Consider the following 53,312-nt stretch of genomic DNA (forward strand, 5'->3'; position numbering starts at 1 on the left):
CCGCGGCGTCTGGTGCGGTGCATCGCAAGGCGCTGGAACGTCCTCATCGCGGAGCGATTCGGGCGTTTCGGCAACGCCGCGAGGTGCCGTGCCAGACGTCGCGGACCCGGTCAAGATCCGCCGGACACGCCCTAGCCGCGGCCCTCGATGACCAGCGACGTGGCGAACGGGTCGTCGTCGTATTCGTCCTCGTAGCCCTCGCCGCTGGCGATGGCCCAGATGATGAAGCCGAGGATCACGGAACCGATCACGATGCCGACCGAGCCCGTGATGATCCCGGCGATCGCCATGCCCCGGTTGGTGGCCTCGCCGCGCTTGGCCCGGCCGAGGCCGATGATGCCGAAGATCAGCGCGAGGATGCCGAGGATGATGTTCACCCCGTACATGCAGAAGCCGACCACCGAGATGATGCCGAGCACCAGCGCGGCCGTGCCGAGGCCGTTCGAGGGCTGGGGCCCCCAGGGCTGCTGGCCGCCGTAGGCGTCGTATCCCGGATAGCCGCCGTAGGGCTGTGCCGGAGGTGCGGGGTAGCCGTAGTGCCCGGTGGGCGGCGGCGGTGCCTGGCCGGGGACTCCCGGGCCGGTGGGGCCGGTGGGCGGCGGTCCTGCCGAGGGCGGGGGGCCGAAGCCTCCGGGCGCCGGTATCGGTCCGGTGCCGCCCGCGGCGGGCCCCGCGCTCGGCATCGACGTCACGGTCTGCTGGTCGTGGACGGCGGGCGGCGGCGTGGCCGCGTCCTGCTTGCCCAGCTCCACCCTGCTGTCCGGCGGTGCCCACGGATCGCGCGGCGCGGCCCCGCCCCCGGGCTGCTCTGTGTTGTCTGACATGGGCCTCCCCCATCGTGGTCCCGTCATGCTACGGCCCGGCTCCGTGCCACCTCACCCCGCCTACGATGATCGGTGCAGCCGGGCCGGACGGCCCTGGGGGCGCCGCCGACGTACACGCCGAACTGTGGGAGACAGACACATGACCGATCCGCACCCCTTCATCGCCGGGCTGCCCAAGGCCGAGCTCCACGTCCACCACGTCGGATCCGCCTCGCCCCGGATCGTCGCCGAACTGGCCGCCCGGCACCCCGACTCCAAGGTACCCACGGCCCCCGAGGCGCTGGCCGACTACTTCACCTTCACCGACTTCGCGCACTTCATCGAGGTCTACCTCTCGGTGGTGGACCTGATCCGCACCCCCGAGGACGTCCGGCTGCTGACCTTCGAGGTGGCGCGGGACATGGCCCGGCAGAACATCCGGTACGCGGAGCTGACCGTGACCCCGTTCAGCTCGACCCGGCGCGGCATCCCGGAGGTGGCCTTCATGGAGGCCATCGAGGACGCCCGCAAGTCCGCCGAGTCCGAGCTGGGCGTCATCCTGCGCTGGTGCTTCGACATCCCGGGCGAGGCCGGTCTCCAGGCCGCCGAGGAGACGGCCCGGCTGGCGGTGGAGCGGCGGCCCGAGGGGCTCGTCTCGTTCGGCCTGGGCGGGCCGGAGATCGGGGTGGACCGCCCGCAGTTCAAGCCCTACTTCGACCGGGCCATCGCCGAGGGTCTCCACTCGGTCCCGCACGCCGGGGAGACCACGGGACCGCAGACCGTCTGGGACGCGCTGACCGCGCTGCGCGCCGAGCGCATCGGCCACGGCACCAGCTCCGTCCAGGACCCGAAGCTGCTGGAGCACCTCGCCGAGCACCGGATCGCCCTGGAGGTCTGCCCGACGTCGAACATCGCCACCCGGGCGGTCACCGACATCCAGCTCCACCCGATCCGGGAGATGGTCCGGGCGGGCGTCCTGGTCACCGTCAACAGTGACGACCCGCCCATGTTCGGCACCGACCTGAACAACGAGTACGGCGTCGCCGCCCGGCTGCTGGGCCTGGACGAGCAGGGCATCGCCGGCCTCGCGAAGAACGCGGTGGAGGCCTCGTTCCTCGACCCGGTCGGCAAGCGCAGGCTGGCCGAGGAGATCGACACGTACACGGCGAACTGGCTCCGGGGTCCCGCCCGCTGACCCCGGTCGTCACAATGGCCCCATGGCCGACACCACCGCCCGCTTCACCGCCGTCGCGCATCGCGGCGACCCCTACCGGGCCCGCGAGAACACGCTGCCCTCGATCCGCTCCGCTCTCGACCGGGGGGCGGACGCGGTCGAGATCGACGTACGGGTGACCCGCGACGGGGTGCCCGTCCTGCTCCACGACGCGACGCTGGAGCGGCTGTGGGGCCACGACCTGCGCCTGGACCGGCTGACCCACCGGGAGGTGCTGGAGCTGACCGGCGGCGGGGTGCCGACCCTGCGCGAGGCGCTGGCCGCCGCCGGGGAGCGGCGGGTGATGGTGGACCTGCCCGGCTCCACGGACGCGTCGGTGAAGAAGATCGTCTCCACGGTCCTGGAGTGCGGGGCGGGCGAGCGGGCGTACTACTGCGCGAGCGCGGACGCGATGCTGCGGGTGCGCGCCGCGGATGCGGCCGCCGAGATCGCCCTGACCTGGACGACGCTCGCCCCGCCGCGTCCGGTCCTGCTGGCGGCGGTGAAGCCGCGCTGGCTGAACTACCGCTTCGGCCTGGTCAGCCGGGAACTGGCCGACCGGGCGCACCGGGACGGCCTGCTGGTCTCCGCCTGGACGGCCGACACGAAGCGCACGATGCGCCGGCTGATGGAGCGGGGCGTCGACTCGATCACCACCAACCGGATCGACACCCTGCACAGGCTGCGGTCCAACTCCCCTGGCCTGCCAGCCACTTGATCGGTCCGGCATGATGGTCGGTGCCGTAACGCCGCAGGGGTGCGAGGGAGCAGACGTGAGTGAGAACCGACCGGGGGCCGCGATCCCCGCCCGGATACGTGCCGATGTCGCGCACAACGCCCGGGTCTGGAACTACTGGCTGGGCGGCAAGGACAACTACCCGGTGGACCGGGCGGTGGGCGACCAGGTGACCGGGATGTACCCGAGCATCGGTGAAGTGGCCCGCGCCGACCGGGCGTTCCTGGGCCGGGCGGTGCGGCACCTGGCGGGGGACGTGGGCATCGACCAGTTCCTGGACATCGGCACCGGCCTGCCGACGGCCGACAACACCCATGAGATCGCCCAGCACACCGCCCCGCACGCCCGGGTCGTCTACGTGGACAACGACCCGATCGTGCTGGCCCACGCGCGGGCCCTGCTCAGCAGTTCGCTGGAGGGCGCCACCGAGTACGTCGACGCGGACGCGCACCACCCGGAGCGGATCCTGAAGGCGGCCGAGCCCACCCTGGACCTGGGGCGGCCCGTGGCGGTGATGATGCTCGGCATCCTCAACTTCGTCCTGGACACTCACGAGGCGCGCTCGATCGTCCGCACCCTGATGGCGGCCGTGCCCTCCGGCAGCCACCTGGTGCTCACCCATCCCACGCTGGAGCTGGGCGGCGAGGGCAACGAGGCGGCGATGCGCTTCTGGAACGAGAACGCCACCCCGCCGATCACCGCCCGCAGCCGCGAGGAGTTCGCGTCGTTCCTGGACGGTCTTGACCTGCTGGAGCCGGGGATCGTCTCCTGCTCCCGCTGGCGCACCAACCCGCGGGAGCCGGAGGTGGCGCAGTTCGGCGTGGTGGCCCGCAAGCCGTGACGCTGTATGGCCAGGCCCACGGGAACGGCCCCGGGCGCGGAGCCCGGGGCCGAACGGACGACGGCGACAGGACCGCCGTACCGCCTCGACAGCGCGGCGGTCAGTCCTCGATGGACGTCATGACGTGCTTGATGCGGGTGTAGTCGTCGAAGCCGTACGCCGAGAGGTCCTTGCCGTAGCCGGACTTCTTGAACCCGCCGTGCGGCATCTCCGCGACCAGCGGGATGTGGGTGTTGATCCACACGCAGCCGAAGTCGAGGTTCTTGGACATGCGCATGGCGCGGGAGTGGTTCTTCGTCCACACCGAGGAGGCGAGCGCGTAGTCCACGCCGTTGGCGTACTCGACGGCCTGCTTCTCGTCGGTGAACGACTGGACGGTGATGACGGGCCCGAAGACCTCGTTCTGGATGATCTCGTCGTCCTGCTCGAGGCCGGAGACGACGGTCGGGGCGTAGAAGTACCCCTTGTCGCCGACCCGGTGGCCGCCCGCCTCGACCTTGGCGTGGGCGGGGAGCCGCTCGATGAAGCCGCTGACCTGCTTCAGCTGGTTGGCGTTGTTGAGCGGGCCGTACGCCACGTCCTCGTCGTCCGGCTGCCCGGTCTTCGTGGCGGCGGCGGCCTTGGCGAGCGCGGCGGTGAACTCGTCGTGGATGGACTCGTGGACCAGGACGCGGGTCGCGGCCGTACAGTCCTGGCCGGCGTTGAAGAAGCCCGCCTCCGCGACGGTCTCGACGGTCTTGGCGATGTCGGCGTCCTCGAAGACCACGACGGGCGCCTTGCCGCCCAGCTCCAGGTGGACGCGCTTGACGTCCTTGGCGGCGGACTCGGCGACCTGGATACCGGCCCGTACGGAACCGGTGATGGAGGCCATCGCCGGGGTCGGGTGCTCGACCATCGCGCGGCCGGTGTCCCGGTCGCCGCACAGGACGTTGAAGACGCCCTTGGGCAGGATCTGGCCCATGATCTCGGCCATCAGCACGGTCGACGCCGGGGTGGTGTCGGACGGCTTGATCACTACGGTGTTGCCCGCGGCCAGCGCCGGGGCGAACTTCCACACGGCCATCATCATCGGGTAGTTCCACGGCGCGACCTGGGCGCACACGCCGACGGGCTCGCGGCGGACGATGGAGGTCAGGCCCTCCATGTACTCGCCGGCCGAGCGGCCCTCCAGCAGCCGGGCGGCCCCCGCGAAGAAGCGGATCTGGTCCACCACCGGCGGGATCTCCTCGCTGAGGGTGAGCCCGATCGGCTTGCCGGTGTTCTCCGACTCGACGGCGACCAGGTCGTCCGCCCGCTCCTCGATGGCGTCCGCGATCTTCAGCAGGGCCTTCTGGCGCTCGGCGGGCGTCGTGTCGCGCCAGGCCGGGAACGCGGCCGCGGCGGCCTCCATGGCGGCATCGACGTCGGCCTGGCCGGAGAGCGGGGAGGTCGCGTAGACCTCTTCCGTCACCGGGCTGACCACATCAATGGTCCGCCCGTCCGCGGCGTCCCGGAACTCCCCGTTGATGTAGTTGCGCAGACGGCGCACCTCGGTGGTCATGACCACCCCTCCTGTCGGCTGTCCCATGGGTGAGATCTCCACCCTAATCGTTCCGGTGACGCTTTCGACATAGGTATCCACCCCGAGCTTCGGAATCAGTTGCTTCAGGGTTCCGACTCAACGAATTTCATCGATCTGGGGTTGCGAGACAGACGAGTGCGGTGCAGAGTGGATGTGTGGCCAGTCGCAGCGCAGACCCCAGGACCGGGACCGGATCGCCGTCGGCGGTCGATGCCGTCTCCCTCGCGATCATCGAGCAGCTCCAGGAGGACGGACGCCGTCCGTACGCCGCGATCGGCAAGGCCGTGGGCCTCTCCGAAGCGGCCGTGCGCCAGCGCGTCCAGAAGCTGCTCGACCAGGGCGTGATGCAGATCGTCGCCGTCACGGACCCGCTCACCGTGGGGTTCCGGCGCCAGGCGATGGTCGGCATCAACGTCGAGGGCGACCTCGACCCGGTGGCCGAAGCCCTGTCCGCCATGGCCGAGTGCGAGTACGTGGTGATGACCGCGGGCTCCTTCGACCTGATGGTGGAGATCGTCTGCGAGGACGACGACCACCTGCTGGAGACGATCGGCAAACGCATCCGGACCCTCCCCGGCGTGCGCTCCACCGAGAGCTTCGTCTACCTCAAGCTCAAGAAGCAGACCTACATGTGGGGAACCCGATAGCCGTGAGCAAGGACCTCAGCCGAACCGCGTACGACCACCTGTGGATGCACTTCACCCGCATGTCGGACTACGAGAACGCGCCCGTCCCCACCATCGTGCGTGGCGAGGGAACCCACATCTTCGACGCCCAGGGCAAGCGCTACCTCGACGGCCTCTCCGGCCTGTTCGTGGTCAACGCCGGCCACGGCCGCCACGAGCTGGCCGAGACGGCGTACAAGCAGGGCCAGGAGCTCGCCTTCTTCCCGGTGTGGTCCTACGCCCACCCGAAGGCCGTCGAGCTGGCCGAGCGCCTCGCCGATCACGCGCCGGGCGACCTCAACAAGGTCTTCTTCACCACCGGTGGCGGCGAGGCCGTCGAGACCGCCTGGAAGCTGGCCAAGCAGTTCTTCAAGCTCCAGGGCAAGCCGACCAAGTACAAGGTCATCTCGCGGGCGGTCGCCTACCACGGCACCCCGCAGGGCGCCCTGTCCATCACGGGCCTGCCCGCCCTGAAGGCCCCCTTCGAGCCGCTGGTCCCCGGCGCGCACAAGGTGCCCAACACCAACATCTACCGCGCCCCGCTCTTCGGCGACGACCCGGTGGCCTTCGGCCGCTGGGCCGCCGACCAGATCGAGCAGGAGATCCTCTTCGAGGGCCCGGACACCGTCGCCGCGGTCTTCCTGGAGCCCGTGCAGAACGCGGGCGGCTGCTTCCCGCCGCCGCCCGGCTACTTCCAGCGGGTCCGCGAGATCTGCGACAAGTACGACGTGCTGCTCGTCTCCGACGAGGTCATCTGCGCCTTCGGCCGCCTCGGCACGATCTTCGCCTGCGACAAGTTCGGCTATGTGCCGGACATGATCACCTGCGCGAAGGGCATGACCTCCGGCTACTCCCCGATCGGTGCCTGCATCGTCTCGGACAGGATCGCCGAGCCGTTCTACCAGGGCGGCAACACCTTCCTGCACGGCTACACCTTCGGCGGCCACCCGGTCTCCGCGGCGGTCGGCCTCGCCAACCTGGACATCTTCGAGCGCGAGAACCTCACCCAGCACGTCCTGGACAACGAGAACGCCTTCCTCACCACGCTGCAGAAGCTGCACGACCTGCCGATCGTCGGCGACGTCCGCGGCAACGGCTTCTTCTACGGCATCGAGCTGGTGAAGGACAAGGCCACCAAGGAGACCTTCACCGACGAGGAGACCGAGCGCGTCCTGTACGGCTTCCTCTCCAAGGCGCTGTACGACAACGGCCTGTACTGCCGGGCCGACGACCGCGGCGACCCGGTCATCCAGCTCGCGCCGCCGCTGATCTCTGACCGGTCGACGTTCGACGAGATCGAGGGCATCCTGCGGGCCGTGCTGACGGAGGCGTGGACGAAGCTCTGATCAGAGCCCCGGTCCGTACGTCCGTGCGCTGACCCATGCACTGATCCGAGCATCGATCCATGCGCCGATCAGAGCATCCGTGCTCCGGTCCGTCGGAAGTCGACCACCCCGCCCCCGCCTGGACGATCATCATTCAGCGGACATTTCATACGGTCCACCCGGCCCGGATCGCACCCTTTCGAGTGAGATGGGATGCGTCCGGGCCGTGTGCTGTGCGTACACCCCGGTCCGGCTATCTACGGTGCCCAGTGACCGATCGGCCGCGTCCTCGTTCCCCCGTACGGGGGAACGGGAAAACTCATCCGAACCGAGGTGTACGCCATGGTGGCCCCGCCGGACAACGACGTGATCTGGGCGCGTTCCCTGCACCACTCCCACAACGGATCACCCGGTCTCGACGGTGTCTCCGTGGGCATCCGCGATGCCGAGATCCTGGCCGTGACCGGCCCGCGCGGCAGCGGGAAGACGACTCTGCTGCACTGCCTGTCGGGCCGGCTGGTGCCCGAGCAGGGCGAGGTCTGGTTCAACAGCGTCCCCGTGCACACGATGGCTCCCCGGGTGCGCGAGCGGCTGCGGAGGGAACGGTTCGGCTGGATCGCCGCCGACCCGGAACTCGTCCCCGAGCTGACCGCCTGGGAGAACGCGGCGCTGCCCCTGCTGCTGCGCGGCGCCTCGCACCGGGCCGCGAAGAAGGCCGCCACCGAGTGGCTGGAGCGCCTGGACATCGCCGCCCTCGCCAGGAAGCGCCCGCACGCGCTGCTCCAGGCCGAACGCCAGCGGGTCTCCGTCGCCCGCGCCCTGTGCGCCCGGCCGACGGTCATCTTCGGCGACGAGCCCACCGCGACGCTGCACCGGGCCGAGCGCTCCCAGCTCCTGCGGACGCTGACCGCCGCGACCCGCTCGCACGGCATCACGGTGGTCCTGGCCACCCATGACGCCGAGGTCGCCGCCCTCGCCGACCGGACCGTCTCCCTGCTGGACGGCCGCCGCGTCGCCACCACGGCCGTGCCCGGCGTACCCGATGCGGAGGGCAGCGCGGCGTGCTCGCTCTCCGTCTGACCCGCGGTACGCATCCCCTCGTCCTGGTCCGGCGGCTGCTCGTCGCCGCCGCCTCCGCCGGAGTCGGCTTCCTCCTCCTGTCCTCCCTCGGATACGCCTCCGCGCACCCCTCGTCCGCCGGTTCGGTGCTGCGGCTGCTGTGGTGCTTCGTCCCGCTGGCCGCCACCGTGCAGTTCGCCGTGGCGGTGGCCCGCGCGGATCCGAGCACCCGGCCCCGCCCCGGCCTCTCCTCGATGGGCCTCGGCCCGGTGCGGCTCTCGGTGCTGGCCGCGGTCTCGACCGCCGTCTCCACCACGCTCGGCTCGATCGTGGCGCTGCTCTTCTTCCTGCATCTGCGCGGCGACCTGACCGGGATGCCGTTCGACGGCGGCGCCGCGGAGTTCCTCGGCGCGGGCACCCCGCTGCCGCCGGCCGCCGCGCTCATGCTGCTGGCTCTCGTACCGGTGGCGTCGGCGACGGCGAGCGCGCTGGCGCTGCGGTCGCGCCCCGACCCGGCGCGGGACACCTTCGGCTCCGAGGAGCTGCCGGAGCCCGCTCCCGCGCCGAGCGGTCTGCCCTGGGGCGTGGCGCTGGTGGCCGCGGGGCTGGCGGTCGAGGCGTACGCGTCGCGGGACGGGGTGGGGAGCGCGTTCCCGCTGCCGGGCCGGTTCGACGCGACCCCGGTGGCGGTGCTGGCCGGCTGGACGCTCGCGGCGATCGGTCTGGCCATGGCCGGTCCAGGCCTGACCTATCTGTGCGGGCGGGCGCTCCAGGCCGTGCGCCCCGGTGCCGTACGCCTGCTGGCGGGCCGGTTCCTGATGGACGAGGCGCGCCGGATCGGCCGGCCGCTCGGGATCGTCTGCGCCGTGATCGCCGCGTCGATCGCCGCGTCGGCGCTGTACGGGGGCGACGAGCGCCCCTACGGCCCGCTCACCGCGCTGGGTGCGGTGCTGGTCCTCGGCTGCACGGTGGCGACGCTGCTGACCTCGGCCCTGGAGGCGAAGCAGGCCCGTGCCCACACCGCCGGGGCGCTGCTGCGGATGGGCGCGCCGGCCTCCGTGCCGCGTGCCGCGACCGCGCTGCGGGCCGTCGCGCTGCTGGCCGTCTTCGCGCCGCTGACCTGGCTGGTCGCTGAGCTGGCGGCGCTGCCGCTGGCGAAGTAGGCCGCTTCGGAGGGCGGGGGGGGGGCGGCTCGGTCAGGGATGGGTGGCGAGCCGGGCGGCGAGGGCGTCGAAGAAGGCCTCCCAGCCGTCCTCCGCCGCCGCGTACTGGGCGGGGGTGAGGTTGCCGCCGCGCTGCTGGAAGGCCAGCTCGGTGGTTCCGTGGCCGAGATCGGTGAAGGTGACGGTGATGGTCTCGCCCTCCGTGTCCTCGGGGTCCCCCGGCGCGGAGCCGTCCTTGAGCGTGAGGACCAGTCCGTCGGGCTCGCTCACCTCGCGGTACACCCCGTGGAACGGCATCTCGACGCCCGGCATCACCATGACCAGGCTCCACTGGCCGCCGGATCGCACGTCCATCGACACCCGGTCCAGCGGGACCTCGGCCTCGCCGCCGTACCAGGCGGCGAAGTCCTCCGGTGACGTCCAGGCCGCGAAGACCCGCCGCTGCGGGGCGTTCAGCACGCGGGTGAGGTCGATGCCCTGGCGGGTGCCACCGTTCATGGTCACGGTCCTCGTCTCGTGGTCGCGGGCCGGGGCGGGCCCCGGAGGAGCGGGCCCCCGGCGGAACGGGCCCGGGTTCGACGGCCGGGTCCGGCCCGGGTTTCAGGGCCCGGACAGCCCGGGGTCCCGAGGGCCCCCGGGCCCCGGGCCCCGGAGATCGGGTCCCCCGGGCGCCGTCTCCAGCTTGCCCGGCCCGTCCGGTCCTGTCGCGCCGGGTCAGGGGAGCAGCAGCCCCTCCAGGGTGGCGTACGCCCCGTCCCACCCCCACGCCTCGCGGACCCAGGCCCGGCCCTTCTCCCCCATCGCGGCGGCGGCTTCGCGATCCCGCAGCAGCCCGACGAGCCGGTCCGCGACGGCGCCGACGTCCCGCCCGTCGACCACGTGTCCCGTCTCCCCGTCCCGTACGGCGTCCGGCGCGCCGCCCGAGTCGCCGACGAGGACGGGCAGCCCGGCCGCCGCCGCCTCCAGGAAGACGATGCCGAGCCCCTCCACCTCCAGGCCGCGCCTGCGGGTCCGGCACGGCATGGCGAAGACGTCGGCGGCGGCGTAGTGGCCGGGCATCTGCGCGTGCGGCTGCCCGCCGGTGAGGATCACCTCCTGCGCGACCCCGGTCTCCGCGGCGAGCCGGCGCAGGGTGCGGGCGTACGGTCCGTCGCCGGTCAGCAGGAGTACGGTGCCGGGCACCGCACGCCGTACGGCGGGGAGCGCGCGGATCAGGGTGTCCTGGCCCTTGCGGGGGACGAGCCGCGCCGCGCAGAGGATCACCGGCCGCGCGCCGAGCCCGTACCGTTCGCGCACCCGGCGCCTGTCGCCCCGTACGCGAAACGCCTCCGCGTCCACCCCCGGCGCGAGCCGCACCATCCGGCGGGCGGCGGTCGGGCCGAGCGCGGCGGCGATCGGGGCGCGGGTGGCGGCGCCGAGGTAGGTCACCGCGTCGGTACGGGCCCCGATGCGCCGGAGCAGCGCCCTGGGCCCCGGGGTGCGGGCCCACCAGACCTCGTGCCCGTGCGTGGTGGCCACGGCCCGCCGTATCCCGGTCTCGCGGCGCAGCGCCCCGGCCATCAGCCCGAGCGGCGCGGCGGCCCCGAACCACACGCTGTCGCAGCCGTGGCGCCGGGCGAGCTCCACGGCGCGGGCGGTGGTGCGCGGGGTCGGCAGCAGCATCCGGGAGGGGTCGCGGACCACGGGGTACGGGAGGGCGGCGTCATGGGCGGTCACTCCCGGTTCGGCGGAGGTGTACACGACGACGGATTCGGCGGGGAAGCGTCCGGTCATGGCGTGGACGAAGGTCTCGATGCCTCCCTGGCGCGGCGGGAAGTCGTTGGTGACGACGAGGGTGCGGCGGAGGGTCATCGCGTTGTCTTCCTTCGGTACGCGTGAGGGGCGGGGGCGCGGCGGACAGTCATCGCGCGGCCTTCTTCCGTACGCGTACGCGCGCACGTATGAGTGCGCGTGCGAGGGGGTCGGCGGGCCGTTGCCTCGACGCCCCCGCCCACACCGCGAGGACCAGCGGGTGCACCAGGTATCCGAGCCGGGTCGCGGGCAGGAACGCGATGGCGAGGAGCAGCCCGAGCGCGAGCCGCAGTGCGGCGTCCGAGGCCGTGGCCGGAGGGCGTACGAGCAGGGAGAGGGCCACCAGGAGGGCGCTCGCTCCCAGCAGGAGCAGGGCCAGGGTCCGGCCGCCCGGGACGTGGGTGGCGAGCAGCCGGCCGGGGAGCGGGCTGGCGGCGGAGGAGACCGCGTCGGTCAGGCCCAGGGGGAAGGCGACGACATGGGCGTGGAAGGCGCCGGGGTCGCGCAGGGCGGCGGGCAGGACGAGCGCGGCGGCGGTGAGGAGGGCGACGAGCGCGCAGCGCAGGGCGGCACGGCCACGGCGTTCCCGTACGGAAGCGGCCGCGAGCAGCGCGAGCGCGACCGGCAGCGCGGGCCAGGCCGTCCACTTGAGCGCGGCGGCGAGCCCGAGCCAGAGCCCCGCGCGCCCGGCCCTCCCCCGGCCCGCCTCCGCCAGCCCCAGGCACATCAGGCCGGCCACCGGCAGATCCACCCCGCCCACCGCGAGCGGCAGCGCCACGAGCGGGCAGGCGGCGGTCCACAGCAGCGGGTCGCGCCGGGCCCCGGCCGGAAGGGCGTACGCGAGTGCGGCGAGGAAGGCCGCGCCCATCCACAGCCGGGGGTCGGTGAGCGGACCGGCCCCGGCCACCGCCTCCGGGAGCCCGAAGGCCGCCATGCCGGGCAGGTACGGGGTGAAGTCCTCGGGTACCAGGGGGTGCGCGGAGTACGGCGTTCCGTCCGCCAGCAGGAGCGCGGCCGAACGGGCCACCACCGCCACCTCCAACTGGGCCCGGTCCAGGGCGAGGAGCAGCGCGAGCGGCAGTCCGACCGCGCCCAGGGCGGCGACCGCGTTCACGGTCCGGGCGGGGCGTCCGCGAGCGGCGAGCACGGCGGCCGCCGCGTAACCGAGTGCGCCGGCGGCGCCCCAGACGCGGTGCGGGCCGAGGGAGGTCAGGGCGGCCAGAGCCAGGGACGCCGCCGCACAGAACGTCCACCAGCCGGGGCCGCCGGGCAGCGCGAAGCGTTCCTGTCGCCGATGTCGTCGCTGGTCAGGGGTGGTGGAAAGGGCTGTTGTCGCCATGGGTCCGAGGCTAGGAACGGCCCGTTCACAGAACGTCACACCACCGTCCGGTCCTTCGGGTCAACCCGTGGTATGACAAGGGCCCGCGAATTCCCCCCGTGCTCCGATGCGTTCTCCCGGGGCGGTGACGAAGAATCGTCGTATGACACGCACCACCGGGGAGACCGGAACGGCAGCGGCCGCCGTCGAGCCCCCGCCACCGGAAGGGAACCTGCGGCGCCGGCTGCGGCGCCTGACGTCGGCGCCCGCGTACGCCGGGCTGACCGGGGGCGCGCTGACGCTCTTCGCCGTCGTGGAGCTGCTTCTCGTACCGGGTTCGGCGATCACGGCCTTCGCGGTGCTGCTGTGCACGGCCTCGCTGGCGCTGCGGACCGCCCACCCCACCGTCGGGCTGCTGACCGTCGGCGCGGCGCTGCTCGGCTTCGCCACCGACGGCAACATGGCGTACGCGACGGTGGCCGGTCTGCTGATGGGGTGCTACACGCTGGGGCGGCACCGGGTGCAGCATCCGGCGGTGCTGGTACCGGCCGGTGCGCTCGCCGCGCTGGTGGTCAATCTGGTGCACATCGACCGCTGGACCCGGGACGGCTCCCCCGGCCTTCCGGTGCTCCAGGGCACCGACCGGTTCAGCCTGGGGCTGTACGCCGAGACGCTGGTGGTGACGGTGGCCATCCTGGGTGCGGTGAGCGCGGGGGACGCGGTGCGGGCCCGTGAGGAGGCCCGGCACACCCGGGCCGCCGCCCAGTCCCGGCTGCTGGCGATGGAGCGGCGGCAGGCGGCGGAGGCGGAACGGGCCGCCATCGCACGGGAGTTGCACGACATGATCGCGCACTCGGTCTCGATGATCGCGGTGCGGGCCGAGAGCGCCACGTACACGACGCCGGACCTCTCGCCACCGGCCAGGGACGCCTTCCAGGAGATCGCGGGCACGGCACGGTCCTCGATGGCGGAGCTGCGCCGGCTGCTCGGGGTGCTGCGCACAGGCACCGACGCGCCCGTCCTCACCGCCCCGCAACCGTCGCTGGCCGCGCTCGGCGAACTCCTGGACCAGCACCGGGCGGTCGACGGTTCGGCCGAACTGCGCGTCAGCGGCGAGGAGGTGCCGCTGCCGGCCTCCTGGGAGCTGTCGGCGTACCGGATCGTGCAGGAGGCCCTGACCAATGTGCGCCGGCACGCCCCGGGCGCGCACGCGGTGGTGGAGATCGACCACCAGCCGGGGCTGCTGAGGGTCCGGGTCGGTGACGACGGGCCGGGGCCGCCCACCGCCCCGGCGGCGGGGCCGGCCGGGCGTCCCGGCCACGGCCTGGTGGGCATGCGCGAACGGGCCGCGCTGCTGGGCGGCAGACTCACCACCGGCCGAGGTCCGGCCGGCGGCTATCTCGTGGAGGCGGAACTCCCGTGGTGATCCGAGTGATCGTCGCCGACGACCAGGCGGTCGTACGGACGGCGTTCTCCAGCCTGCTGGACACCCAGGAGGACATCGAGGTGGTCGGTGAGGCGCGCGACGGTGAAGAGGCGGTCCGTGTCGTGGCCGAACTCCGCCCCGACGTGGCGCTGCTGGACATCCGGATGCCCCGGCTCGGCGGGATCGACGCGGCCCGCGAGATCGTCACCGCGTCGGGCGGGGCGACGAAGGCGCTGATGCTGACGACGTTCGGCCTGGACGAGTACGTGTACGACGCCCTGACGGCGGGGGCCAGCGGCTTCCTCCTCAAGGACGCGACCTTCCCCGAACTGCTCCACGCGGTACGGGTGGTGGCCGACGGGCACGCCCTTCTGGCCCCCGAGATCACCGGGCGGCTGATCGCGGAGTTCACCCGGCAGCGGGTCAGCGCGCCACCGGTCCGCTCCGTCGAGGGGCTGACCGCGCGCGAGGCGGAGGTGCTCGTCCTCATCGCCCAGGGCCTGTCCAACGCGGACATCGCCGCCCGGCTGACCATCACCGACCACACGGTCAAGACCCACATCAACCGGCTCTTCGCGAAGATGGGGCTGCGGGACCGGGCGCAGGCGGTGATCCTGGCCTACGAACTGGGGCTGGTGGTGGCGGGGACCCGCGCCGGCTGACACGCCCTGGGGCGCCGGCCGATACGTCAGCCCCCCGCCAGCACCACCGTCTCCGCCGCGTCGAAGCGGACGCCCACGACGGCGCCCTCGTCCGGCGTGTCCCGCAGGGCGCACTCGGCCTCCAGCACCGGCGCGTTCTCGGGGGCCAGCCGCACGGTCACGTGGTTCCCGCGGAACGTCCGTACGCCGACCGTGCAGCGCAGCCCGTCCTCCGGGGAGCCGATCAGGACCCCGGCGGGGCGGACCAGCAGGTCGGCCTCGCCCTGGGGTGAGCCCTCAGGCACCGGCACCTTGCCCCAGGCGGTGGCGGCGGCCCGGCCGGTCACGGTCGCCGGGGTCACGTTGTCGAAGCCGAGGAAGCGGGCGACGAACGCGGAGGCGGGCCGCTGCCAGACGTCCAGCGGGCTGCCCTCCTGGGCGATTTGCCCGTCCCGCATCACCACCACCTGGTCGGCGAGCGCGAACGCCTCGCCCTGGTCGTGGGTGACCGCGAGCACTGTCGTACCCAACTCCTGGAAGAGGGTGCGCAGTTCGATGACGAGCCGTTCGCGCAGGCTGCGGTCGAGCTGGCCGAGCGGTTCGTCCAGCATCAGGAGCCTGGGGCGCGGGGCCAGGGCGCGGGCCAGGGCGACGCGCTGCTGCTCACCGCCGGAGAGGGCGGCCACCGCTCGGCGTTCCGCGCCGGGGAGGCCCACCAGCTCCAGGAGTTCGCGGACCCGGCGCTCGCTCTCGGCGCGCCCGGTGCCGTGCATCCGCAGCCCGAAGGCGACGTTGGCGCCGACATCGCGGTGCGGGAAGAGCTGGTGGTCCTGGAACATCAGGCCGAGCCCGCGCCGGTGGACGGGGACGCCGCTCTGGTCCTGGCCGGCCAGCAGCACCCGGCCGCCGTCCATGGGCTGGAGCCCGGCGACGGCCCTCAGCAGGGTGGACTTCCCGCTGCCGCTGGGGCCGAGCAGGCAGACGATCCGGTGGTCGGCGACCTCCAGGTCGACGGCGTCGAGGGCCGTCCGCTTCCCGAACCGTACGGTGGCTGCCTGCAAGCTCAGCATGGTGGTCAGAACTCCCCGGATCGGTCGGTACGGATGCGTTCGAGGAGCAGCAGCGACACGGCGCACACCAGCATCAGGATCGTGCTGAGAGCCATCGCCTGCCCGTAGTTCAGCTCCCCGGACCGGCCCAGCAACCGGGCGACGGCGACCGGCAGGGTCGGGTTGTCGGGCCGGGCGATGAAGACGGTGGCGCCGAACTCGCCGAGCGACACGGCGAACGCGAAGCCCGCCGCGACCAGCACCGCCCGCCGCACCAGCGGCAGATCGACCTCGCGCCAGGCCCGCAGCGGGGAGGCCCCCAGCACGGCGGCGGCCTCGCGCAGCCGCTCGTCCACCGCGCGCAGCACGGGGAGCATGGTCCGTACGACGAAGGGGACGCCCACCAGCGCCTGCGCCAGCGGGACCAGGATCCAGGAGGTCCGCAGGTCGAGCGGCGGTTTGTCGAGGGTGATGAGGAAGCCGAAGCCGACGGTGACGGCGGAGACCCCGAGCGGCAGCATCAGCAGCGCGTCGAATCCGCGTACCAGCCGTCCCGCCCGCCGGGTCAGGGCGGCAGCCGCCAGTCCGCCGACGACCAGGGCGATGAGGGTGGCGACGAACGCGTACCGCAGGGAGTTGCCGACCGCCTCCAGCGGCGGTACGAGGAAGGTCGAGCCGCTGCCCCCGGCCGACTGGAGGGCCCGGTAGTAGCCGAGGCCGTAACCGTCCGGCCCGTCGAACGACCGCTCCACCAGCACGCCGAGGGGCAGCAGGATCAGCAGCAGCGCGGTGAGCAGCACCCCGCCGAGCAGCGCCCACTGTCCGGCGCCGTGCGGCCGGCGGGAGGTCTGCGCCGGGTCGACGAGCTTCAGCGCCCGCTCCCGGCGGCGTACGGTCACGGCGTGCAGGGCGAGGATCGCGCCGACCGCCACGAACTGGACCATGGTCAGCACGGCGGCCGTCGGCAGGTCGAGCAGCTGGGCGGTCTGGCGGTAGACCTCCACCTCCAGGGTGGAGTAGGAGGGGCCACCGAGGATCTGCACGACACCGAACGAGGTGAACGTGAAGAGGAAGACCATCAGCGCGGCGGCGGCCACCGCCGGGCCGAGCGCGGGCAGCGTCACCCGCCGCCAGGCGGCGAACCGTCCGGCGCCGAGCACCCGGGCGGCCTCCTCCTGGCGCGGGTCCAGCTGCGACCAGAGGCCGCCGACCGTCCGGACGACCACCGCGTAGTTGAAGAAGACGTGCGCGAGCAGGATCGCCCACACGGTGGTGTCCAGCCGCAGACCCCACAGCTCGTCGAGGAAGCCGCCGCGCCCCAGCAGCGCCAGGAACGCGGTGCCGACGACGACGGTGGGCAGCACGAACGGCACGGTGACGACCGCGCGCAGCACCTGTTTGCCGGGGAAGTCGAAGCGGGCGAAGACGTACGCGCCGGGCAGGGCGATCAGCAGGGTGAGCGCGGTCGAGGCGAGCGCCTGCCAGGTGGTGAACCACAGGACGTCGAGGATGTCCGGACGGGCCAGCACCTCGCCGACCCGCCCGAACTGCCAGACGCCGTCCGTCTTCAGCCCGCGGCCGACGATCGCGGACACGGGGTAGGCGAAGAAGACGGCGAAGAAGGCGACGGGCACGGCCATCAGGCCGAGCCGCACCGCCGCCCCACGCCGCCCGCCGCCGCCGGACCCCGGTCCGGGCCCGGCGGCTTCGGTGGGGCCGCCTTGGGTGGGGCCGCCTACTTCACGACGAGCGAGTGCCACGTCTGGACCCACTGCTCACGGTTGGCGGCGATCTTGTCCGGGGCCACCGTGGCCGGCTTCTCGATGCTCTCGCCGAACTCGGTGAAGATCTCCGGCAGCTTCGCGTCCGTCACGACGGGGTTCACGAACATGTTCAGCGGGACGTCCTCCTGGAACGTCTTGCCGATCAGGAAGTCCAGCAGCGCCTTGCCGCCCGCCTCGTTCTTCGCGCCGTTCAGCAGCCCGGCGTACTCGGTCTGCCGGAAGCAGGTCCCGGTGGAGACGCCGGTCGGGGCCTCCTCGGGCTGCGGGTCGGCGTAGAGCACCTCGACGGGCGGGCTGGAGGCGTAACTGACGACGAGCGGCCGGTCCGCCTTGGCCTTCCTGCCGCCCGCGGAGCCCGAGAACTCCTCGTTGTAGGCCTGCTCCCAGCCGTCGACCACCTTGACGCCGTTGGCCTTCAGCTTCTTCCAGTAGGCCTCGTAGCCGTCCTCGCCCTGGGTGGCGATGGTGCCGAGGAGGAAGCCGAGGCCGGGCGAGGAGTTCGCCGCGTTCTCGGTGACGAGGAGGTTCTTGTACGCGGGCTTCAGCAGGTCCTCGAAGGTCTGCGGCGGCGCGAGCTTCTTGTCGGCGAAGAACTTCTTGTCGTAGTTGACGCAGATGTCACCGGTGTCGACGGGCGTGACGCGGTGCTTCTCGTCCAGCTCGGTGCCGTCCGCGACCCGGTCCAGGCCCTTGGCCTCGTACGGGGTGAAGAGGCCGTTGTCGAGGGCGCGGGAGAGCAGGGTGTTGTCGACGCCGAAGAAGACGTCGCCGCGCGGGGAGCCCTTGGTCAGGATCTCCTGGTTGAGCGCCGCGCCGGCGTCGCCGCTCTTGAGGAGCTCGACGGTGTAGCCGCTCTCCTGGGTGAACTCCTTCAGCACCTCTTCCGAGGCGTTGAAGGAGTCGTGGGTGACCAGGGTGACGGTCTTGGAGCCGCTGCCCTTCGAGGCGCCGGATCCGGTCGAGGAGTCGTCGGAGCCGCCGCAGCCCGCGAGGACGGTGACGCCGAGCGCCGCGGCGAGCGCGGTGGCGGCGTACTTCTTGGTGGTGTTCATGTGATTCCTCCTGGAGGTGACCAGGAAGAGACGCGGCCCCGCCCGCCGCCGGGACGTACCGGAAGCGGGCAGGGCGCAACAGCTTGAGTAAGGTCCGAACTTCCTACCCGGAATGACCCGGGCGAGGTTCAGAGGGTCTGCGGCCAGCCGGTCCTCGGTGCCGCACTCTCAGCGCTGTGGCGCTCCCCTGTCGGAATATGAAGTTGATTTCGGCCCAGGCTACACCGGTGGTTTTCGGCCTGGTCAGGTGAGGTGGGGCCGCCCCTTCGGTGTCCGCCGGGGCCCTCAGCGCTCGGAGGCCGCCAGCTGCCCGCAGGCCCCGTCGATCTCCTGGCCCCGGGTGTCCCGGACGGTGACGGGCACGCCGTGGGCCGCGATGGCCTCGACGAACGCCTTCTCGTCCTCGGGGCGCGAGGCGGTCCACTTGGAGCCGGGCGTGGGGTTCAGCGGGATCAGGTTGACGTGCACCCGCTTGCCCTTGAGCAGCCGGCCGAGCAGGTCACCGCGCCAGGCCTGGTCGTTGATGTCCCGGATCAGGGCGTACTCGATGGAGATCCGGCGGCCGGACTTCTCGGCGTACTCCCAGGCCGCGTCCAGCACCTCGCGTACGTTCCACCGGGTGTTGACGGGGACGAGGGTGTCGCGCAGCTCGTCGTCCGGGGCGTGCAGCGAGACGGCGAGGCGGCACTTGAAGCCCTCGTCGGAGAAGCGCAGCATCGCCGGGACGAGCCCCACGGTGGAGACGGTGATCCCGCGCTGGGAGAGGCCGAGGCCGTCCGGCTCGGGGTCGGTGAGCCGGCGGATCGCTCCGACGACCCGGTTGTAGTTGGCGAGCGGCTCGCCCATGCCCATGAAGACGATGTTGGAGAGCCGGGCCGGACCGCCGGGCACCTCGCCGTCGCGCAGGGCGCGCATGCCGTCGACGATCTGGTGCACGATCTCGGCGGTCGACAGGTTGCGGTCGAGCCCGGCCTGCCCGGTGGCGCAGAAGGGGCAGTTCATCCCGCAGCCCGCCTGGGAGGAGATGCACATCGTGACGCGCTCGGGGTAGCGCATCAGGACGGACTCGACGAGCGTCCCGTCGTGCAGCTTCCACAGCGTCTTACGGGTGGTGTCGTCGTCGCAGCTGATGTGACGGACCACGGACATCAGGTCGGGGAACAGCGCCTCGGCGAGCTTCTCCCGGGACCCGGCGGGGATGTTGGTCCACTGCTCCGGGTCGTGCGCGTACCGCGCGAAGTAGTGCTGCGAGAGCTGCTGGGCGCGGAACGGCTTCTCGCCGGTCGCGGCGACCGCGTCCTTGCGCTCGGCGGGCGTGAGGTCGGCGAGGTGCCGCGGGGGCTTCTTGGCTCCGCGGGGCGCGACGAAAGTGAGTTCTCCGGGCTTAGGCATGGTTCATCCAGTGTCGCAGACAGACGGGTGAGGGCCCGCCGCCCTGTGGACGACGGACCCTCACTCGTAGAACGTGCAGGTGGGACGTGGTGTGCGAGGCCGCACGGGCCCTCAGCCCGAGCCGACGAACAGCACGAGCAGCAGCCAGACCACCGGCGCGGTCGGCAGCAGCGAGTCGAGCCGGTCCATGATGCCGCCGTGGCCGGGGAGCAGGGTTCCCATGTCCTTGATCCCGAGGTCCCGCTTGATCATGGACTCGCCCAGGTCGCCGAGGGTGGCGCTGACGGCGACCGCGAGGCCCAGCAGCAGCCCCTGCCACCAGGCGCCGCCGTCGATCAGGAACTCCATGCACAGGGCGCCGGCGGCCATCGCGAAGGAGACGGCACCGAGCAGGCCCTCGCGGGTCTTGCCGGGGCTGATGCGGGGAGCGAGCTTGTGGGTGCCGAAGCGCCAGCCGACCGCGTACGCCCCGGTGTCGCTGACGACGGTGAGGAGGAGGAAGGTCAGGACCCGCCACGAGCCGTCGTCCGCCGTCAGCAGCAGGGCGACGAAGGTGGCCAGGAAGGGGACGTAGAACGCGGCGAAGACACCCGCCGTGACGTCCTTGAGATACCCCTCCGGCGGCTCGGTCATCCGCCAGACCAGCACCGCCAGGGCGGTCAGGGCCATGGCGACCCAGGCCCCCTCCGCGCCACGCGCGTAGCCCGCGACGACCATCGCGGCCCCGCCGACGGCCAGCGGGATCAGAGGGACCTTGATGCCCTTCTGCTCCTGGAGCCGGGAGGTGAGCTCCCACAGGCCGACGACGACGGCGAGGGCGATCACGCCGACGAAGACGGCCTTCACGATGAACAGCGAGGCGACGATGACGGCGCCGAGCCCCACGCCGACCCCTATGGCGGCGCGCAGATCACGCCCCGCACGCTTCTTCTGCGGCGGGGACGGCAGCGGGGTGGACATGGGCTCCTGCGGCATCTCGTCACGGAACAGGGGGCCGCTGACGTGCGCGGCGTCCCCGTCCCGGTCGGCACGGCTGACTGCGTCTCTACCTGCGTCGGGAACGTCCGGCACGTTGGGCATGGGCCGAGTCTGCTGGGCTTCACGCACATCGTAGGCGGGACCCGCCGGAGCGACCCCCATCTCGGGGGCGCCCCGGTAACCGGCTCCCTGCGGTGCGCCCCAGGAAGAGTCGTTCATCAGACTTCGAGCAGCTCGGCTTCCTTGTGCTTGAGCAGCTCGTCCACCTGCGCGACGTACTTCGCGGTGGTGTCGTCGAGCTCCTTCTCGGCGCGGCGGACCTCGTCCTCGCCGGACTCCTTGTCCTTGACCAGCTTGTCGAGCGCTTCCTTGGCCTTGCGGCGGATGGAGCGGATCGAGATCTTGGAGTCCTCGGCCTTGGTCTTGGCGACCTTGATGAACTCCTTGCGGCGGTCCTGGGTGAGCTCGGGGAAGGTCACCCGGATGATGTTGCCGTCGTTGCTCGGGTTGACGCCGAGGTCGGAGTCGCGGATCGCCTGCTCGATGTTGCGCAGGGCGGTCTTGTCGAACGGCGTCACGACGGCCATCCGCGGCTCGGGAACCGAGAACGAGGCCAGCTGGTTGATCGGGGTCAGCGCGCCGTAGTACTCGGCGACGATCTTGTTGAACATCGCCGGGTGCGCGCGGCCGGTACGGATCGCGGCGAAGTCCTCTTTCGCGACGACAACGGCCTTCTCCATCTTCTCCTCGGCCTCGAGGAGGATTTCTTCGATCACCACGTGCTCCTGCATGTCTTGAGCGGGTCCGTCACCGACGGGCCCTGCGGGTCCTGCGTCGCGTCCTCACCTGCACGGTGTCCGACCGGCAGGCCGTTGTCCATCCTGGGGGGCCGTCAGGCCCGGGTGCCCTGGTCGCTGACGAGCGTGCCGATCTTCTCACCCTTGACCGCGCGGGCGATATTGCCCTCGGCGGTCAGCTCGAAGACGAGGATCGGGAGCTTGTTGTCGCGGCAGAGGGTGATGGCGGTGGCGTCGGCGACCTTGAGGTCGCGCGTGATCACCTCGCCGTACTCCAGCGCGTCGAACTTCACCGCGTCGGGGTTGGCCTTCGGGTCGGAGTCGTAGACCCCGTCCACGCCGTTCTTCCCCATGAGCAGCGCCGCCGCGTCGATCTCCAGGGCGCGCTGGGCGGCGGTGGTGTCGGTGGAGAAGTACGGCATGCCCATGCCGGCGCCGAAGATGACGACGCGCCCCTTCTCCAGGTGCCGTACGGCGCGGAGCGGGATGTACGGCTCGGCGACCTGGCCCATGGTGATGGCGGTCTGGACGCGCGAGTCGATGCCCTCCTTCTCCAGGAAGTCCTGGAGCGCCAGGCAGTTCATGACGGTGCCGAGCATGCCCATGTAGTCGGACCGGGCCCGGTCCATGCCGCGCTGCTGGAGCTCGGCACCGCGGAAGAAGTTGCCTCCCCCGATGACCACCGCGATCTGGGCGCCGCCGCGTACGACGGCGGCGATCTCGCGGGCGATGGTGTGCACGACGTCGGGGTCGACGCCGAGGCCGCCACCGCCGGCGAAGGCCTCGCCGGAGAGCTTCAGCATGAAGCGCCCGGAAAACGTGTCGTCGCGCTTGTCGTCGGCCTGAATGGCGTCCGCGCCCTTGTCCATGGAAATTCTCCTCGTACACATACGAAGAAGGCCATTGCCGGTGGGTCTGGTGTCCCTACAGCGGCAATGGCCTCCTCGTCAGATCTGCGGTCGTCCGGCCTGAGCGCGGCCGTCGACTGCACCTGACCCTATCGGGTCCGGTGCTGTTCGCCCGGACGGACTCAGATGCCGACCTTGATGCGCGAGAAGCGCTTCAGGGTGACACCGGCCTCGTCCAGGACCTTCTGGACCGACTTCTTGGCGTCCAGCGCGTACGGCTGGCCGAGGAGGGTGGCCTCCTTGAAGAAGCCGTTGACGCGGCCTTCGACGATCTTGGGGAGGGCGGCCTCGGGCTTGCCCTCGGCGCGCGTGGTCTCCTCGGCGACGCGGCGCTCGGCCTCGACGACCTCGGCCGGAACGTCCTCGCGGGAGAGGTACTTCGGGGCGAAGGCGGCGATGTGCTGCGCGACACCCTTGGCCAGCTCGGCGTCGGCCTTGTCCAGCTCGACCAGGACACCGATCTGCGGGGGCAGGTCGGGCATGGTGCGGTGCATGTACACGGAGACGAAGGCGCCGGTGAACTGCGCGAAGCGGTCCAGGACGATCTTCTCGCCGAGGTTGGCGTTGGCCTCGTCGACGTACGCCTGGACGGTCTTGCCGGCCTCGATCTCGGAGGCGAGCAGCGCCTCGATGTCGGCCGGGGAGGTGGCGGCGACGTGCGCGGCGAGCGTGTTGGCGACGTTCTGGAACTTGTCGCCCTTGGCGACGAAGTCCGTCTCGCACTTCAGCTCGAGCAGAACGCCGGACGTCTTGTCCTCGGAGATGAGGGAGACGACGGCGCCGTTCTCGGCAGAGCGGCCCTCGCGCTTGGCGACGCCCTTCTGGCCCTTGATACGGAGCGCCTCGACGGCCTTGTCGACGTTGCCGTCGGCCTCGTCGAGCGCCTTCTTGCAGTCCATCATGCCGGCGCCGGTGAGCTCGCGGAGCTTCTTGACGTCAGCGGCGGTGTAGTTCGCCATGAGTCTGTATGTCTCTCTCGAAGTCTGAAAGATCTACGGGTGAACGGCGGGGGCGGCGCTTGTGGCGCCCGCCCCCGCCGTCAGCAGCCTGTGACGGGTGTCAGGCCTTCTCGGCGTCCGCGTCGGCGGCCGGAGCCTCGGCCGGAGCCTCGGCCGGGGCCTCGGCGACGGCCTCGGCCGGCGTCACGGCGTCGGCCGCGGCGTCCTTCTCGGTCTCGACGGAGGTCTGGACCTCGGCGGCAGCCGCGGTCTCGTCCTTCTTGTCGCCCTCGAGCAGGTCGCGCTCCCACTCGGCGAGGGGCTCGCCGGCGGCCTTCTCGCCCGGCTTCGAGTCACCGGTGGCGGCACCGGAACGGGCGATGAGGCCCTCGGCGACGGCGTCGGCGATCACGCGGGTGAGCAGGGTGACGGAGCGGATCGCGTCGTCGTTGCCCGGGATCTTGTAGTCGACCTCGTCGGGGTCGCAGTTGGTGTCGAGGATCGCGACGACCGGGATGTGGAGCTTGCGCGCCTCACCGACGGCGATGTGCTCCTTCTTGGTGTCGACGATCCAGACGGCGCTGGGCACCTTCTGCATCTCGCGGATACCACCGAGGGTCTTCTCCAGCTTGGCCTTCTCACGCGAGAGGACCAGGAGCTCCTTCTTGGTGAGGCCGGAGGCGGCCACGTCCTCGAAGTCGATGAGCTCGAGCTCCTTCAGACGCTGAAGGCGCTTGTAGACGGTGGAGAAGTTGGTGAGCATGCCACCGAGCCAACGCTGGTTGACGTACGGCATGCCGACGCGCGTCGCCTGCTCGGCGATGGCCTCCTGGGCCTGCTTCTTCGTACCCACGAACATGATGGAGCCGCCGTGGGCGACGGTCTCCTTGACGAACTCGTAGGCGCGGTCGATGTACGACAGCGACTGGAGCAGGTCGATGATGTAGATGCCGTTGCGCTCGGTGAAGATGAAGCGCTTCATCTTCGGGTTCCAGCGACGGGTCTGGTGACCGAAGTGGACGCCGCTTTCCAGCAGCTCCCGCATCGTGACGACGGCCATGGCCGTACTCCTTGAGGTGCTCGGTTATCGCGAGCGCAGGTTTGCGCTCGCGCCTGACGCCCCGACGCGCCGTGCCACGAGGGACCGAGGAGCGCGGCCACCTCCGCTGAGAGGGAGGTGGCGGGGCGTGCGAAGTCGACCCGGTGACCCGGATCGCCGTAAGAAGTGTACGGGACCCGCCGGGTCCCGGGTGACGGCGATGTCCACAACCGGCGAGTAGTCCACAGGGGCGGTCCATGATCACCGGAATCCCGGCCTCCGGGAGAGCGTTGATCCATGCGACCTCTGCGACCTCTGCGTTTTCTACGATCCCCGCAACTCCCGCAATTTCCGCAACTCCCGCGATGCCTGCCGCGCCTGCCGCGCCTGCCGCGCCTGCCGCGCCTGCGAGGCTTGCGCCTACCGTCCCGTACGCCCGGCCCGCTCCGCGTCCGTGTCCGTGTGCCGATGTTCCTGCCGGCCGTGGCCGTGCTGGCCGCCGTCCTGCCGTCGGCACCGGTGGCCGGGACGGCCGGGTCACGGCTCGCGCCGACCGTACGTACCGAAGCAGCGCCTCCTCCGGCGGCCGGGCCGGACGAGGAGCCCGGGGAGACGTACGCGGACGAGGGGACGTACACGGAACTGGACGGCGGCCCGGTCTGGCCGCTGGCCGGCAGACCCGCGCTGTCACGCGGGTGGGAGCCGCCCGCGAACCCGTACGGCCCCGGCCACCGCGGCGTCGACCTGGCGGCCCGGCCGGGCACCACGGTGCTGGCCGCCGCCACCGGCCGGGTCTCGTTCGCGGGGCGGGTGGCCGGGCGCGGGGTCCTCGTCGTCGAGCTGACCGGGAGCGGGGCGCCCCCGCTGCGCACGACGTACGAGCCGGTGCGGGCGCTGGTGGAGAAGGGCGACGTGGTGGCCGCGGGCCGGGCGGTCGGCGTGCTGGAGGCGGGGCCGTTCCACTGCGCCGCGGGCTGTCTGCACTGGGGGCTGCGGCGGGGCGACGCCTACCTGGACCCGCTCTCGCTGCTGCCGCCCGCCCTCCTGCGACGCGGCCCCTCACGGCTGCTGCCGGTGTTCGGGGTGCCGGAACCAGCGGAGGCAGGGCAGCCGGGAGCGCGGGGGAGCCCGGAGGGGCGGGAGAACCCGGGAGCGCGGGGGAACCCGGAGGGGCGGGAGAGCCGGTGAGGCGGTGGCGCGGGGGTCGCCGCGCTCAGCCGCGTACGCCGCGCAGGATCATGGCGACGGCGGTGTCCGCGATGACACCGGGCTCCTCCGCCACGCTCAGCTCGATACGGCGCACGGCGGCGTCGACCGATCCCTGGAGGAGCATCGCGGCGAGCCTCGGCTGGGTGTGGCCGAGGTCACCCAGCGCTTCGACGATCATGGCGATCAGGCCTCCGTGCGCCGCCCGGATCTTCTCCCGGGCGCCGGCGTCCAGCTCGCTCGCGGAGATCGCGACGACCGCCCGGTGGCGGCGGTCCCCGACGAGGTCGAGCTGTCGGCGCACATACGCCTCGATCTTCGCCTCGGGGGTCTCGGCGCGCTCCATCGCGTTCTCGACCTCGGCCGCCCAGACGGGGAAGTCGACGGCGCAGAGCTCCTCGACGACGGCGGCGCGGGAGCGGAAGTACTCGTACACGGAGGACCGGGCGAGGCCCGTGCGCTCGGCGAGTGCGGGGAAGGTCAGCGCCTCCGTACCGCCCTCGGACAGCAGGGAGCGCGCGGCGTCCAGGAGGGCGCCGCGCTGCATGGTCCGGTGCTCGGCCACGGAGGCCGCTCGAATCCTGGGCACGCATCCACTCTACGGCGGCAGGTGCCGGAGGGAAGGTCCCAGCCTCGGTCCGGGTGGCCGGAGGGAGACTTTCAGCGTCCGGCGTCGGCCAGTTTGGCCCGGAGCTGGAGCACGGATTTGGTGTGGATCTGGCTGACCCGGCTCTCGGTGACACCGAGGACGTTGCCGATCTCCGCGAGGGTCAGGCCCTCGTAGTAGTAGAGGGTCACCACCGTCTTCTCCCGGTCGGGGAGCGTGTTGATGGCACGCGCGAGCAGTCTTCGCAGCTCCCGGTCCTCGGCCACCTCCACCGGGTTGTCGGCGGCGGTGTCCTCCAGGGTGTCCATCAGGGTGAGCCGCTCGCCGCCCTCACCTCCGACCTGGAGCATCTCCTCCAGGGCGACCACGTTGGCCAGCGACAACTGGCTGAAAACCGCGTGCAGTTCCTCCAGGGTGACGCCCATCTCCGAGGCGACCTCGGCCTCCGTCGGGGTGCGCCGCAGCTGGGCCTCCAGCGTGGCGTAGGCGCGCTCCACGTTGCGCGCCTTCTGCCGCACCGAGCGGGGGATCCAGTCGAGCGCCCGCAGTTCGTCGATCATCGCGCCGCGGATCCTGGTGATCGCGTACGTCTCGAACTTGATGGCCCGCTCGATGTCGAACTTCTCGATGGCGTCGATCAGTCCGAAGACTCCGGAGGAGACGAAGTCGGCCTGCTCGACGTTGGACGGCAACCCCACGCTCACGCGGCCCGCGACGTACTTGACGAGCGGCGAGTAGTGCAGGATCAGCTGCTCCCGCAGCCGCTCGTCGCCGGTGGTCTTGTACGAACGCCACAGTTCGTCGAGCGAGGAGGGGGCGGGAGGGCGCACAGTGCCACGCGCAACCGGTGGTACTGCCGCGCGGTCAGACCCGGAGGTGTGCTGGGGCATGTGGTGCCTTGAGCCGTTCTGCCGTGAAGTGCTGGGGGACTTCTGTCTGGGGCGGAATCCTTGTGAGCGTAGCGTGACTGCGGCGTCGCAGTCCGCACAGGAGCGGAGATCCGTGCCGCGTGATGACGTTTCGCCGTTCACGCCGCCCGCACCTGGCGGGAGCCGGGGGCCGTCGCCGTGGGCGAGGGGCCCCCGGCAGGTCACCGATCGATCGTGCGCGGTCATCGGCCTTACCTTTTCACCCGAATGCTCCAGGTCAAGAACCGCCTCGCCGTGCGTCGCCGTCGCAGAGGGGCGGACGCGTCAACCGCCAGCCGTCGCCCTCGCGTTCGACGAACCCCAGTGAGTGGAGTTCGTACAGACGCCCGAGTGTTTCGTCGGCGGAGGTCCCCGCGCCACGGGCGAGGTCACGGAGGCCGGCCAGGCCGTGGTACGGGAGGGCGTCGAGGATCCGCGACGCCACCGGGTCCAGCCGGTCCCGGGGCAGCACCGGTCCCCGCCGGTCCGGTGCGAGGTCACCGATGTCCCCGATCAGCTCGGCGACTTCGGCGGCGTCGGTGACCAGCACCCCCTCACCACGCAGCAGTTCGTGGACACCGGCCGACAGTCCGCTGGTGGCGGGCCCCGGCACCCCCATCACGAACCGGCCGAGCCGCTGCGCGTGGCGGGCGGTGACGAGGGAGCCGCTGCGGTACTCCGCCTCCACCACGACCGTGCCCCTGGTCAGGGCGGCGATCACACGGTTGCGCAGGACGAACCTGCTCCGGGTGGGGTGGGCGCCCGGCGGCAACTCCGCCACCACCAGGCCTTGTTGTGCCATCCGGCCGATCAGCTCCGAGTGACCCCGGGGATAGGGGACGTCGACACCGCAGGCCAGCACCGCTGCCGTCGCCCCTCCCACGGCCAGGACACCGCGGTGCGCCGCACCGTCCACGCCGAACGCCGCGCCCGACACCACGACCCAGCCGCGCTCCGCGAGCCCGGCGCCGAGGGTCGCCGCCATGTGCGCCCCGTACGGCGTGCAGGCCCGCGCGCCGACCACCGCGACCGAGCGCAGGGCCCACAGCCGCAGGTCCGGCCGGCCCCGCACCCAGAGCCCGACGGGCCGCGCGTCGCCCAGGTCGTCGAGCTGGCTCGGCCACTCCCGGTCCCCCGGGCAGACGAGGCGCCCGCCCACGGCGGAGACGGCCGCCAGGTCCTGCTCGGGTTCGGCCGCCGCCGCACGGAGCCGGTAGCCCTCCAGCCGTACGGCGGTCATCCCGGGCAGCTTCCGGGCGGAGCCGTCCGCGACGCGGAGCGCCCGGAGCAGCTCGACGGGCCCGGCCTGCCGCAGCCACGCCCCGGCGCGCTCGTCCCCCGGCTCCACCACCCGCGTCAACGCGGCCCGCGCCACCCGCTCGGGCTCCGGCCCCCGCCCCGGCCGCTCCCCGTCCCGCCCCACCTCGTCCGCACGCCCCTGCCGCCCCGGGCCCTGCCCGCGCCCCGTCCCCGCCTCCACCCCGCTCACCGCGTCCCCGCCTCCATCGGCGCCCCACGCTGGATGCCGGTCCGCAGCTCCAGGGCGACCGCGATGTCACGGGCCTCCGGCCGGGGCGCGCCCCTCAGGTCCGCCACCGTCCAGGCCACCCGCAGCACCCGGTCCAGCCCCCGGGCGGTGAGGAGCCCGCGCTCCAGGTCCCGCTCCGCCGCGGCCAGCGCCCCCGGCGCCGCCGGCAGCCGGGTCCGCAGCTCGTGTCCGGGCACCTCGCTGTTGGTCGTCCACGGCGTCCCGGCCAGCCGCTCGGCCGCCCGCGCCCTGGCCTCACGCACCCGCGCGGCGACCACGGCCGTCGGCTCGCCCCGGCCGCCCTGCCCCAGCAGGTCCGCGCGGTCGACCGGCTCCACCTCGACCCGCAGGTCCACCCGGTCGCGGAGGGGGCCGGACAGCCTCGCCTGGTAGCGGCGGACGGTCGAGGGCGGGCACTCGCAGCCCGCACCGGTCAGGGTGTGGCGCCCACAGGGGCACGGGTTGGCGGCCAGCACCATGAGGAACCGGGCGGGCAGCCGCACCACCCCCGCCGCCCGCGCCACCACCACATGGCCCGACTCCAGCGGCTGGCGCAGCGCGTCCAGCGCCTTGCCCGAGAACTCGGGGGCCTCGTCCAGAAAGAGCACCCCTCGATGAGCCAGCGAGACCGCCCCGGGCCTCGGCATCCCGTTGCCCCCGCCGACCAGCGACTGCATGGTCGCCGAGTGGTGCGGGGCGCAGTAGGGCGCCCGGGAGACGAGCGGTTCACCCGGGGGGAGGATGCCCGCCACGGAGTGGACCGCCGTCACTTCGAGGGACTCCTGCCGGGTCAGCGGCGGCAGGACCGCCGGGAGCCGCTCGGCCAGCATGGTCTTGCCCGCACCCGGCGGGCCCGAGAGCAGGAGATGGTGTCCCCCGGCCGCGGCCACCTCCAGGGCCTTGCGGGGGCGCGGCTGCCCCGCCACGTCCGCCAGGTCCGGGGTGTGCCCCTCGCCGCGCGGAGCGGCCAGTCCGGCGCCCAGGCCGGTGCCCGGGACCATGAGTCCGGCGAGCATCGCGTCGGGGCGCCCCCGGTCGTCGCGGGGCTCGTCGGGGACCGGTTCGTCGCAGAGGACGGCGATGAGCTGGCGCAGGCTCCGGACGCCGAGGACCGAGACGCCGGGCACCAGGGCGGCCTCCCCGGCCGTCTGCTCGGGGACGACGACGTGCTCGTACCCGGCCTCGGCCGCCGCGAGGACCGCGGGCAGCACGCCCCGTACGGGACGGACCCGGCCGTCCAGCCCCAGCTCGCCGATCATCACCACATCGGCGATGGAGGCGGGGTCGATCCGCTCGGCCGCCCCGAGGACCGCACACGCGACGGCGAGGTCGAAACCCGAACCGCTCTTGGGCACGGAGGCCGGGGAGAGCCCGACCGTGAGCTTCTTCTGCGGCCACTCGGCCCCGGAGTTGACCACCGCGGCCCGCACCCGGTCCCGGCTCTCGACCAGACTCTTGTCCGGCAGGCCGACCAGAGTGAAGGCCGCCACCCCGGGCTCCAGATCCGCCTGGACCTCCACCACCACGCCCTCGACGCCGACCAGTGCCACGGAACACGACCGTGCGTACCCCATCAGGACACCCCCCGGGCGTGCTCGGTGACCGGGGCGCCGCGCCGGGGCACGATCACCCCGACCAGGTCGATCCGGACCCCGCCGGCCGGTGGTCCGCCGTGCCGCTCCAGCCAGATCTCGGCGAGCCGTCGCAGCCGGTCCGCCTTGACCGGGGTGACCGCGGCCATGGGATGTTCGAACCCGCCCGGCCTGCGGGTCTTCACCTCGCAGAAGACCAGTGCGTCGCCGACTGGTAAGGAGTCGGTGTTCCAACCCTGCGCTATTCCGTTGCCATTAACGAACGTGTCACGAGCCCCAAACGGTATGAATCTTTGTGTCGTTGACCGGATCAAATGAGGAGGAGTATTGCGTAACGGTATGCGCGTGGCCGTGACCGTGGTCGTCTTCGTGCTGGCTGGGTGTGCCCCTGATACTGCGCCTGCCCCCAAGCCCAAGCTGGCCGACCTGACCGGGAAGACCTACCGGGAGGCATGGCGCATCGTGGAGCAAACTGACGGCCTTGTCGGAGCCGGGACCATGCAGGCGGAGGGGGCCGACACCTCCCGCCTGTCCGTGGAGGAGCGCCGCAACCAAGACGAGTGGTTCGTGTGCACGCAAGAGATGGTGAGGGCCAGGGGCAGCGACGGGTATTCGGTCAATTTCGTACTGTCGCCCACGGTTGCCGGATGTACAGCCGACGCCCCTGCCCCTCTCTCAGTGGGCACGCCCATCAAGGCTCTGGCGCCGCCCGACTCCTACACCTACGGAGGCGTTCCGTCCTGGGCCGGTGCGCATATGGGGATGAGCGAATCGTCAGTCTCTGGAATCCTGGGCGTGGAACTGCATGATGTGTGTCAAGCGGACACCGATACGTCGTACGCCGCCGACCGACACGGCCTGAACTGCTGGATCAGCGACCAGGAGTACGGAACGCTCGTCTTCCGGGATGGCGCGGGAGCGAAGCTCTATCCCTTGGCTCACGGACTTCAGGCATGGCTGTGCTGCGAGGCTGGCCGCCCTGAGCAAGGATGACCGAAATCCTGCATCCGTTAGGGCTTGTGACACATTCGTTAATAGATCCCGCTTTCGGTGGCTTGGGCAGCTTCGAGGTACTCCGCCCAGCTGGTCTGGGCGTACTGGGACCAGACGTAGGCGGTGTTGGGGTGCATGCCGAAGAGGTCGCTGACGACGATGGGCGGGAGGTCAGTGATCGCTTCCAGCATGGCCGTGTTGCGGGCGCTGATGCCCGGCAGGCCGTGCTTCCTCATGTAGTCGTTGACGGTCTCGGCGCTTCGGGGGCGGCTCGGCGGGCGCCCGGGGAAGAGGAAGCCGGGTGTGCCGTTGTGCGGCTGCTGGAGAACGGAGGTGCGGCAGCTGGGGCTGGCGATCTGCTTCTCGATGAGGACGGCGAGCCGGGGCGGAAGAAGGACGGGATGCCGGTCAATCGTGAGGTAGGCATTGTCGCCGTCGCGGTGGAAGCGGTCGGTCGTGAGCTCAACGATGCGGGTGGTGGGCAGGGCATAGAGGCTGGTCAGGGAACCGATGATGCGGGCCTCCAACGGGAGGTTGTCGTCGTTGAGGCAGCGGCGAAGCTGCTGGTTGAGTTCGTCGCTGTGCATGAATCGGCTGGGCAGCCCGTGCCTCCGTGTCGGAACAGTGACCTTGCTCGTCAGGCGGCGGGCGACGGCCCAGCGGATGAACGCTGATAGACCGCGGGCCTGGGTGGGGTTCTTGGTCAACCAGAGGTCGAGGACTTCCTGGCTGAGGTCTACCAGCGTGATCGAGTTGTCGTCGAGCCAGGTGATGAACTTGATCGCGGTCCGGATGTCCGTCCGGTCGTTCGAGGCGGCGCCGGCGGTGTAGCGACCCTTGTCGGCCCGGCGCCGGGCATCGCGGAGGACACCCCACTCGGCGAACGGGCGGATGACGCGAGCGTGGTGTGGGGAAACGTCCGCGAGCGTGGTGTCGAGCCAGAGACGCAGGCGGGCGAAGTTCTCCTGCCGCTTGGGCAGGACGCCGGCGGCGACGAGGAGTTCGCGGACGTAGAGAGTCCCCCAGTCCTGGGGTAGTTCGTCGAGAATCTCGTGGGTGATCTCCTGGTGCCGTGCGGCGAGGCCGGCCAGCATCCGGGCCGAGTCGCTGCGGCGGGTCCAGGTGATGACGGACCAGGGTTCCTGGGCGCCGCCGAGCTGTTCCGCGAGCGGTTGGAGCTGGGGGTGGATCTTGCCATCCTCGTCGCCCAAGAGGTCACGGACCCGGTCCTTGGAGACGCAGCGCGAGCAGAAACCGTCGGCGTAAATGTCGCCGGGGTAGCCGCAGCGGCGGCAGGAGAAGTCGATGTCCGTGCCGGAGCACGGGCCGCAGATGTTCCCGTCCTCCGTCCGTCCGACGAGCGTGCGCAGGGTGCCGCACTGAGCGCAGGGAGCCGGATTGCGCTTCCGCCGCTGGTAGCACGTGTCGCAGAGGGTGCCGACGGGCCAGTTGGCCTGGACTGGCTTGGTCTCGCCACAGTCAGCGCAGGGAAGGGACCGGCGGGGACGGCATGACGCGCAGTAGAACTCGCCGCTGTGGTGTTGGAAGCCATGCCGAACCCGGTTGCAGTGGACGCAGGTCCGCTTGGGACCGCGGTAGCAGTCGACGCAGATAGCGGGCTGGCCCTCGGTCTTGCGGACGCTGATCGATTTGACCTGCTGGCAGAGGTCACAGAGCCGAGGCGGGGATTCGTAGCAACTCCTGCAGACCGGGCCGTCGGCGGTGACGGCCTGCGCCGGCCGCGGCTTCCCGCAACGGACACATGTGTGCTCCGGCTTGGGGGCGCAACCCTGACACAGGCTGGTGCCGTCCTCGCGGCGTCGGACTGGCTTCCGGATGCGTCCGCATTCGGCACATTCCTCAATGACCTGCGGATCGGTGTAGTAGCAGTGTCGGCAGATCGGTCCCTCTTTGCGGCGGGTGACGATGTGGCCGTCGCGGCCGCAGCGGGAGCAGGGGCGAAGTTCGGTTCGGGCGACGCACCAGTCGCAGCAGCGGCCTTCCGGGGTGTTCCGGGTGAGGCGGAGGCCGGTGCGGTCGCAGCGTGCGCAGGCCAGCTGGGTGACGGCGTCGCCGTGTCCGGTGGCTTCGAGGTGTTGGAGGAGACGGACCACCTGGACTGGGCAGTGTGGTGAGGGCTCGGTGAGGGCGTTCGGATGCTCGGCGAAGTAGTCGTCCAGGGCCCGTGCCGGACCGGGGTTCCATGCCTTGGCCTTCTCCAGGGCAGCCTGGGCGTCCTCGGCCGTCAGCGCGGGGCCGGCCACCCGTTGGAGGTAGGCGATCAAGCGAGCGCGGGCCTCGGTGAGCTCGCGCTGCTTGCGTATCGCGGCTTGTCTCACGACTGCCCTGGGCGGCGGATCACGGTGCGGCGGGGCTTGGCCGTCAGTGGGGCGGCGTCTCCGTCGGCGGTCTTACGGACCTGGGCGTTGACGACCTCGGGCTTGATCAGGTCATTGGGGGTGCACTGCAGGATGTCGCAGAGCGCGACGAGGGTGTCCATACTCATCCGCTGCGGGGGCTGGGTCACCAGCCGGTAGATCTGTTCCCGCGACAGGACGACGCCGCGTTCGGCCAGCAGCGGCACCAAGTCGGAGGTCTGGTACATCTGGCGCTCGGCCATCAGCTGGCGGAGCTGCCACTGGTAGCCCATCTTCTTGATCACTTGATTACGTCCCAGTCGTTGCCCAGTCGGTCTTTCATCGATGCTTCCAGCAACGTGTTGCGGTACTCGTTCGAGACCCCCATGTAGACAGCCGTGGTTGACGCATGAGAGTGGCCGACCTGTTCCTGCACGAACCGGGCGGGATAGCCGAACTCCGTCAGGTGCGTGATGTAGCTGTGCCGGAGGCAGTGCAGGTCGAGGTCCTCGTCGAGGCCAGCGGCTTCGCGGGCCGTAACGAACGCCTCATTGATCGACCGCGGGGATATTCGGCCGATCCGTTCGGTCACCCAGAGCGCGGGATGTCGGCCCGGCGAGAAGTGCGGCCGGATCTCGGTCACCCACTCGTCCAGGACGTCGACCGCCCAGTCCATCTCCGGGACCATCAGCACCGTGCGGCGCTTGGGCGGCGTCCCCTTCGACGCCTTGCCGAAACGGACCATCATGGTGCCGTAGCCGCGGAACTGCGGAGCCTTCCGGCTCCGCCGCAGGTCCGTCAGGTCAACCCGCGAGGATTCCGTCCGCCGGGTGCCGTAGGCGTAGATCGTCTTGATGACCGCAGCGTCTCGAAGCGCGGTCAAGGCACCCTTGCGACCCTGTCCCCTGATCTTGCCCGGCCGGGCGTCGGCGGCATCGAACAGGGCTTGGACCTCGTCGTAGGTCAGCGGACGCCTCCGCGGATCACCCTCGTACTCGACCGTGTGCAGAACAGAATTGCCCTCGTGGAACACCTGCTGCGGGACCTCGCCGAACCGCTCCAGACAGGCGTCGAGCCAGCCGTAGCGGGTGTCGAGCAGATACTCCAGGAACAGCTCGATCGTCACCTCGTAGGTGCGGGCCGTCGACAGCTGGATCGGCTTCTTCCCGCACCGAAGATGGGCGATGAACGCCTCGCCCTCGGCCGGCGTCCACTGCCACGGGTACTGGCCGGAGAACTCCTCCAGCCGCTCGATCACCCGCAGCCGCGGATCGATCGTCGACGCCTTCAGAAACCGGGCCGACTGCTGCCGGGCCCAGCCCTCCTTCATCGCGTCAAAAACGGCAGGGGCCGGGTCAAGGTGTACGACGTTCCGCGCAAGGACGAGACGCGCCGAACCGGGGGCCTGAGTGCTCACAACCACTGTTGTATCAGACGCAACATTGTTGAGTTTGCCTGCTAGGGTGCAGGTCAGCGACTGCCCCCTCTCCGACCGCCAAGGCGGACTCGGGCCTAGGGCCAGCGAGAACGGCCATCCCGGCACCGCGAGGAGTGTTGCGTCTACTGCAATTCATCCTGTTTGTCCCTGGCGACGATGTCGACCTCTCCGGCGCGACAGCGCCAGTTGCGCTCGATCACGGCCATTCCGGCGTCGGTCAGCAGCCGTGCCGCCAGGTCCTCGCCGTACCGCCCGAGTGCCCCCCGTGCGTTCATCTCCGCACCACCTCCGGCACCGACTCTGGCCCGGCCGGCCGGAAGTTGTGGATCTTGGTGGACAACCTTCCCGATGTGGAAAACCCGGCCACCCACACGGGTGACCGGGTCTGTACCGCAACTCGCACGAATCGGCGGCCCCGTGACGTACGGGCCGCGCGGGGTCAGCCTCCCGGAAGTTCCAGATCGCTCTTGTTGAGCTCTTCGATATTGACGTCCTTGAAGGTCAGCACGCGGACCTGCTTGACGAACCTCGCGGGCCGGTACATGTCCCAGACCCAGGCGTCCGCCATGGACACCTCGAAGAAGACCTCACCCTGGACGGAGTGCACCTGCATCTCGTAGTCGTTGGTGAGGTAGAAGCGCCGTTCGGTCTCGATCACATATTTGAACAGACCGACGACATCGCGGTACTCCCGGTAGAGCTTCAGCTCCATCTCGGTCTCGTACTTCTCGAGGTCCTCGGCGCTCATGGCATGTTTCCCCTTCAGCCGTGCGTCCCCCCATTGTGCGTCAGCCTCCGGCGCCCCTGGACGATCAGGCGATTTCGGCGGCGAGGACCAACGGAACACGCGGGGGGCCCTCGTCGAGGAGCGTGCGCAGCAGCTCGGCGAGTCTGGTCGGGTACACCGTCTCACGCGTCGTGAGAAGTTCGGCGGAAGTCCACCACCTCAGACCCGCGACGCTGCGCGATTCCAGCTCGGTGAGGCTCTGGGGGCCGGTGGCGGTCCGTTCCGTACGCGCGAGGAAGTACCACTCGTCCTGGTCCCAGCGCCGCCCGTCGAACGGGAAGGAGCAGGTCCGTTTCCAGAGCACCGGGCCCAGCTCGATGTCGGTGACGCCGGTCTCCTCGGCCAGCTCGCGGCGGGCGGCCTCCTCATGGGTCTCGTCGCCCTCCAGGCCGCCGCCGGGCGTGAACCACCAGTCGTCGGCGAGGTCGCCGGGCTCGTGGCCGTGGAGCAGGAGGATGCGGTCGTCGGGGTCCAGCAGCACCACCCGGGCGACCCTGCGCGCGGCGGCGGTCACCGGGCGGTTCCGGCGGCCCGCCCGCGGCGGGCGGAGCGGGCGGCGAGGGGGCCGTAGGCGGCTCCGCCCAGGATGAGGACCACGCCCACCAGCGCGGCGCCCGCCTGGAGCGGGAGCGGGCCGTCGGCGGAGACTCCGCCGGGCAGCGCGGCGAACGACCCGGGGCGGCCGATCATCCCCTTCATGGGCCAGGCCACCGCGTCGACGCGGGCCTGGACGGCGCTCAGGGGTACGGAGCCCTGCCCCGCGTCCTCCAGATGGACCCGGGAGTCCAGCGAGGTGGACCGCTCGTCGCCGAGGAGGAAGATCTGCCCCTCGGGCACCTCGGCGGAGAAGTCCTGCGGCGAGGCGGGCGCACGCGTCCCCGCGGCGGCGAGGCCGCGGTCGATGTACGGCTCCTCCACGGGGGCCCCGCCGACGGTGAGCCGTCCCTCCTCGTCGCAGCAGGCGACCGTGTCCCCGCCGACGCCGACCACGCGCTTGATCATCGGGGTGTCGCCCCAGTCGCTGTCGGTGAAGACCACGACGTCACCGCGCCGGACGTCGGCGCCGTCCACCCGCTCCGCGAGCACCCGGTCGCCGGCGTTCACCGTGGGGGACATCGAATCGGTGGGGACGGCGTACGGCTTGTACACCACCGCCGCCCAGAGGAACCCTCCGAGGAAGAGCACACAGCCGACGGCCACGGCCAGACCCGACACCATGGTGCCGGTCCGGCCGCGGCCGTCGTCGTCGCGTTTCGTACCGCTCATCCCAGCGCTCCCCCATCGGAGATCGACAATCGCTGATCCGAGTCGGCACCCTACCCGGCGGTACGCCCGGCGGTCAGCCTCCTGCGCCGCCAGAACACGAGGGGCAGCGCTCCGGCCACGCCCAGTGCGGCCGGGGCCATCGCGGCGGCCGCGTTGAGTCCGGGCTGGTCGAAGGTGCTCGGGATGGGCAGGGTCGCCCAGCGGCCCACGGGCCAGGCGATGACGATCGCGCGGCCGACGACCTCGTCGTTGGAGACGGTGCCCTGGCCGGGGAGCTCCTGGTGGTAGCGGGAGTCCAGGGAGTTCTGCCGGTGGTCTCCCATGACGAAGATCCGGCCCTCCTCGACCTCGATCGGGCCGAAGGGCTTGTCGTTGCACGGGGTGTTCCCCGGGAAGATGAACGACTTCTCGTCGAGCGCCTTGCCGTTGACCGTGACCGGCCCGTTCTCCTTGCACTCCACGGTGTCCCCACCGACCGCGATGACCCGCTTGATCAGGTCCTGCTCCTCGGAGGAGGGCATCAGACCGATGAAGCTGAGGAACTTCTGCGCCACGTTGGGTTCCGGGGTCGCCGTGTCCTCCAGCCAGCCGCCCGGGTCGTGGAAGACCACGACCTCGCCGCGCTCCGGCTCGGAGCCGAACCAGGGGGTCAGCTTGTCGACCAGCACCCGGTCGCCCCGCTGCAAGGTGTTCTGCATCGAGTCCGAGGGGATCGAGAACGCCTGGATCAGGAAGGTCTTGATCAACAAGGCCAGGATCAGGGCGACACCGATGAGCAGCGGCAGCTCCATCCAGAAGGAGCGCTGCTTCTTGCGCGGCGTACCACCGCCCGGATCGCCCCCGCCCCCGTCGTCGCCCGGAGCACCGCCGTCACCGCCCGGCGGGAGGGCAGCCCCGCCCACGGGAGACTCGTCGCGCTCCGGCCGGTCCTCGGGTTCGCCGTGTCCGGATCGTGCGCCGACCGCCAAATCCCCCACATCCACTCCTCAATACGTGCCACTGCCCGCGCCCGATCCGGTGCAGGCCCACCACTCCCATAACGAGCGGGAGTTCCACAGGGGTCGGGATCCGGACCATTCCGTCGCGATCCGGCGTGGCAACCCTATGCGACGACCCCGGAACCGCTGCCTCCGCTCCGCTCGCCCGCGCCACCGCGGCGAAGGCCTCGCGCTGCTCCAGGGTGGACCAGTTGGAGAAGGGCCAGGCGATCACGACGGCCCGCCCCACCACCTCCTTCTCGGAGACCGTGCCCCGGTCGGGCTCGTCGAGGTGGAAGCGGGAGTCGGCGGAGTTGGACCGGTGGTCGCCCATCATGAAGAGGCGTCCCGCCGGCACCTCCACCTCGAACTGCACGGTCGAGGGACGGTCGTCCGGGTGCAGATAGGGCTCGGTCAGCGGTACGTCGTTGACGGTGACGCGGCCGTCGGTGCCGCAGCACTTCACGGTGTCGCCGCCGACGGCCACCACGCGTTTGATCAGGTCCTGCTCGTCGTCGGAGGGCAGCAGGCCGATGAACTTCAGCGCCTCGGTGGCCTGCTTGACGCCGATGGGCGCGTCCTCCTGGTCCCCGCTGTTCTCCCGCTGGAGCCAGCCGCCGGGGTCCTTGAAGACGACGACGTCCCCGCGCTGCGGCTTCGATCCGAACAGCGGGGTCAGCTTGTCCACCAGGACGCGGTCGCCGATCTTGATGGTCTGCTCCATCGATCCGGACGGGATCACGAAGGCCTGGACGAGGAAGGTCTTCAGGACGAGCGCGATCAGCAGCGCCATCACGATGAGGACCGGTATCTCCTTCATCGCCGATCTGCGGCGCTTGCGCCGGACCTTCCTGGCGAGCTTGCGGCGCTCGGCCCGGGTCGGCAGCGAGCGGGGCGCGGCGGGCCGGGACGCGTCGGGGGCCGGGACGCCGCGCGGGCGCCCTCGGTTACCCATGCGCCCTGCCGGGTGCCCGTACGCCGTCGAAGGCGCCGGTCCCCTCCAGGCCGCCGATCCGGGCGGGCGGCCAGCCCAGCCAGTCCACCCGGCCGATCACCCGCTCGACGGGGACCATCCCGCCACCGGGCGATCCGAGGTGGTCGCGGGAGTCGCTGGAGCGGCTGCGGTGGTCGCCCAGCATCCAGAGCGTGCCCTGGGGCACGACGATGTCGAACGGCGCCCGGGAGGCGGTGTCGCCGGGGTGGAGGTACGTCTCGTCCACCGGTGCCCCGTTCACCTGGAGCCTGTCCCGGGCGTCGCAGCAGACGACGCGGTCGCCGCCCACGCCCACCACGCGCTTCACGAAGTCGGTGTCGGGCGGCTCGGCGAGCCCCAGGGAGGCCGCCGCCCCCCGTACCAGTTCGCCCACCGGGTTCGCGTCCAGGTCCTCCCGTACGAAGGAGCCGGTCCCGTCGAAGACCACGACGTCCCCGCGCTCGGGCCCGGAGCCGAACCGGTACGCCAGTTTGTTGACGAGCACCCGGTCACCGACCCGCAGGGTGGGCTCCATCGAGCCGCTCGGGATCAGGAAGGGCTGCACCACGAAGGCGCTGAACAGCAGCACCGCGACCACGCCCGCCACCCCTCCGACGAGGAGGCGTCGCCGCCACCGCCGCAGGGAGGCGGCAGCACCCCGGAAACGCGAGGAGCGCGACCGCTCCTCGGACCCGGCGTGGGGTTCCGAGGAGCGGTCGCGCTCCGAGTGCTCTGCTTGCGTGTCCATCGCGGCCGAATCCTATCCGGCCGCGCTGTGTACGCCAGGGGGTGTCCTGCCGGTCACCCCGCGGAGGCAGTTCAGTTGTCGCGCTTCTCCTTGATCTTCGCGGCCTTGCCGCGGAGCTCACGGAGGAAGTACAGCTTGGCGCGGCGGACGTCACCGCGGCTGACGAGCTCGATCTTCTCGAAGATCGGGCTGTGCACCGGGAAGGTGCGCTCGACGCCGACGCTGAAGGAGACCTTGCGGACCGTGAAGGTCTCGCTGACGCCCGAGCCCTGACGGCGGATGACGATGCCCTTGAACTGCTGGATACGGGAGCGGTTGCCCTCGATCACTCGCACGTGGACGTTGACGGTGTCACCGGGGCGGAACGCCGGGACGTCCGAACGGAGGGTGGCGGCGTTGACGCCATCGAGCAGGGAAGCCATGAGTTCTGCTTTCTTCGCCGATGCCACAGGTCATCGACGGGATATCGAGAGGGGTTCGGAGTGCTGATCGCGTCGGGCGGGCGTCTTTCCCCCTGTGGCAGGGGCGCACACCGGACGTACAGCAGCGGCCTATTCTTCCACGGCCGGTGGCCTGCGCCAAAATCGGCCACCGGGCTCCGGGGCGAAGCCGAGGATCGAGAGGATCTCGCGGTCCTTCTTGTCGAAGGCCCCCGCCTCGCACCGCTCGATCAGATCGGGCCGGTTGAGGGCGGTACGGGCGAATGCCTCGTCCCGCCGCCAGCGCGCGATCTTCCCGTGGTGGCCGCTGAGCAGGACGTCCGGGATGGACCGGCCGCGCCACTGCGGCGGCTTGGTGTAGACGGGCCCCTCCAGGAGGTTGGCCATGGCGCCCGGGGCGAAGGAGTCGTCCCGGTGGGACTCGGCGTTGCCGAGGACGCCGGGCAGCAGCCGGGCCACGGCCTCCGTGATCACCAGGACGGCGGCCTCCCCGCCGGCCAGCACGTAGTCGCCGATGGAGACCTCGACGACCGGGAGCCGGGTGGCGTACTCGTCGATCACCCGGCGGTCGATGCCCTCGTAGCGGGCCGGGGTGAAGACCAGCCAGGGCTGGGCGGAGAGCTCGACGGCCAGCTCCTGGGTGAAGGGGCGGCCGCTGGGCGTGGGCACGACGAGGACCGGGGCGTGCGCGCCGGACTCGTACCCGTCGGCCAGCGCCTCGTCCAGCGCGTCCCCCCAGGGCTCGGTCTTCATGACCATGCCGGGGCCGCCGCCGTAGGGGGTGTCGTCGACCGTGTTGTGCCGGTCGTACGTCCACTCCCGCAGGTCGTGGACGTGGACGTCGAGCACCCCGCGGGCGCGGGCCTTGCCGACCAGGGAGACGTTCAGCGGGTCCAGGTACTCGGGGAAGATCGTGACGACGTCGAGCCGCATCAGGCGTCGCCCTTCGGCGCCTCTTCGGCCTCCCCGGCGGCCTGCTCCTCGTCGCGGGAGGAGACCACCACGGCCTCGCTCTCGTCGATCAGGCCGGGCGGCGGGGTGATGACCGCGCGCTGCTCCTCCAGGTCGATCTCGGCGACGATCTCCTCCACGAAGGGGATCATCACCTCGCTGCCGTCGGGGCGCTCCACGATGAAGAGGTCCTGCGAGGGCAGGTGGGAGATCTCGGTGATCCGGCCGACCTCGGTGCCGTCGGCGAGGACGACGTCCAGGTCGATGAGCTGGTGGTCGTAGAACTCCTCGGGGTCCTCCGGAAGCTCCTCGGGGTCCACGTCGGCGATCAGCAGGGTGTTGCGCAGGGCCTCGGCGCCCGTACGGTCGCGCACGCCCTCGAAGCGCAGCAGCAGCCTGCCGCTGTGCACCCGGCCCGACTCGATGGTGAGCGGGCCGGTGGCCGCCGGGTCGGTGGCCAGGACGGCGCCGGGCCCGAGCCGCAGTTCCGGCTCGTCCGTTCGTACCTCGACGGTGACCTCGCCCTTGATGCCGTGGGCGCGGCCGATCCGCGCGACTACCAACTGCACGCTGTCTCTCCGATGGATGGTGTGCGGACGTCTTGATGGTGTGCGGACGCCGGCCCGTCGCGGGAACGTCCGGGGCGGCCGACGACAAAGGCCGGGGACGGCTCGAAAGCCCTCCCCGGCCCTGGCCGGTGTTCAACTGCGGTCAGCGGACCTGGTCCACGTCGACGAGGTCGACCCGGATGCCACGGCCGCCGATGGCGCCCACGACGGTCCGCAGAGCGCGAGCGGTGCGGCCGTTGCGGCCGATCACCTTGCCGAGGTCGTCGGGGTGGACCCGGACCTCCAGCACGCGCCCGCGGCGCAGGGTGCGCGAGGCCACCTGCACGTCGTCGGGGTTGTCGACGATGCCCTTCACGAGGTGCTCGAGAGCCTCCTCGAGCATGCTCAGGCCTCGGTCGACTCGGTGGACGCGGCAGCGTCAGCCGCCTCGTCCGCCTTCTTGTCGGACTTCTTGGCCTTGGGGGTGATGGCCTCACCCTTGGCCTCGTCGCCGTCCGCGGACAGCGCCTCGAACAGGGCACGCTTGTCAGCCTTGGGCTCCGGCTGCAGCAGCGGCGCGGGGGCCGGGAGACCCTTGTGGGCCTGCCAGTCACCGGTGAGCTTCAGGATCGCGAGGACCGGCTCGGTCGGCTGGGCGCCGACGGACAGCCAGTACCGCGCGCGCTCCGAGTTGACCTCGATGCGCGAGGGGTTCTGCACCGGGTGGTACAGGCCGATCTCCTCGATGGCCCGGCCGTCACGGCGGGTACGGGAGTCGGCGACGATGATGCGGTAGTGAGGCGAACGGATCTTGCCCAGACGCTTCAGCTTGATCTTGACTGCCACGGAAGTGGTGTCTCCTGGTCTATGACGTGGTTGGGCACAACGAAGATGCCACGTGGGGTTGCGGTACTCGGAGTGCCCGATGGACGCGTCAGCCGGAGGAGAGAGGGGTCCTGTGCGACTGTCGAGTACAGCTAGCCATTGTGCCACACCACTTCGTCTCACCCCACCGCGACCGCCGCTTCCGGGATCTGGAACGGCTTTCCGCAGCCTCCGCAGACGATCGGGGCCTGGGCCAGGACCGATGGGACGACGCGGACGTTGCGTCCGCAGTCGCAGACGGCCTTGACCCGGACGCCGCCCCCGGAGGAACCGTGCCGGGCGGCGGGGCCCCGGAAGGAGCGCTTGGTGTCGGCGGCGGTGGCGACCGTGTGCGCCTTGAGGGCGCGCTGCAGCCGTTCGGTGGTCGGGCGGTACCGGCGCTTGGCCTCCGGGTTCAGGGTGACCAGCGAGAACCCGCTGCTGGGGTGGGGCTCCTCGGCATGGTCGAGGCCCAGCTCCTCGGCGATCGCCAGGAAGCGTCGGTTGTGGTAGCGGCCGGCGCGGGAGGTGTCACGGACTCCTCTCGCGGCGGCGATGCCGTGGACTGCCTCGTGGAGCAGTCGCTCGAAGGAGAGCTCGGCGCCACAGGCGGACGAGGACTCTCCGATCAGGGACTCGGGCGCGGCTAGATCGGGCAGCTCGGGGTGGTACCGCTGAATGTCGGCCCACGCCTGTGCCAGCTCTGCGGCAAGTACAGGTGGTGTCGTGCTCACGTCGTGACAACGATTCCGGGCGCTCCGGTGTTCCTATTCCGGGGCATCCCAAATAATTTGCACGTACCAGTCAGTTGCTCGTGATGTGTCCTGGATGCGTCCGGACGCGGGCGGGTGCGCCGAACTGCGGAGAAGCCGCACAGCTCGCACCAAGGTGGTGCACAGCGCGCGGTGCGCCCGGCGCGCGGAATGTGCGGTGCCCCGGCGCCCGGTGCCACTTACCGGTCCGCCGGTGAGGGTACCCGGCGGACCGCTCGACGTGCCCGGTGCCCGGTGTCGGGTAAGACTGGTCGAAGAGCGGACGTGGTACGAGGGCGTGTGCGGTCCACGACGGGCCCTCAGCTCCGACCGGGCTCACGACGGCGTGAAAAGGCCTGGCGCGGCGGTCCGCCGACGGGGCGCACGACCGGGGCACGCAACCATTGCCCCACGCCCCCTGGACGGAACGGCGGATGTGCAGTTCTCTGGCATACGGGGGGTGCGGGCATACCGCACGCGGGGGGCCGTCCACTCGGGCAAGACCGACCTCTTGGCGGATTGGGGCGCTTCCATGACACCAACGCTCGTCCGGAACCACCGGGACGCGGATGCCTCCGCGCCGGCGGACGCCGGTACCCGTGCCCGCGACTGGGCCGAGATCCAGGAACGCATGCTGGCACCGCTCTACGAGGCGGTGTACGACCGGCTCGAAGTCGGGCCCGCCACCCGGATGCTGTCGCTCGGCTGCGGTTCCGGGCTCGCCATGCTCGTCGCGGCGGCGCGGGGGGCGCAGGTCACGGGCGTGGACTCCGACCGGGAGCGGCTGGCGCTGGCGCGCGCCCGGCTGCTGCCCGAGGAGGGCGTGGAAGGCGCGCCCGCGCATCGGGCCCGGCTGCACGAGAGCGGGCCACCGGCGGGCGCCGGCGCGGACGGGGCACCGTACGACCTGATCACCGTGTTCGAGCCGATCGGCTGCGCGGCCGGTGACGCGGAGGGGCTGGTGCCGGCGCTGGAGTCGGCGCTGCCGCTGGCGGCCCGGGGCGCGACCGTGGTGCTGACCGGCTGGGGCCCGCCGGAGCGGTGCGCCACGGCGCCGGTGCTGCGGGTCGCGGCCCGGCTGACGGAGTCCTCGCGTCCGCAGCGGCCGGGCGGGTGGCGGCCGACCCTCCGGGACGACCTGGAGGACGTGGCCGCGCGGGCGGGTCTCAAGCCGGACGGTTCGGGGCGGGTCTCCTGCCCGTTCGGGTACGCGGATCCGGACAGCGCGGTGCGCGGGCTGCTGTCGACCGGGCTCTTCGACGCCGCCGTACGGGCCACCGACCGCTCCCAGGTGGAGAAGGAGGTCGCGGAGGCGCTGCACCCCTACCGGCGGGCGGACAGCACGGTGTGGATGCCCAACGTCTTCCGCTACCTGGTCTGCGCGACGTGATCCGAAGGCGGGCCCGCGTGACGTGACCGTAAGACTGGTCCGCGTGACGTGACCTGAAAGAAGCCGTTCCGGACGTGCGTAAGGGGCGCCCTCTCTCAAGGGCGCCCCTTACGCACGCATCCTGTCGGGCCGGTCAGCCCATGAACTTCTTGAACTCGTCCGGCAGCTCGAAGTTCTTGTCCCCCTGCGCCGGCAGCCCGAACGCGCCGCCCTGGGCGGCTGCCGCCTGCTCGCGGCGCTCCGCGGCGGCGGCCTCCTCGGCCTTGCGCTTCATCGGGTTGCCGCTCTTGCGCTTGCCCTTGGCCTGCTTGACCTGCTTCTTCTGACGGCCGGGGCCGCCGCCCATGCCGGGCATCCCCGGCATCCCGGGCATGCCGCCGCCCTGGGCCATCTTCGACATCATCTTGCGGGCCTCGAAGAAGCGCTCGATCAGGCTCTTGACCGAGGAGACCTCGACGCCCGACCCCTTGGCGATACGGGCCCGGCGCGAGCCGTTGATGATCGTCGGCTCGGCGCGCTCCTTGGGGGTCATCGACTTGATGATCGCGGCGGTGCGGTCGATGTCGCGCTCGTCGATGTTGCTGATCTGGTCCTTGATCTGCCCCATGCCGGGCAGCATCCCGAGCAGCTTGGAGATGGAGCCCATCTTGCGGACCTGCTCCATCTGGGCCAGGAAGTCGTCAAGGGTGAAGTCCTTGCCGCCCTTGCTCGACTGGAGCTTCGAGGCCATTTTGGCGGCCTCTTCCTGGCTGAACGTCTTCTCCGCCTGCTCGATCAGGGTGAGCAGGTCGCCCATGTCGAGGATGCGGGAGGCCATCCGGTCCGGGTGGAACGCGTCGAAGTCCTCCAGCTTCTCGCCGTTCGACGCGAACATGACCTGCTTGCCCGTGACATGGGCGATCGACAGGGCCGCACCACCGCGGGCGTCGCCGTCGAGCTTGGAGAGCACCACGCCGTCGAAGCCGACACCGTCGCGGAAGGCCTCGGCGGTGTTGACCGCGTCCTGACCGATCATCGCGTCGACGACGAAGAGGATCTCGTCGGGGCTGACGGCGTCGCGGATGTCCGCGGCCTGCCGCATCAGCTCCTGGTCGATACCGAGGCGGCCCGCGGTGTCGACGATGACGATGTCGTGGACCTTGGCCTTGGCGAACTCGATGGAGTCCTTGGCGACCTGGACCGGGTCGCCGACGCCGTTGCCCGGCTCGGGGGCGTAGACCGCGACACCGGCGCGCTCGGCGACGACGCTGAGCTGGTTGACGGCGTTGGGGCGCTGGAGGTCACAGGCGACGAGCAGCGGGGAGTGGCCCTGGCCCTTGAGCCAGAGGCCGAGCTTTCCGGCCAGCGTCGTCTTACCGGCACCCTGGAGACCGGCGAGCATGATCACGGTGGGCGGGGTCTTGGCGAACCGCAGCCGCCGGGTCTCGCCGCCGAGGATGGAGACGAGCTCCTCGTTGACGATCTTGATGACCTGCTGGGCGGGGTTCAGCGCCTGGGAGACCTCGGCGCCGCGCGCCCGCTCCTTCACGTTGGCGATGAAGGCCCGGACCACGGGCAGGGCGACGTCGGCTTCCAGCAGGGCGATACGGATCTCGCGTGCCGTGGCGTCGATGTCCGCCTCGGACAAGCGGCCCTTGCCCCTGAGGTTCTTGAAAGTCGCGCTAAGGCGGTCGGAGAGAGTATCGAACACGGCGCTCGTCGGTCCTCAGGGTCGGGGGCGGGGCAGGTCAGTCGCCCTCCAGGGTATCCGTCCCCCGGAGAACACCAAGCCCTCGCCCGATTCCGGAGCCGGGCGAGGGCCGTGAAGAGGTGTCGTACGGGTCAGCCGAGGGCCTTCTCGACCTCCCGGGCGACCTCGGCGGCCCGGAGCTCCGGCAGCGGTTCGCCGTCGGCCCCGGTGACGTAGAAGGCGTCCACCGCGTTGGCTCCGAGGGTCGAGACATGGGCGCTGCGCACCCGTACGGCGCTCCGCTCCAGCGCGTTGCCGATCCGGTGCAGCAGTCCGGGGGCGTCCTGCGCGCGGACCTCGATGACGGTGGCGCGGCGGGAGCCGGCCGCCGCCACGGCGACCCGGGGCGGCGGGGCCTTGACGCCCCTGCGGCGCGGGTAGGCGGCCTCCCGCTCCGCGAGCCGGGCCCGGATGTCCAGGGAGCCGTCCAGGGCGCGTACGAGGTCGGCGCGGAGCCGGGCGGCCTGCGGGAGGGACCCGTACTCGGCCGCCACCCGCCAGCTGAGCAGCAGCAGCAGGTCCGCGGATTCGCCCACCTCGTTGGGGAGCTCCACCGCGCGCAGGTCGGCGGCGCGCACGGTGAGGCGGTGCAGGGCGAGGACCCCGGCGGCGGCGGGCAGCACACCGGGGCGGTCGGGCAGGGCGATGAGCAACTCGACGCCGACCGGTTCCACCTCGCCGTCCCCGGCGGGCTCCTCGGGGTGGGTGTGCAGGGTGAGGGCGGGTTCGCCGGTGCGCAGGGCCTCGATGGCGAGGCGTTCGTGCTCGGCGCTGGGGGCCGCCTCCTCCGGCTCCTCGGGGGCCTCCCCCGCCAGGACGGCGGCGACGCGCTTGACCAGGTCGGTGACGAGGGAGGCCCGCCAGGTGGACCAGGCGGCGGGCCCGGTGGCGAGCGCGTCGGCCTCGGTGAGGGCGTGCAGCAGCTCCAGGGTGGAGGGCGTGGAGACGGCTTCGGCGACCGACCGCACGGTGGCGGGGTCGTCCAGGTCGCGCCGGGTGGCGGTCTCGACGAGCAGCAGATGGTGGCGTACGAGGGTGGCGATGACGCCCACGTCGTGCTTGTCGAAGCCGATCCGGGTGGCCATGTCCCGGGCGATGACCTCCCCGGCCACCGAGTGGTCACCGGGCCAGCCCTTGCCGATGTCGTGGAGGAGGGCGGCGACCAGGAGGAGGTCGGGGCGGTGGACGCGGCGGGTGAGGGAGGCGGCGCGGACGGCGGTCTCCACCAGGTGCCGGTCGACGGTCCAGGTGTGGACGGGGTTGCGCTGGGGGCGGCAGTGGACGCGTTCCCAGTCGGGCAGCAGCCGGGTGATGATCCCTTCCGCTTCGAGCGCCTCCCAGACGCCGATGGTGGGCTCCCCCGCCCCGAGCAGGGTGACCAGCTCCTCGCGGGCCTCGGGCGGCCAGGGGACCGGCAGCGGCCGGACGGTGGTGGCGAGGTGGCGTACGAGGTGGCGGGAGAGCGGCAGCCCGGCCTCGGCGGCGGCCGCGGCGGCGCGCAGGGTGAGGACGGGGTCGCGGTCGGGGCGGGCGGCGCGGGCGAGGACCACTTCGCCGTCGGCCTCCACCACACCGTCGGCGAGGGGGGCGCGCTCGGGGGTGGTTCTGGAGCCCAGGCCTCCGCCGAGCATGGCGCGGAGCCGGGGGCGGACCGAGCGGGCGCGCAGCACCCGGTCGACCTCGCGCCAGGTGACGTCGGTGGCGTACGAGACCGTGCGGGCGGCCTCGTACACCTGGCGCAGCAGTGCGTCGGCGTCCAGCAGGCCGAGCGCCTGGGCGACCTGGTCCTGTTCCTGGAGGGCGAGGCGGTCGGTGGCGCGGCCGGTGGTGAGGTGGAGGGCGTCGCGGGCGTCCAGGAGGGTGCGGCGGGCTTGGTCGAGCCCTTCGCGCGGGGCGTCGGCGACCCAGGAGGCGGCCACGGCGCGCAGGGCGGTGGCGTCGCGGAGTCCGCCGCGGGCCTCCTTGAGGTCGGGTTCCAGGAGGAACTGGAGCTCGCCCGTCCGCTCCGCCCGCTCCTGGCAGAGCTCGTGGAGGGCGGGGAGGCGCTTGGGCGCCTGGTTGCGCCAGTCCGCGAGGATCGCGGTGCGCAGGGAGGCGACGAGGCCGAGGTCCCCGGCGACCGGGCGGGCGTCCAGGAGGCCGAGCTGGACCTTGAGGTCCTCCCCGGCCGTCCTGCGGGCCTCGCCGGGGGTGCGTACGGAGTGGTCGAGGGCCAGGCCCAGGTCCCAGACCGGGTACCAGATGCCGTCCGCGAGGGCGGAGAGGGCCGCCGCGTCGGCGCTGCCGTCGTGCAGGAGGAGCAGGTCGAGGTCGCTGCGCGGGGAGAGTTCGCCGCGGCCGTAGCCGCCGACGGCGACGAGGGCGGCGCCGCGGACCCCGGCGCGGGTCGCCGCCGCCGTGAACAGGCCGGTCAGCCACTCGTCGGTGAGGCGGGCCAGGGCGGCACGGCGCGGCGGCCCGGACCGCTTCTCCCGCTGGAGGAGGCGCAGCCGGGCCGCCGCGTAGCCGCTGGGTCCCGAGTCTTCGCTTTCGGTGATCGCTTCGGTGCTCGTCACCCAGGTGCCTTCCGTTTGGCGGGGCCGTCGGTCAGAGGGCTTCCGGCCGTCCGGCGGGGCCTTCGTCAGAGGGCGTCCGGCCGTCCGGCGGAGCGTCTGTCAGAGGGCGTCGGGACCGCGTTCGCCGGTCCGGACGCGGACTGCGGTCTCGACCGGGACGCTCCAGACCTTCCCGTCACCGATCTTGCCGGTACGGGCGGCCTTGACGACGACCTCGATGAGCTGTTCGGCGTCCTCGTCCTCGACGAGGACCTCGATGCGGATCTTGGGGACCAGGTCGACGGTGTACTCGGCGCCCCGGTAGACCTCGGTGTGGCCGCGCTGACGCCCGTAACCGCTGGCTTCGGTGACGGTGAGCCCCTGGACGCCGAAGGCCTGGAGGGCCTCCTTGATCTCGTCCAGCCGGTGGGGCTTGACGACCGCGGTGATGAGCTTCATGCGTCCACCTTCTTTGCCTTCGGTGCTGCCGTCGTGTCCTGGGCGGGGGCGGTGGTGCGGGAGGCCGTGCCGCCGCCGGCGCCGCTGAAGTCGTACGCGGTCTCGGCGTGCTCGACCTGGTCGATGCCGGAGATCTCGTCGTCCTCGGAGACCCGCATCCCGATGGTCCGGTCGAGCAGGAGGGCGAGGAGGCCGGAGACGACCAGAGAGTACGCGAGGACGGCGACGACGCCGATGGTCTGCTTGCCGAGCTGTTCGAGGCCGCCGCCGTAGAAGAGGCCCTTGGCGTCGGACTGGACACCGCCGGTGGCGAAGAAGCCGACCAGGATGGAGCCGATGATGCCGCCGACGAGGTGGACGCCGACGACGTCCAGGGAGTCGTCGTAGCCGAACTTGTACTTCAGGCCGACGGCCATGGCGCACAGGACACCGGCGATGGCGCCGACCGCGATGGCGCCGAGCGGGCTGATCGAACCACCCGCGGGGGTGATGGCGACGAGACCGGAGACCGCGCCGGAGGCGGCGCCCAGGGTGGTGAAGGAGCCGTGGCGCAGCTTCTCGTAGACGAGCCAGCCCAGGACCGCGGCGGCGGTGGCGACCTGGGTGTTCAGGAACATGACCGCGCCGACGCCGTCGTCGTTGCCGAGCCAGGATCCGGAGTTGAAGCCGAACCAGCCGAACCACAGGAGGGCCGCGCCGAGCATGACGAGCGGCAGGCTGTGCGGCCGCATCGGGTCCTTCTTGAAGCCGATGCGCTTGCCGATGACGAAGATCACGCCGAGGGCCGCGGCGCCCGCGTTGATGTGGACGGCCGTGCCGCCGGCGAAGTCGATGACGCCCATCTCGGCGAGCCAGCCACCGGAGCCCCAGACCCAGTGGGCGACGGGGAAGTAGACGATGGTGACCCACAGGACGATGAACAGCGCCCACGCGGTGAACTTCACGCGGTCGGCGAGCGCACCGCTGATCAGGGCCGGGGTGAGGATGGCGAACATCAGCTGGAAGACGGCGAAGACGTACACCGGGATGGTGGTGCCGTCCCAGAGTTCGGTGATGCCGATCCCGCTGAGGCCGACGTAGTCGGAGCTCCAGCCGATGACGGAGCCGATGTCGGAGCCGAAGGCGAGGCTGAATCCGTAGAGCACCCACAGGATCGTGACGATCCCGAGGCTGATGAAGCTCATCATCAGCATGTTGAGGGTGCTCTTGACGCGGACCATGCCTCCGTAGAAGAAGGCCAGGCCGGGGGTCATGAGCATCACCAGGGCCGAGCAGATGAGCATGAACCCGGTGTTGGCGGCAGACAGCTCAGGGGCGTCTGCGGCAAGCGTCGTGATGCCTGGGGGCATCGGCGTCTCCTCGTCGTCGGAGCGGCCGCGGCGTGCGGGGGAATGCTGCGGGACCACTGGGAAAGGGTGCGGGCCGGTCACGGGGGCCGGCGGATCATGGCCGGGAACCCTCTGTGCGCCATGAGATTGGCGGAGCGCCGTTTCCGGGGAAGCCGCACGGTGTTTCGCGAGCGTGACGAAGAGGTGGTGCGTGTTACGACGGAATGAATCCCAGGTGGCGGGTCCGGTGCGCTGCCTACCATGCAGCCCACGCCGCATACGGTGCGGTTGAAACGCCGGAGGGTGCCCCGGATACGCGAACCGGCCACGGCTCCCCTCCGGGTGACCAGGCGATGGGGGAGCCGAGTCGGGCTGTACGGGAGGGGTGCCGCGGCCGGGGCCGGTGGTGCCGGGTCAGACCGCTTCGGCGGACTCCGGCAGCTGTTCGCTGAGCAGGTCGGTGAGCCGGGCGACGTCGGCGACATCGCCGAAGTCCCTGGCGGCGGTGTCGACGGTCTTGCGCAACCGGGTGTTGACCCGCTCGGAGCGGACCTTCTTGGCGATCTTCAGGGCCTGTCCGGCGAGCACGGTGGACTGCTCGGGCTCGCGCTGGAGCAGATGGACGGTGGCCATGCCGATCAGGTTGAGCGCGTAGGAGCGCTGGTGCTCGTCGTCCTCGCCGAACAGCTCGACGGCCTTGGCCATGACGGGCTCGGCGAGCGAGGCGTAGGTGGGGCTGCGGCCGGCGACATAGGCCAGGTCGCGGTAGGAGTGGGCGTTCTCCCCGTTGAGCTCCGCCTCGGAGAAGAAGCGGATCCAGTCGGGCTCCGGCTCGCCGTCCAGCCCCGCGTCCTCGAAGGTGTCCTCGGCCATCCGGACCGCGCGCTTGCACTTGCTGGGCTGGCCCATGTTGGCGTAGGCGCGGGCCTCCATCGCATACAGCATGGCCTGCGTACGGGAGGTGGCGCAGTCGCGGCTGCCGTACTGGGCGAGGTGGATGAGCTCCAGGGCGTCGTCGGGGCGGCCGAGGTGGATCATCTGGCGGCTCATGCTGGAGAGGATGTAGCTGCCGAGCGGCTTGTCCCCGGCCTCCTTGGCGGCGTGCAGGGCGAGCACGAAATACTTCTGCGCGGTGGGCTGGAGGCCGACGTCGTAGCTCATCCAGCCCGCCAGCTCGGCCAGTTCGGCGGCGCAGCGGAAGAGGCGCTGGGAGGTGGGGCCGGGCTGCGGCTCCTGCAACAGGTCGGTGACCTCGTGGAGTTGCCCGACGACGGCCTTGCGGCGCAGGCCGCCGCCGCACTGGGCGTCCCACTGCCGGAACATCGCGGTGGTCGACTCCAGCAGGTCCAGCTCGGGGCCGGAGAGCCGGGAGGGCCTGCGGGCGGCGGCCTCCGACTCCGGTTCGCCCGCGCCTCTGACCGGGACGGGCACCAGCCAGCGCTGCATCGGCTCGATCAGGGAGGGCCCGGCGGCCAGCGCGAGGGAGCTGCCGAGGAAGCCCCGCCGGGCGAGCATCAGATCGCTGCGGGAGAACTCGCTGAGCAGGGCGACGGTCTGCGGTCCCGCCCAGGGCAGGTCGACACCGGCCACCGACGGTGACTGGTGCGCGGTGCGCAGCCCGAGGTCCTCGACGGCTACCACCGCGCCGAAGCGTTCGGAGAACAGCTCGGAGAGGATGCGCGGGATCGGCTCGCGCGGCTGCTCGCCGTCGAGCCAGCGCCGCACCCGGGAGGTGTCGGTGCTGATGTGGAGGGCGCCCATCTGGCGCGCCCGCCGGTTCACCTGGCGCGCCAGCTCGCCCTTGGACCAGCCGCTGCGTACGAACCACGACCCCAACTGCCCGTTGGGGCGCTTACCGGCATCCGTATCGCCTGCGCCGCTGCCACTCACCGGAACGCCCCCATTCCCCGTCATCCCCGCTGAATCCTTCATCGTGCGAACCACTATCAGAATGCCGTGCACCGGTGCTGTTCGTCGGGAGTCGCAGCCCATCGGTGTCGAACAGGAAACCGGATTGCCCGAGGCATACCCGTGGCTGCACATCCTCCCAGGGTTCGTGTACCGACGGTAATCCTACGATCACCCCTACCGCGAGGGGGATTGAGGAAACGCCACCATTCGCCACCCCTGCGAATGAACCCGACTGCCGCTGGGCGCGCTTGACTTGAGCGACCACGACCGAGGGCGAGCATACGGAAGCACTGGGGGGCGCACACACCGCGCCGCACCACCCGGCGCACCACGGCGCACGCCACTCGATCGAGTGCAGCGACGGAGGGTCACCCGAGCACTCCGGGTCGTAACCACCGATGAGTCGGACCCGTTGGAGGGGGCATGGGCTTCACGATCGGCGGCATCCGTGATCCAGCACCGCCGCCGCGTTGGTCTTGGCGATCAGCTTGGTCTCGAAATCGAACCCCGGCGACAGGTCCCAGTAGGCGTGGCTGGGGCGGGCATA

50 protein-coding genes, 2 pseudogenes and 1 riboswitch are annotated in these 53,312 nt (G+C 71.5%); of the genes and pseudogenes, 12 read left to right on the forward strand and 40 right to left on the reverse strand.

Features of this window, described 5'->3' with window-relative positions:
* Positions 1-131 precede the first annotated feature (131 nt).
* Entirely contained in the window at positions 132-824 is a 693-nt protein-coding gene (locus tag AB0917_RS11015) for a DUF4190 domain-containing protein (protein WP_366819202.1), read from the reverse strand.
* Between the two features lie 139 nt (positions 825-963).
* Here AB0917_RS11015 and AB0917_RS11020 point away from each other — a divergent pair, with 139 nt between their 5' ends.
* The 3 genes from AB0917_RS11020 to AB0917_RS11030 are packed head-to-tail and all read left to right on the forward strand — an operon-like array spanning position 964 to position 3,593.
* The gene (locus tag AB0917_RS11020) at positions 964-1,998 is read left to right on the forward strand and encodes an adenosine deaminase (RefSeq protein WP_366819203.1); all 1,035 of its coding nucleotides are present in this window, start codon (positions 964-966) and stop codon (positions 1,996-1,998) included.
* Positions 1,999-2,020: 22 nt separating this feature from the next.
* Positions 2,021-2,734 (forward strand): glycerophosphodiester phosphodiesterase, encoded by a 714-nt coding sequence (locus AB0917_RS11025; protein ID WP_366819204.1) that lies wholly within the window; start codon positions 2,021-2,023, stop codon positions 2,732-2,734.
* Between the two features lie 55 nt (positions 2,735-2,789).
* Positions 2,790-3,593 carry an SAM-dependent methyltransferase gene (locus AB0917_RS11030; RefSeq protein WP_366819205.1) on the forward strand — a complete coding sequence of 268 codons (804 nt, stop codon included), beginning with the start codon at positions 2,790-2,792 and terminating at the stop codon, positions 3,591-3,593.
* 100 nt (positions 3,594-3,693) lie between these two features.
* Here the strand turns inward: AB0917_RS11030 and AB0917_RS11035 are convergent, their stop codons facing one another.
* Positions 3,694-5,133 carry a gamma-aminobutyraldehyde dehydrogenase gene (locus AB0917_RS11035; protein ID WP_366819206.1) on the reverse strand — a complete coding sequence of 480 codons (1,440 nt, stop codon included), beginning with the start codon at positions 5,131-5,133 and terminating at the stop codon, positions 3,694-3,696.
* 176 nt (positions 5,134-5,309) lie between these two features.
* Between AB0917_RS11035 and AB0917_RS11040 the strand changes: the two genes are divergently transcribed.
* From AB0917_RS11040 to AB0917_RS11055, 4 genes are all read left to right on the forward strand, one after another.
* Positions 5,310-5,801 (forward strand): Lrp/AsnC family transcriptional regulator, encoded by a 492-nt coding sequence (locus tag AB0917_RS11040; protein WP_366819207.1) that lies wholly within the window; start codon positions 5,310-5,312, stop codon positions 5,799-5,801.
* Positions 5,786-7,165 carry an aspartate aminotransferase family protein gene (locus AB0917_RS11045; protein WP_366819208.1) on the forward strand — a complete coding sequence of 460 codons (1,380 nt, stop codon included), beginning with the start codon at positions 5,786-5,788 and terminating at the stop codon, positions 7,163-7,165. The genes AB0917_RS11040 and AB0917_RS11045 overlap by 16 nt, the downstream gene beginning before the upstream one ends.
* 321 nt (positions 7,166-7,486) lie before the next feature.
* Positions 7,487-8,224, forward strand: a complete 738-nt coding sequence (locus AB0917_RS11050; protein ID WP_366819209.1) for an ATP-binding cassette domain-containing protein — start codon at positions 7,487-7,489, stop codon at positions 8,222-8,224.
* Positions 8,206-9,366, forward strand: a complete 1,161-nt coding sequence (locus tag AB0917_RS11055; protein WP_366819210.1) for a hypothetical protein — start codon at positions 8,206-8,208, stop codon at positions 9,364-9,366. Before AB0917_RS11050 ends, AB0917_RS11055 begins: the two co-directional genes overlap by 19 nt.
* 33 nt (positions 9,367-9,399) lie before the next feature.
* Here the strand turns inward: AB0917_RS11055 and AB0917_RS11060 are convergent, their stop codons facing one another.
* The 3 genes from AB0917_RS11060 to AB0917_RS11070 all read right to left on the reverse strand — a co-directional run bounded on the left by AB0917_RS11060 (position 9,400) and on the right by AB0917_RS11070 (position 12,496).
* Complete coding sequence (locus tag AB0917_RS11060; protein WP_366819211.1) at positions 9,400-9,864, reverse strand: SRPBCC domain-containing protein; 465 nt, start codon at positions 9,862-9,864, stop codon at positions 9,400-9,402.
* A gap of 216 nt (positions 9,865-10,080) precedes the next feature.
* On the reverse strand, positions 10,081-11,217 hold the full coding sequence (locus AB0917_RS11065) for a glycosyltransferase family 4 protein (RefSeq protein WP_366819212.1): 1,137 nt from the start codon (positions 11,215-11,217) through the stop codon (positions 10,081-10,083).
* A 49-nt stretch (positions 11,218-11,266) separates the two neighbouring features.
* Entirely contained in the window at positions 11,267-12,496 is a 1,230-nt protein-coding gene (locus AB0917_RS11070) for a glycosyltransferase 87 family protein (protein ID WP_366819213.1), read from the reverse strand.
* A gap of 142 nt (positions 12,497-12,638) precedes the next feature.
* Between AB0917_RS11070 and AB0917_RS11075 the strand changes: the two genes are divergently transcribed.
* Together AB0917_RS11075 and AB0917_RS11080 are read left to right on the forward strand one after the other, a co-directional pair.
* Positions 12,639-13,901 carry a histidine kinase gene (locus tag AB0917_RS11075; RefSeq protein ID WP_366819214.1) on the forward strand — a complete coding sequence of 421 codons (1,263 nt, stop codon included), beginning with the start codon at positions 12,639-12,641 and terminating at the stop codon, positions 13,899-13,901.
* Positions 13,895-14,563, forward strand: coding sequence for a response regulator transcription factor (locus AB0917_RS11080; protein ID WP_366819215.1), 669 nt, complete (start codon positions 13,895-13,897; stop codon positions 14,561-14,563). Before AB0917_RS11075 ends, AB0917_RS11080 begins: the two co-directional genes overlap by 7 nt.
* A gap of 26 nt (positions 14,564-14,589) precedes the next feature.
* Here the strand turns inward: AB0917_RS11080 and AB0917_RS11085 are convergent, their stop codons facing one another.
* The 9 genes from AB0917_RS11085 to rpsB form a co-directional block, all read right to left on the reverse strand.
* The gene (locus tag AB0917_RS11085) at positions 14,590-15,612 is read right to left on the reverse strand and encodes an ABC transporter ATP-binding protein (RefSeq protein ID WP_366819216.1); all 1,023 of its coding nucleotides are present in this window, start codon (positions 15,610-15,612) and stop codon (positions 14,590-14,592) included.
* Positions 15,613-15,617: 5 nt separating this feature from the next.
* The gene (locus tag AB0917_RS11090; protein WP_366819241.1) at positions 15,618-17,231 is read right to left on the reverse strand and encodes an iron ABC transporter permease; all 1,614 of its coding nucleotides are present in this window, start codon (positions 17,229-17,231) and stop codon (positions 15,618-15,620) included.
* A gap of 95 nt (positions 17,232-17,326) precedes the next feature.
* On the reverse strand, positions 17,327-18,427 hold the full coding sequence (locus AB0917_RS11095) for a thiamine ABC transporter substrate-binding protein (RefSeq protein WP_366819217.1): 1,101 nt from the start codon (positions 18,425-18,427) through the stop codon (positions 17,327-17,329).
* A gap of 82 nt (positions 18,428-18,509) precedes the next feature.
* A riboswitch (TPP riboswitch) is annotated at positions 18,510-18,626 on the reverse strand.
* An 86-nt stretch (positions 18,627-18,712) separates the two neighbouring features.
* Entirely contained in the window at positions 18,713-19,819 is a 1,107-nt protein-coding gene (gene rlmN, locus AB0917_RS11100; protein WP_366819218.1) for a 23S rRNA (adenine(2503)-C(2))-methyltransferase RlmN, read from the reverse strand.
* 111 nt (positions 19,820-19,930) lie between these two features.
* Positions 19,931-21,016 carry a phosphatidate cytidylyltransferase gene (locus AB0917_RS11105; RefSeq protein WP_366819219.1) on the reverse strand — a complete coding sequence of 362 codons (1,086 nt, stop codon included), beginning with the start codon at positions 21,014-21,016 and terminating at the stop codon, positions 19,931-19,933.
* Positions 21,016-21,573, reverse strand: a complete 558-nt coding sequence (gene frr / locus AB0917_RS11110) for a ribosome recycling factor (protein WP_366819220.1) — start codon at positions 21,571-21,573, stop codon at positions 21,016-21,018. The genes AB0917_RS11105 and frr overlap by 1 nt, the downstream gene beginning before the upstream one ends.
* 116 nt (positions 21,574-21,689) lie before the next feature.
* On the reverse strand, positions 21,690-22,463 hold the full coding sequence (gene pyrH, locus AB0917_RS11115; protein WP_366819221.1) for a UMP kinase: 774 nt from the start codon (positions 22,461-22,463) through the stop codon (positions 21,690-21,692).
* A gap of 161 nt (positions 22,464-22,624) precedes the next feature.
* Positions 22,625-23,461 (reverse strand): translation elongation factor Ts, encoded by an 837-nt coding sequence (gene tsf / locus AB0917_RS11120; protein ID WP_366819222.1) that lies wholly within the window; start codon positions 23,459-23,461, stop codon positions 22,625-22,627.
* Positions 23,462-23,561: 100 nt separating this feature from the next.
* Positions 23,562-24,500: a 30S ribosomal protein S2 gene (gene rpsB, locus AB0917_RS11125; RefSeq protein WP_366819223.1), complete on the reverse strand. Its 939-nt coding sequence runs from the start codon at positions 24,498-24,500 to the stop codon at positions 23,562-23,564.
* A 447-nt stretch (positions 24,501-24,947) separates the two neighbouring features.
* On the opposite strand from rpsB, the gene AB0917_RS11130 reads away from it, so the two are divergent.
* Entirely contained in the window at positions 24,948-25,667 is a 720-nt protein-coding gene (locus AB0917_RS11130; RefSeq protein WP_366819242.1) for a M23 family metallopeptidase, read from the forward strand.
* Between the two features lie 25 nt (positions 25,668-25,692).
* On the opposite strand, the gene AB0917_RS11135 is transcribed toward AB0917_RS11130, so the two are convergent.
* The 5 genes and pseudogenes from AB0917_RS11135 to AB0917_RS11155 form a co-directional block, all read right to left on the reverse strand.
* Complete coding sequence (locus tag AB0917_RS11135) at positions 25,693-26,250, reverse strand: TetR/AcrR family transcriptional regulator (RefSeq protein WP_018488723.1); 558 nt, start codon at positions 26,248-26,250, stop codon at positions 25,693-25,695.
* Positions 26,251-26,345: 95 nt separating this feature from the next.
* Positions 26,346-27,182 (reverse strand): RNA polymerase sigma factor WhiG, encoded by an 837-nt coding sequence (gene whiG / locus AB0917_RS11140; RefSeq protein WP_366819224.1) that lies wholly within the window; start codon positions 27,180-27,182, stop codon positions 26,346-26,348.
* A gap of 256 nt (positions 27,183-27,438) precedes the next feature.
* A complete protein-coding gene (dprA, locus tag AB0917_RS11145; protein ID WP_366819243.1) occupies positions 27,439-28,623 on the reverse strand; it encodes a DNA-processing protein DprA in 1,185 nt (394 codons plus the stop codon).
* 62 nt (positions 28,624-28,685) lie between these two features.
* Positions 28,686-30,302, reverse strand: a complete 1,617-nt coding sequence (locus AB0917_RS11150) for a YifB family Mg chelatase-like AAA ATPase (protein WP_366819225.1) — start codon at positions 30,300-30,302, stop codon at positions 28,686-28,688.
* Positions 30,302-30,529 (reverse strand): annotated as a pseudogene (locus tag AB0917_RS11155) (YraN family protein); the annotation flags it as partial. The gene AB0917_RS11150 and the pseudogene AB0917_RS11155, both read right to left, overlap by 1 nt.
* 136 nt (positions 30,530-30,665) lie before the next feature.
* Between AB0917_RS11155 and AB0917_RS11160 the strand changes: the two are divergent.
* Complete coding sequence (locus tag AB0917_RS11160; RefSeq protein ID WP_366819226.1) at positions 30,666-31,313, forward strand: hypothetical protein; 648 nt, start codon at positions 30,666-30,668, stop codon at positions 31,311-31,313.
* Between the two features lie 38 nt (positions 31,314-31,351).
* On the opposite strand, the gene AB0917_RS11165 is transcribed toward AB0917_RS11160, so the two are convergent.
* From AB0917_RS11165 to AB0917_RS11240, 16 genes and pseudogenes are all read right to left on the reverse strand, one after another.
* Positions 31,352-32,524, reverse strand: coding sequence for a hypothetical protein (locus AB0917_RS11165; protein WP_366819227.1), 1,173 nt, complete (start codon positions 32,522-32,524; stop codon positions 31,352-31,354).
* A 1,124-nt stretch (positions 32,525-33,648) separates the two neighbouring features.
* On the reverse strand, positions 33,649-33,975 hold the full coding sequence (locus tag AB0917_RS11170) for a helix-turn-helix transcriptional regulator (protein WP_366819228.1): 327 nt from the start codon (positions 33,973-33,975) through the stop codon (positions 33,649-33,651).
* Positions 33,972-35,000 carry a tyrosine-type recombinase/integrase gene (locus AB0917_RS11175; RefSeq protein ID WP_366819244.1) on the reverse strand — a complete coding sequence of 343 codons (1,029 nt, stop codon included), beginning with the start codon at positions 34,998-35,000 and terminating at the stop codon, positions 33,972-33,974. The genes AB0917_RS11170 and AB0917_RS11175 overlap by 4 nt, the downstream gene beginning before the upstream one ends.
* A 251-nt stretch (positions 35,001-35,251) precedes the next feature.
* Positions 35,252-35,458: pseudogene (locus tag AB0917_RS11180) on the reverse strand (YraN family protein); the annotation flags it as partial.
* 89 nt (positions 35,459-35,547) lie between these two features.
* Entirely contained in the window at positions 35,548-35,856 is a 309-nt protein-coding gene (locus tag AB0917_RS11185; protein WP_003965949.1) for a DUF2469 domain-containing protein, read from the reverse strand.
* Between the two features lie 64 nt (positions 35,857-35,920).
* Positions 35,921-36,409 (reverse strand): NUDIX hydrolase, encoded by a 489-nt coding sequence (locus AB0917_RS11190; RefSeq protein WP_366819229.1) that lies wholly within the window; start codon positions 36,407-36,409, stop codon positions 35,921-35,923.
* The gene (gene lepB, locus AB0917_RS11195; RefSeq protein WP_366819230.1) at positions 36,406-37,161 is read right to left on the reverse strand and encodes a signal peptidase I; all 756 of its coding nucleotides are present in this window, start codon (positions 37,159-37,161) and stop codon (positions 36,406-36,408) included. The genes AB0917_RS11190 and lepB (AB0917_RS11195) overlap by 4 nt, the downstream gene beginning before the upstream one ends.
* A gap of 50 nt (positions 37,162-37,211) precedes the next feature.
* Positions 37,212-38,129, reverse strand: coding sequence for a signal peptidase I (gene lepB / locus AB0917_RS11200; RefSeq protein ID WP_366819245.1), 918 nt, complete (start codon positions 38,127-38,129; stop codon positions 37,212-37,214).
* Positions 38,032-39,093 (reverse strand): signal peptidase I, encoded by a 1,062-nt coding sequence (gene lepB / locus AB0917_RS11205; protein WP_366819231.1) that lies wholly within the window; start codon positions 39,091-39,093, stop codon positions 38,032-38,034. The genes lepB (AB0917_RS11200) and lepB (AB0917_RS11205) overlap by 98 nt, the downstream gene beginning before the upstream one ends.
* The gene (gene lepB / locus AB0917_RS11210) at positions 39,086-39,859 is read right to left on the reverse strand and encodes a signal peptidase I (RefSeq protein ID WP_366819232.1); all 774 of its coding nucleotides are present in this window, start codon (positions 39,857-39,859) and stop codon (positions 39,086-39,088) included. Before lepB (AB0917_RS11210) ends, lepB (AB0917_RS11205) begins: the two co-directional genes overlap by 8 nt.
* Before the next feature lie 71 nt (positions 39,860-39,930).
* Positions 39,931-40,281 (reverse strand): 50S ribosomal protein L19, encoded by a 351-nt coding sequence (gene rplS / locus AB0917_RS11215; RefSeq protein ID WP_366819233.1) that lies wholly within the window; start codon positions 40,279-40,281, stop codon positions 39,931-39,933.
* Positions 40,282-40,410: 129 nt separating this feature from the next.
* Entirely contained in the window at positions 40,411-41,232 is an 822-nt protein-coding gene (gene trmD / locus AB0917_RS11220; RefSeq protein ID WP_366819234.1) for a tRNA (guanosine(37)-N1)-methyltransferase TrmD, read from the reverse strand.
* Positions 41,232-41,819 carry a ribosome maturation factor RimM gene (gene rimM / locus AB0917_RS11225; protein ID WP_366819235.1) on the reverse strand — a complete coding sequence of 196 codons (588 nt, stop codon included), beginning with the start codon at positions 41,817-41,819 and terminating at the stop codon, positions 41,232-41,234. Before rimM ends, trmD begins: the two co-directional genes overlap by 1 nt.
* A 142-nt stretch (positions 41,820-41,961) precedes the next feature.
* A complete protein-coding gene (locus tag AB0917_RS11230) occupies positions 41,962-42,201 on the reverse strand; it encodes an RNA-binding protein (RefSeq protein WP_003980229.1) in 240 nt (79 codons plus the stop codon).
* A 2-nt stretch (positions 42,202-42,203) separates the two neighbouring features.
* Positions 42,204-42,644, reverse strand: coding sequence for a 30S ribosomal protein S16 (gene rpsP, locus AB0917_RS11235; protein WP_366819236.1), 441 nt, complete (start codon positions 42,642-42,644; stop codon positions 42,204-42,206).
* 158 nt (positions 42,645-42,802) lie between these two features.
* A complete protein-coding gene (locus tag AB0917_RS11240; protein WP_018509633.1) occupies positions 42,803-43,396 on the reverse strand; it encodes a hypothetical protein in 594 nt (197 codons plus the stop codon).
* A 550-nt stretch (positions 43,397-43,946) separates the two neighbouring features.
* Here AB0917_RS11240 and AB0917_RS11245 point away from each other — a divergent pair.
* Positions 43,947-44,804, forward strand: coding sequence for a methyltransferase domain-containing protein (locus AB0917_RS11245; protein ID WP_366819237.1), 858 nt, complete (start codon positions 43,947-43,949; stop codon positions 44,802-44,804).
* Positions 44,805-44,937: 133 nt separating this feature from the next.
* On the opposite strand, the gene ffh is transcribed toward AB0917_RS11245, so the two are convergent.
* The 5 genes from ffh to AB0917_RS11270 form a co-directional block, all read right to left on the reverse strand.
* Positions 44,938-46,494, reverse strand: a complete 1,557-nt coding sequence (gene ffh / locus AB0917_RS11250; protein ID WP_366819238.1) for a signal recognition particle protein — start codon at positions 46,492-46,494, stop codon at positions 44,938-44,940.
* Positions 46,495-46,625: 131 nt separating this feature from the next.
* Positions 46,626-49,088: a [protein-PII] uridylyltransferase gene (locus AB0917_RS11255; RefSeq protein ID WP_366819239.1), complete on the reverse strand. Its 2,463-nt coding sequence runs from the start codon at positions 49,086-49,088 to the stop codon at positions 46,626-46,628.
* A 99-nt stretch (positions 49,089-49,187) separates the two neighbouring features.
* Complete coding sequence (locus tag AB0917_RS11260) at positions 49,188-49,526, reverse strand: P-II family nitrogen regulator (protein ID WP_003965965.1); 339 nt, start codon at positions 49,524-49,526, stop codon at positions 49,188-49,190.
* Complete coding sequence (locus tag AB0917_RS11265; protein WP_366819240.1) at positions 49,523-50,875, reverse strand: ammonium transporter; 1,353 nt, start codon at positions 50,873-50,875, stop codon at positions 49,523-49,525. The genes AB0917_RS11260 and AB0917_RS11265 overlap by 4 nt, the downstream gene beginning before the upstream one ends.
* Positions 50,876-51,268: 393 nt before the next feature.
* The gene (locus tag AB0917_RS11270) at positions 51,269-52,744 is read right to left on the reverse strand and encodes a hypothetical protein (RefSeq protein WP_366819246.1); all 1,476 of its coding nucleotides are present in this window, start codon (positions 52,742-52,744) and stop codon (positions 51,269-51,271) included.
* Positions 52,745-53,312 lie beyond the last annotated feature (568 nt).

Source organism: Streptomyces sp. NPDC007346 (assembly GCF_040703535.1).
In the GTDB taxonomy this organism is placed as follows: domain Bacteria; phylum Actinomycetota; class Actinomycetes; order Streptomycetales; family Streptomycetaceae; genus Streptomyces.

Excerpts from the sequence above, each read along its gene's own strand:
- AB0917_RS11015 (WP_366819202.1), bottom strand. The coding sequence starts at position 824 with ATGTCAGACAACACAGAGCAGCCCGGGGGCGGGGCCGCGCCGCGCGAT.
- AB0917_RS11020 (WP_366819203.1), top strand. The coding sequence starts at position 964 with ATGACCGATCCGCACCCCTTCATCGCCGGGCTGCCCAAGGCCGAGCTC.
- AB0917_RS11025 (WP_366819204.1), top strand. The coding sequence starts at position 2,021 with ATGGCCGACACCACCGCCCGCTTCACCGCCGTCGCGCATCGCGGCGAC.
- AB0917_RS11035 (WP_366819206.1), bottom strand. The coding sequence starts at position 5,133 with ATGACCACCGAGGTGCGCCGTCTGCGCAACTACATCAACGGGGAGTTC.
- AB0917_RS11050 (WP_366819209.1), top strand. The coding sequence starts at position 7,487 with ATGGTGGCCCCGCCGGACAACGACGTGATCTGGGCGCGTTCCCTGCAC.
- AB0917_RS11060 (WP_366819211.1), bottom strand. The coding sequence starts at position 9,864 with ATGAACGGTGGCACCCGCCAGGGCATCGACCTCACCCGCGTGCTGAAC.
- AB0917_RS11065 (WP_366819212.1), bottom strand. The coding sequence starts at position 11,217 with ATGACCCTCCGCCGCACCCTCGTCGTCACCAACGACTTCCCGCCGCGC.
- AB0917_RS11070 (WP_366819213.1), bottom strand. The coding sequence starts at position 12,496 with ATGGCGACAACAGCCCTTTCCACCACCCCTGACCAGCGACGACATCGG.
- AB0917_RS11075 (WP_366819214.1), top strand. The coding sequence starts at position 12,639 with ATGACACGCACCACCGGGGAGACCGGAACGGCAGCGGCCGCCGTCGAG.
- AB0917_RS11085 (WP_366819216.1), bottom strand. The coding sequence starts at position 15,612 with ATGCTGAGCTTGCAGGCAGCCACCGTACGGTTCGGGAAGCGGACGGCC.
- AB0917_RS11090 (WP_366819241.1), bottom strand. The coding sequence starts at position 17,231 with ATGGCCGTGCCCGTCGCCTTCTTCGCCGTCTTCTTCGCCTACCCCGTG.
- AB0917_RS11095 (WP_366819217.1), bottom strand. The coding sequence starts at position 18,427 with ATGAACACCACCAAGAAGTACGCCGCCACCGCGCTCGCCGCGGCGCTC.
- rlmN (WP_366819218.1), bottom strand. The coding sequence starts at position 19,819 with ATGCCTAAGCCCGGAGAACTCACTTTCGTCGCGCCCCGCGGAGCCAAG.
- AB0917_RS11105 (WP_366819219.1), bottom strand. The coding sequence starts at position 21,016 with ATGAACGACTCTTCCTGGGGCGCACCGCAGGGAGCCGGTTACCGGGGC.
- pyrH (WP_366819221.1), bottom strand. The coding sequence starts at position 22,463 with ATGGACAAGGGCGCGGACGCCATTCAGGCCGACGACAAGCGCGACGAC.
- tsf (WP_366819222.1), bottom strand. The coding sequence starts at position 23,461 with ATGGCGAACTACACCGCCGCTGACGTCAAGAAGCTCCGCGAGCTCACC.
- rpsB (WP_366819223.1), bottom strand. The coding sequence starts at position 24,500 with ATGGCCGTCGTCACGATGCGGGAGCTGCTGGAAAGCGGCGTCCACTTC.
- AB0917_RS11130 (WP_366819242.1), top strand. The coding sequence starts at position 24,948 with ATGTTCCTGCCGGCCGTGGCCGTGCTGGCCGCCGTCCTGCCGTCGGCA.
- whiG (WP_366819224.1), bottom strand. The coding sequence starts at position 27,182 with ATGCCCCAGCACACCTCCGGGTCTGACCGCGCGGCAGTACCACCGGTT.
- AB0917_RS11150 (WP_366819225.1), bottom strand. The coding sequence starts at position 30,302 with ATGGGGTACGCACGGTCGTGTTCCGTGGCACTGGTCGGCGTCGAGGGC.
- AB0917_RS11175 (WP_366819244.1), bottom strand. The coding sequence starts at position 35,000 with ATGAAGGAGGGCTGGGCCCGGCAGCAGTCGGCCCGGTTTCTGAAGGCG.
- AB0917_RS11185 (WP_003965949.1), bottom strand. The coding sequence starts at position 35,856 with ATGAGCGCCGAGGACCTCGAGAAGTACGAGACCGAGATGGAGCTGAAG.
- lepB (WP_366819230.1), bottom strand. The coding sequence starts at position 37,161 with ATGAGCGGTACGAAACGCGACGACGACGGCCGCGGCCGGACCGGCACC.
- lepB (WP_366819231.1), bottom strand. The coding sequence starts at position 39,093 with ATGGGTAACCGAGGGCGCCCGCGCGGCGTCCCGGCCCCCGACGCGTCC.
- lepB (WP_366819232.1), bottom strand. The coding sequence starts at position 39,859 with ATGGACACGCAAGCAGAGCACTCGGAGCGCGACCGCTCCTCGGAACCC.
- rplS (WP_366819233.1), bottom strand. The coding sequence starts at position 40,281 with ATGGCTTCCCTGCTCGATGGCGTCAACGCCGCCACCCTCCGTTCGGAC.
- trmD (WP_366819234.1), bottom strand. The coding sequence starts at position 41,232 with ATGCGGCTCGACGTCGTCACGATCTTCCCCGAGTACCTGGACCCGCTG.
- AB0917_RS11230 (WP_003980229.1), bottom strand. The coding sequence starts at position 42,201 with ATGCTCGAGGAGGCTCTCGAGCACCTCGTGAAGGGCATCGTCGACAAC.
- AB0917_RS11245 (WP_366819237.1), top strand. The coding sequence starts at position 43,947 with ATGACACCAACGCTCGTCCGGAACCACCGGGACGCGGATGCCTCCGCG.
- AB0917_RS11260 (WP_003965965.1), bottom strand. The coding sequence starts at position 49,526 with ATGAAGCTCATCACCGCGGTCGTCAAGCCCCACCGGCTGGACGAGATC.
- AB0917_RS11265 (WP_366819240.1), bottom strand. The coding sequence starts at position 50,875 with ATGCCCCCAGGCATCACGACGCTTGCCGCAGACGCCCCTGAGCTGTCT.